A 57,671-nucleotide genomic window follows, 5' to 3' on the forward strand; every position below is an offset into this window, starting at 1 on the left:
AAATGAAACATTCTAAATATAGAATGCTATTTTATCTAAAGTGCTAAAATGACGGAGTGTAAGCATAAAAATCGTTTTTTGAACAATGTTCAGGAATTCCAATATGAGCATTTATTCACTGCAATTATTATCGACTCACTCGTTTTATCTCATTTGTTGTTGCGTAGATAGAAGGTAGAAGTTGCTATTAAATACCAAATGAAAATGAAAATGAAATGGTAATACAAATCAATATCATTAAGTGTGTGGTTTTGACCTGTACTCTTACTATAGACGTTGTAAATGATTTTTTACCTGTAGTGTTGGAAATACCTTAATAATTTAATGTTTAAAATAAAACTGACGATTAAATAGTAGGTAGATTGTAATCTTAAATATTTTTCAATTATCGACTGTCGATATATTGACATATTTGTAGCTGATTTTTTGACGTGGCAATAATATATTCTTATTTTTTATTTTAATAATGGTGATGTGTGATGTTTATTTTTAAATATATATCAATTTAACATTTTTAAATGTAACAAAAAGTATTGTTTCAACGCATCTGTGATGTAATTATTTCTTTTAAAACAATTGGTTGGGTTGTTGTTGTTTGTGGTTTTATCGTATTGATTAATTTTGTTTATTATACGTTTTTTGTTCTATGCATTATAAAATGCAGCAGCGGATGGAATGAGTTCTTTGCGCTTTCACTGTATAAAAATAACCATAAAAGTGGATTAAAACAGTGGTTATAGAATAGTGTTCTAAATTTTAAATAAAACTTAGGTCACGACACATTTATTGAGAGAAAATAATGTCATCTAAATTAAAAAAACTATCTTTATCTGTAGCATTTGCTCTAGCTAATATAGCTGCAATTGGTGCTGCAAATGCTCACGGTTGGGCTGAGTTCCCAAGTGCTCGTCAAAACACGTGTTATAACGATGGTGGTTTTTGGTCAAATGCGATCCCTAACGCAGCGTGTAAAGCATCGTACGAAAAATCAGGTGTAGAGGCATTCATTCAACGTAATGAAGTGGCATCTTTGAATCCTAATTACAATGATATCAATACGGTTAAAGCGAACATTAAAGATGGTCAACTTTGTGCCGCGGGTATGCCTGGTAAAACGGGTCTAGATATCCCACATAAAGATTGGCAAAAAACGGAAATCGTTCTTGATGCAAACGGTGAGTTCGATTTCGTGTGGACAGCAACAGCACCACATAACCCATCGTTCTGGGAATTTTACCTGACGAAACCCGGTCACGATTTTTCACAACCTTTAAACTGGGATGATCTAGAACTTGTTCATACGGCAGGTAATGTGATGCCAAGTGATGGCTCACCTTACAAAACGTATAACTTTAAAGTGAAGCTTCCAAAGGATCGTTCAGGTGATGCAGTACTTTACACTCGCTGGCAGCGTATTGATCCAGTGGGTGAAGGTTTCTACAACTGTAGTGATATTATCATTAAGCAGTCTGGTAATGGTGGTGAAGTGACGCCTCCACCAGTTGTTGGTGGTGATATGAACGCAATTCCAGGTTACTTTGTACCTGCGGGTTACCAAGTACCAGCTGAAGGTGACATTGTCCGTTTCCGTCTAATGGCACCAGTAACGGGTGCAGAAGTGTTTGATCACCGTTTAGTGATCACTGCTGCTAACCAAGCTACATGGGTAGAAACACTAGCATCTGAGATTAATGCTCTAGATTCAGAAAAGCTTATTGTAGGTGTATGGAACCAAACTTCAGGTCAATACGAATTTAATGACTCTAATATTCATGCAAACCAAGTATGGGTATCAGAGAAAGATTACGCTTTTGCTGTTAGTACGATTAAAGCACTAGAGCCACTACCACCAGTTCCACCTGTTGATCCTGAAGAGCCAGAAACAGAAGTGCCTGAAGGTAGCTGGAGCAAAACGGCTGTTTATAACGATGGTGATGTGGTAACTCACCTAGGTAAGACATGGAAAGCTGGTTGGTACACTAAAGGCGAAGAGCCAAGCAAAGCAGATGTGTGGAAACAAGTACTCGCTGAAGGTGAAAAACCAGAACTGGGAGCTTGGTCTTCTTCTAGAGTTTACAACGAGAATGACGTTGTAACTCACAACGGCTCAAGTTGGAAAGCTGGTTGGTACACTAAAGGCGAAGAGCCAGGAACAACGGGTGATTGGGGTGTTTGGCGTAAGCTGTAACCTTAACTAAAAGAGAAGCCTATATCTACTGGATATAGGCTTTGTTCTATTCGATAAGTTAGAACTTATGAGTTCGTCAGATATTTTGTCGGCAAGAATAGCAAGAAGTTTTGATCGCGCTCTATCTAACATTATGCTCTATTATTGAAAGCCAAATATGAGAGTAAGCAAAACTACCCAATGTTGTTGCACAAAAACACCGATAAAATTGTTCAGTATTCTGTTTTTAAAGATCCAAGAATAAAAGGATTTGATCTTGCTCGATATAAATTTAAGCAGCCCAAAAAGTAAGGTGAAAGTAAATACTTATCAATGACCTCATTATTTGATTTAGCTTAATCATCATTTATAAAGTGAAGCCCGAATAGGGCTTCGCTTTTTTTTTAGGGATATTTATGATCTGGTTCGATATAAAGTATGAATAGGTTGTTAATAGCTACTTATCAGAGTGAATATTTTTGAAAGAGAGGGGGTGATGAGAAAAGGAAAGTAAGAGATCTCAATTGTATCAAAATGTTAATTTAGTAACGTGTTACCGTCTGTTTTTTAATATATATGCGGATTAGTGCTCAGAAAATGAATAAAAACAGAATCGATAAAAAAAACTTATAACCTCAATTAAGTTTTCTGTTTGTGTTGTTGTTGTTAAAAGATGAACATTAGTTTTACTTTTATGGACTATGTGTAGCAGTAAGGAAACATAGTGAACACAATACAAAAAAACTTTAAGTTGATCGATAAGCCAACATTCTTTGGCGCACTCGCAATGTTGATCTCGGTGGTTGTTCCACTGATCCTTTTCCCTAAAGAAGGGGCTATCTGGATTGCGACAGCAAAAACATTCATGACAGATAAACTCGGTTTCTTATACCTAGCGTTAGGTTTAGCTGCTGTATTCTTTATGGTTTACATTATCTTCTCTGATATAGGCCAAATTAAATTGGGTGATGCAGACGAAGAGCCTGAATTTAAAACTGCATCATGGGCTGCAATGCTATTTTGTGGTGGTATTGGTGCAAGTATCCTTTATTGGGGGGCTATTGAGTGGGCTTACTACTACCAAAGTCCGCCTTTCCAATTAACACCAGGAAGTGAAGAAGCGGTACGTTGGGCTGCGACCTACGGTGTATTCCACTGGGGACCTGTTGCGTGGGCTATCTACCTTGTACCGGCTGTGCCAATTGCTTATTTCTTCTATGTTCGTAAGCAGCCTGTCTTAAAAGTTTCTGCAGCGCTAATGCCTGTTATTGGTGAAGCACGTAGCTACGGTTGGACAGGTAAAGTTATCGATGTTCTTTTTATTTTTGGTTTATTAGGTGGTGGTGCAACAACATTAGGTTTAGCCGCACCTCTTATTACTGAAGGTTCAAACTACCTGTTCGGCACACCAAAAAATACAGAAACACAAATTTTCGTACTACTGATTTGTACTTTAATTTTTGGTTACTCAGCATATGCGGGTATGGAAAAAGGCATCAAGATCCTAAGTAATATCAACTTCTGGGGTGCGCTTGGCTTACTTGCGTTTATCTTGGCTGTTGGTCCTACTATTTTCATGCTGGAAACAGGCTTAGATTCACTAGGTCGTATGCTGTCTAATTTCTTTGTGATGGCAACATGGGCAGAGCCATTTGGCGGCTACGGTTCATTTGAAGACACGCACTTCCCACAAGATTGGACAATCTTCTACTGGGCATGGTGGTTAGTGTTTGCACCAAGTATGGGTCTGTTTATCGCACGTATCTCTCGTGGTCGTACGATCAAGCAAATGGTAGCGGGTTCTATCTTCTTCGGTTCAATGGGCTGTTTCCTATTCTTCATGGTACTGGGTAACTATGGTTTATCGCTACAGCTATCGGGTCAGTTAGATGTGGTGTCGATCCTGAATGCTGAAGGTGCAACAAAAGCGATCTTCTCTATCCTAGAACAACTGCCATTTAGCACATTAGTTATCGCTGTATTTACTGGATTATGTTTAATCTTTACAGCGACAACGTTTGACTCAATCTCGTACATTCTGGCCTCTGTTGTACAAAACGACGTAACAGAAGAGCCAATGCGATGGAACCGTCTGTTCTGGGCTTTCGCAATGTCATTTATGCCATCGGTATTGATGTTCATGGGCGGCTTAGCAACACTGCAAACTGCGGCGATTGTAGGTGGCTTACCATTACTGTTCATTACTGTAATGCTAATGATTTCAGCAGTTAAAGCTGCAACATTAGACTTGAGTCACCAAGAAGGCTACGAAGATCCTGTTATTAACATCGAAGATTTACCTGATGTTGATCCATGGTCAAAAGAAGGCATGGCGTTAGCGAAGTTTGAGCAATTGAAAGATGTTGCGATTGAAGCGGCAGATGCTGAGCGTGATGCACTGAATGCAATCTGGAAAATTAAGAAAACAATTCGAGCTGAAGCATTAGCCCGTGGTGATAGTGGCGCGGATATGGGTGAGGTTCCTGCTGAATTAGCAGAAGAGTTACACCGCCTAACCACAGAAGCGATGGCAGCGAAAGAAACCAAGCTTGAAGCATCAGCACAAGCACAGGAAGCACGTGTTGTTTTCAATGAGTTGATGAAAGAGAGAGAACAAGCAGCAATAACTGAAGCAACCGCTTAATAACTAACGTTATTGCATTCATAAAGCGATCCTTAGGGGTCGCTTTTTTTATTTTACTTGCATTGAGATAACAAAATAAAAATATCAAAGAAGTAACAAGTATCTTTGTAAACATTGATACGTTAAAGTTTTGACTTACCGATACGCAAAACATAGCACAAGAAGGGGAATGATAATGACAAGCCGAGTATATGTACTTGCTCAATTTAAACCAAAAGCAGGGAAAGAAGCTGAATTATTTGATGTGCTAAAAGCATTAGAGCCGGATTCATACCGTGAAGAAGGTTGTATTCAATATATGTTGACGCGTCAGATTGATCACCCTAGTGCAACTCGAAATGATTACCCGATTGTTTTTAATGAAATCTGGCAAGATGCTGAATCGTGGGCCGCTCATGGTCGACGTAAACAAATCCAACATTTCTTTAATAGCCAAGTTAAAGATCCAGCAGGGTTAGTCGAAGATGCCATTGTTACCGCTTACAGTGATGAAGGTTACGATTATGATGCGCCGTGTTTTGATGTATAGATAGAGGTCATATTTTTTGAATGTTAAAGATGCCCTGATAATGTTGATATTACAGGGCATATTTTGATTAGAACGGTATTTTAAAATGCGAAAAACAGATAAAAAAATAGATAACACCATTATTTCGGCCTTAACGGATGTTTGCCATATTGCCCAACAAAGCCAGTCAGGTTTTCAATGGTTAACACACAATGTTAATTATCAATCTTTTCCAGATAGTTTAACGGTTACGTGTGTTTATGAGATTGAGCCGACCGATACGGTTAAAAATGAGATGCGTTTATTAGTAGCAGATAAACTCGCTGAAATTGGTATTGTTTTAAAAGATAACCATCGTAAAATTTTATTTGCGAATAAATAGCCGCAGTAATGGTGTTATTGGATGATGTATAGCGTCATAAATTTGGCATAGGTTGCAACTTTGATGTAATTATTGATAGCTCTCTTGTTATTTTGTCTTACCACTTGTGTTATTTCTCTAAAAATTGTGGGTTTGGTTGCGATGTAAAAATGCGCTCGTAATACTGACAACGTATATCCACGATAAAATAACAAGTTGAGAAATAGAGGTTGAGGGTTTAAACATAGCTCTCATTATTCATCATCATTTATTTTGTCATCTTGTAAACTTCCAAATCAAGGATGATAAAATGCTGAGAATTAAACCAGCAAATAAAGTCGCTTCAATTGCTTTATACCTATCAGCTGCAATAGGGCTATTTGCTACCCATGTTTCTGCTAAAGAAATCCCTTTTGAGCTTGGTGTTACGAAAGTCACTAATGGCGATATTGTCTCTTTTAAAGGGGAATGTTACACCGCAAAAAATAACCCGGGAACGTGGGAAGCACCAAAATCAGGTTCATGGTTTTGGGTGCCGGTAATCTGCTCAAGTGATACCGTTGAACCGCCTGTCGCGCCTACTGTTGTCGAACTTCCTGTTACTGAGCCACCCGTCATAGACCCAGAGCCACCAACAACAGACATACCTTCTGATATTACCACTTTTGTGTTAGGTGAAACTCGTGTAGCTAATGGTGATATTGTTTCTTATCAACGACAGTGTTTTATTGCGCAAAATAACCCTGGGGTATGGGAAGCACCAAAAGCCAGTTCATGGTTCTGGGCTCAAACAAGTTGTGGCACTGTTGAGCCACCAATTACTTGTGAGTTACCTGAAGTATTAATTGAAAATCAATGTGTGATACCGCCTGTTGAATGTCCTGATGGCAGCAGCGCAGCAACGGTAGATGAGTGCCCAGTTGCTCCGCCTGTGGTGTGTTCTGATGGAAATTCTGCTGATTCTGTTGAGTTTTGTCCGCCAGAAAAAGTGGTCTGTGAAGATGGTAGCCAAGTTGACGATATTGCACAGTGCCCTGTCATACCTGTGACGTGTCCTGATGGAACAACTGCAACTAAGGTTGGAGATTGCCCGGCTATTGATGTACCAACAACCATGACAGTAACCTCTGATGGTAACGGAGGATACTTAATTCCACGTGCTGAGTTTATTGCAATTGAACAAAGCCTAACCAGTGGTGAGTTATTCGATCGGGTACGTTCAGATACTGTAACGTTAGATAACGTATCAGTAGAAGCGGTATTACCATTACGTGCAGCGAATCCTGAAAACGTAAAACGAGCAGAGTCGATTGTAAATGAAGCATTATGGGAGTTCTTGTTCCCGATCCGCAATCAAGCTTATACCTATAATCGTTTCCTTCAAGCGATTGCAAAATTCCCTGCGTTTTGCCGTACCTATAATGATGGTCGAGACTCTTTAGCGATCTGTAAGCGTTCACTTGCCACTATGTTTGCTCATTTTGTACAAGAAACAGGGGCTCATGCGCCAAACTGGGAAGGAGCATTAGGTAATCCTGAGTGGCGTCAAGGTTTGTATTATGTGCGTGAAATTAACAAGTCAGAAAGTGATACCACAGGCCCTTACAATAAATGTACTGGGTGGGCTGGTGATCGCTGGCCTTGTGCAAATAAGAGTTACTTTGGACGTGGAGCAAAACAGTTAAGTTGGAACTATAACTACGGACCTTTCTCTGAGGCTATGTTTGACGACAAAATGGTGCTGTTAGAAAAACCAGAGCTGGTGGCTGATACATGGTTAAATCTTGCGTCTGCAGTTTTCTTTTATGTCTATCCACAACCACCAAAGCCGAGTATGTTACATGTTATTGATGGTACGTGGCAGCCAAATGCAGCAGACAAAGCCAACGGTATTGAGCATGGCTTTGGCGCCACGATTCAAATCATTAACGGTGCCTTTGAATGTACGAAAGGATCGACAACACCACAAGCTAAAGCGCGTATTGCTTATTATAAAGAAATCACTAATTACTTAAATCTTGATATCTCAGGCGAGAAGTTAGATTGCGCTGATATGAAACCGTTTAATACGAGCGGTGCAGGAGCACTAGAAGTGTACTGGGACAAAGATTGGAGCTGGGATGCGAATACTCCAAGTAATGCTAGCTTCAAATGTAAGTTAGTGGGTTATCAAACCGCTTACAGTGCATGGAATGCTGGCGATTACGAGCTGTGTGTTGAAGATAATTTCAATGTACAGGCAACGGGCGTGAATGGTGACATTATTCCTAATTAATTAGGATCCAAAAGTAAATAACAAAGCCCACAGTGATGATGAATTTCAGCTGTGGGCTTTTTCTTTATAGCAAGAAGACGCTATAAAAAGGGATATTATAACCAACCTTTACGTTTAAAGTAGAGGTAAGGTGCAAAACCTGCCAGTAGCATGAGCAATAGCGCATAAGGATAACCGAGCTCCCAATGAAGTTCAGGCATAAACTTAAAGTTCATACCATAGCTAGATGCAACTAATGTTGGCGGAAGAAATATTACTGATACCACCGAAAATATTTTAATAATTCGGTTTTGCTCAATATTAATGAAACCCATAGCCGCATCCATCAGGAAGTTAACCTTTTGGAATAAAGATTCATTGTAGGGCAATAGAGATTCAATATCGCGTAATACTTCGCGTGCTTGCTCTAACTCACTTGCTGGTAAACGCGCTTTTCTTACTAAAAAGCTTAGTGCGCGCTGAGTATCCATAAGACATAAACGAATCTTCCATCCTGCATCTTCTTGCTCTGCAAGACTAGATAAGGCTTTGTCAAAATGCTCGCCCGGTTTACCACCTAAAATGACCTTACCAATTGACTCTAACGCGCTGTAAATGTCTTCAATAACATCAGCCAGTTGCTCAATTTTTGTTTCAAATAGATCTAACAGCAACTCATAAGCACTACCTTGTTGTAAATGTTGAGTACGTGCTCGCATTCGGTAAAGACGAAATGCAGGTAATTCACGCTCACGTAAGGTAAATAAGCGACCATCACGGATGGTAAAAGCCACTGTTGAGTTAGTGGCATAATCTTCAGCATCCTCATAATAGAAGAAAGAGTGAATATGAAGACCGTCTTCATCTTCAAAAAAGCGCGCACTAGCCTCAATATCTTCTAGTTCAGGGCGAGTTGCTAACTCTTGACCTAGTTCTATTTGAACGCGATCTCGTTCTTCTTCATTGGGTTCGATAAGATCAACCCATAATGCTGATGAGATTGGATCTTTATCTTCTAAATTCAAACGTTGTAAACGGAAATCGTTCAATTTAAATGCGTTTAGCATGTTTATATCTCCGCGAATGGTGATGATATTAACAACACATTAAAACACAATTTGAAGCAAGATAAACAGAGCTTCTACCAATACAAACTGGTGGAATAAGATTTAAACAAAAGCAACGAACAATAGGGCTGCGTATGCTGACAGTTAAACGTTGTCAACTCACACGCAAAAGCAGGGGAGGACAGATTAACGAGGAAAAATATTATTCCAGTATCGACTGGGAGTGTTCAAAGTGGTGTCCTCTCAAATGATGGTGTGCGCATGTTACGCTTGAGCTCATAGAACATCAACTAGCGCTATTGCAACATTAGATTTGCGCTAAGATAAGTTAGGTAAATGGCTCATTCAGCGTTGATTCAGGAAAGTTATTGTGAGCAGATAGCTGCTAGGGCGGTTGTGGTTGTGTTATTTAGAGAGGCGTCTTCTATACTAACGCGAGGAGTATTAATGAGTAACTATGGGAAAGAATAAAGCCTTCTTCAAACACGGAAGTCGCGAAGAAAAAGGCTATATCAAATTATGACTTTCTATTTTTTAAATATAAAAATCAATAACTTACTCTTTACCGTAAACGTTGTTTTCTTGCTCTTGTACTCGAATAAATGTCGTACGCTTAGTTAGCTCTTTAAGCTGCGCGGCACCGACATAAGTACATGTTGAGCGGACACCACCCATAATATCTTGGATTGTATTTTCAACAGGGCCACGGTAAGGAAGCAGTACAGTTTTACCTTCTGCTGCACGGTATTTCGCCACGCCACCTGAATGCTTGTCCATTGCACTTTGGCTAGACATACCGTAGAACTTCATAAATGTTTTGCCATCTTGCTCGATAAGTTCGCCGCCGCTTTCATCGTGCGCCGCTAACATACCACCAAGCATAACGAAATCAGCACCGCCACCAAATGCTTTTGATACGTCGCCAGCACATGAACAACCACCGTCACCAATGATACGGCCACCTAGGCCGTGCGCAGCATCTGCACACTCAATAATAGCGGATAGTTGAGGGTAGCCGACACCCGTTTTTACACGTGTTGTACATACTGAACCTGGGCCAATACCCACTTTAACAATATCAGCACCTGCAAGAATCAGTTCCTCAACCATATCACCTGTTACAACGTTACCAGCACTGATCACTTTATCTGGGAATGCCGCACGTACTTTTTCAACATACTCAACAAGGTGTTCAGAGTAACCATTAGCAATATCAATACAAATGAAGATTAAATCATCTGTCATAGCCATGATGTCTTTGGTTTTTTGGAAATCAGCGTCAGAAGTACCAGTAGAAACCATGGCATTATTCAGAACAGAAGCGTCGTTGCTGTTAATAAAGTCAGCCCATTGCTCTACCGTATAGTGTTTATGAACTGCTGTCATCACATTGTGTTTTGATAAGGATTTAACCATTTCAAAGCTACCAACAGAGTCCATGTTTGCAGCAATAATGGGTACGCCAGACCATTGACGACCACTATGTTTGAATGTAAAATCGCGGGTTAATTCAACTTGAGAGCGACTTTTTAAGGTTGAACGTTTTGGACGAAACAGTACATCTTTAAAGCCCAATTTCAAGTCTTGTTCGATACGCATGGTTATTCCTTAAACTTATCTTATCGAATGCTGCTCAACGAAATCGTTACTGGCAGGTAAACATTTTCGCCTAGTGAGCAGGCACAAAAAAACCGGAGCGTTGTCAGACGCTCCGGTTTTCAACATTATAGGAAGCAAATTTTCAAAAACAAGCCTATAAATGTAAATAAATGTGTATTTGTGACGATAAATGAAGATAAAACTAGCCTGATTTACTATCAAAGTAATACTTTTTATAAACTTTTCGCTTCCATTCTTGGTAAATCCTTGCATAATTTCCTGCGTAGTTTGTACTGATAAAAATAAAATTTGAAATAATTCGTATCTTTAAAATGAGAAGCTATTCTTAAAAGGTGGCCAGTTTGTAAAGCTATCTTTTTCTACGAAGGGTTGTGGGAAGGTTTAATTTGTTGAAGAAAAGAAAGGTAAGGAAAATTTTTCCTCTCGATTTTTACGGGGAAGATGGAAGTTGGCGTTTCATCATTCGGGCAGAGCAGCCTGAAGAGATCATTGATGCAATGTATTGGCGTGCTTATATTTCTTGTCATCGTAAAGATTTTGATTTGTTGCATATGGCGTGCGATAAATTTAACTACAAATATAACTACTCATCATCTGATTCTTCTGAAATACACTATGGTTTAGGCGGAACACCGTTGCGTGTCAATATGATGGGGCCTATCGTGTTGATGTCGACAATCCGAGATAAAGTGATTAACGTTACAGCCGATGGCACGGATATAACTGCACAAGCTGTCGCTTAAATTAATGATTAAAATTGAAAAAAGCGTTAAATAACTGAGTTATTTAACGCTTTTTTGTATCTGCTATTTATGATTTTTGTTTTTCTAGTAAACGCTGCTGATATTGTATTGGCGTTACCCCTCGATTTCTTTGAAAGGCTTTGTTAAAGCTTTGGACATTTTTATAACTTAAATTTGCCGCGATCTCTGTTATGGGCAGCCCGCGTTGCATGTACTTTATTGCAATGTTACATAATACATAGTTAGTGGTATCGGTGAATGTCCAGCCAAAGCGGTGCAATCGTCGTTGTAACTGTTGCTTTGATAAGTCTAAACGTTGTGCAATAAAATCGAGATTAGGGTACTGGTAGTAGCGTGAATAATTGATCAACTCAAACATTAATTTTGCGGTATCAGTCGGTTGTGGCATGTTTAAAAAATCATCAAGTTGTAAATTTGACATTAACATGGGTTTTTTGAATTTAAGCACACGATTATCGACATGCTCTAATACTGACATAGGCAGCCAAACTTGGGTTGAATGTGCGTTCCAGCGAATAGGGCATTGAAAATAATCATTGATAGCTGAGTTGTGGGTTTCAGTGGCATTTAGTTGGATCTTTAATGGAGTGAAGTCGTCACCCAAATACTCACGAATTGTTTGAACAAATAAGATAGCTACCCGCAAATTATCATGCAGCCCTCCTCGTCCTTTAGAGTAAGGGTTGTGATAAGTCCATTTTAAGATATTGCCCGAGAGTTCGCTGTGGTATGACGCACCACTTTGCAAGCATGATAAGCCATAGTTGATTCGTCTCAGTGCTAATGGCAAATCGGGGCAACTTAAATACCATTCTCCTAATCCTCCCATTTGTTCAAATGTTATCTCTTTAGCCAGCTTTACCATATAAGCGGAGTCATCGGTGAGTTGTTCAATACGTTCTAACCAAGCCAAATAATCATTAAAAGGGAGCAGCGACATGCTTTCTTTAAGCAATAAATCTGGCACTTCAAGGTGGCTGAATGAAAGGTCGTAATGCTTTATGAGTGCACTATTGAGAGGCTTGATAAATAAGGTTCTTATAAAAGCAATATCTAACATGTTAGCAGACCGACAAAAAGTATGTAATGGATAGAATATATCAAATAGTAGTAATAAATGATGTTTTCAGTCCGTTTTTATTTCTCGATACACAAAATTATTCACAATGAACTCAATTAATAACGCTAATCCGTTAAATAAGAATAATGACTAAATGACCGGAGAATTTAATGAGTTTATTTAGTATGCCTTTCACTGGCACGAACATAGATACGGTATTACATATTGTTGCAGGTGTTGTCTTGATTGGCACGATTGCAGCTATTGGCATTGGTTTTTGGAAACTACATGAATTACCGATTCATAAAGCATCAAGTAGTCAACATCACCAAATAGGATTAATTACAGCATTAACCTGGATAGGCTTTATCTGGCATTGGGTATGGGTTCTTGCCGTGATTATTGCGTTCGTTGATGGAGAGCAAGCACTGAAGCGATTACGTGATATCTGGCATGGCGATAGTCCTAATACAAAAACCAATAGTGTAGATAATGATTCATCTTTAGCGCCACCAACAAAAGAGGAGCAGACGAATGCTTGAAGGTTTAGCAGTATGGGCGCTATTTATTTATCTGCTTCGTTTGGTGGGTATGCCATGGAATAAGTTTACTAAGGCTTTTGCGTATATTGGCGGTGGTAGTTGGCTAGTGTTTGTATGGTACGGGTTAATTACGTTCGCACCGATGGATTTATCTGGAGGCTCACTAGTACAGTCACCCCATATTCAGTTAAGGCCTGCAGCAACAACAATTAATGGCCATGTTAAGACTATTCACGTTACACCAAATAGTCAGGTTAAAGAAGGGGATTTAGTGTATGAGCTTGATACGGAACCCTATCGTATTGCGCTTAATAAAGCCCAAGCAAGTTTAGCATCAGCAGAAGTGGCTTTAGATATTGCTAAAGAAGATGTTGATATGGCCCAAGCGAGTTATCATGCCGCAGATAAAGATATTGAGATCGCGCAAAACCAGCTTGTTGCCGCGAATGAAGATTATAAATTAAAACAAGCAATGCTGAATCGTTATATTAAGCAAAATAAAGTCGTACAACATACGATTACGCAAAGTAAATTAGATGAGCAACGGACAGCTGTAGAAGTTGCTAAGTCACAAAAGGTGATGCTTGCTTCACAAATTGAAAAAGCAAAAATATCAGTGAAGAAAGCGAAGTTGGCATTAGAAAAGTCACGTTTAGCCGTGAATAGCCGTGAAGTTGATGTTGATACACAGCATGAAAATGTAGCAAAAGCACAATGGGATTTAGATCATACTAAAGTATATGCGCCTGCAGATGGTTATGTAACAAACTTTATTATGCGTGAAGGGCAGTTTGTCGGCTCTGTACCTCGTATGCAAATGTATACCGACGAAAAATACGTATTAATGCGAGTTAACCATCAGGCTATCCGTAATGTAAAAGTGGGACAACTGGCTGAATTTGCAACGGCAGTTTATCCTGGAAAGGTGTTTACCGCTGAAGTGGAAGGTATTGTTGAAGCGACGGGTGAATCACAAGGTAACTTGATTGGTCGAGAAACCAATGTGCGTCAAACAACGGGGGCGAATATGGCAAATAAACATCACTTCGTCCGCCTGAAAGTACTTGAAACGGAAGGTTATGATATTCCTGTCGGATCGGTCGGTATCGGTTGGATCAGCGCAGAAAAGCCGATTAGCTTCTTAGGTTTCTTAGATGTGGTACGTGGGATCATCATTCGAATGAAGTCTCAGCTATTCTATGTGTGGTCAATGTAAGTAATTACTTACAATATACAATAAGCCAGCTCTCTTATTATAAAGAAGCTGGCTTTTTTAGTCTTGGCGTAACGTATTAACATTCGATATAGGGGTTGGGTAACGACTCACTATCCAATAGGTTGAAAGAATGAAAGTTGTTAATGTTACGATCTGAATAAATGTCTTTCCTTGTTCTGAAATTAATCCATTAGCGACGGCAGTGTAAGCGAGCAATAAAGAAAACTCGCTGGCTTGGCTTAATCTTGCACTCAACTCTTTGTTGATAGGAGCTTCTGTGTTTGAAATGATAAGAGCGCAATAAAATCCCCATGCCTTCAGACGAATCAGTACTACACCAAATAAAATCCCCCATAAAGTATAAATATCGCTGGCCAGTAAGTTAATGTTCGCACCAATAGCGAAAAAGAACAGGATTAAAAAAAACTCTCGCAATGGTTTCAAGTGAATAGAAATAACATTGGAAATGGGGCTAACGGCTAACAATGTACCCGCGATAAACGCTCCTGTTTCGTACGATAGACCAATACGATGGCTGATTTCAGCCCAACAGAAACACCACGCTAGGGTTGCGACAAAACTGTATTCTTGAATAACATCAAACTTTTTCATTAGCGGAAGCAGCATGAGCTTAACGGCGAAGTATGCACTTACAATCACAATGAGAAGCTTGGCGAATATCAAAACGATAGCAAGGTCGATACGCTGCTCGGTATCGATATTGAGCAGTAGTAAAACAGTAATGGCTAAAATATCTTGAATTAACAAGATACTGGTCATTATTTCTCCCATTTTCTGGTGGTGAAGCGTTGTGGTAGGAATTAACTTAAGGCCAATAACGGTACTAGAAAACATCATTGCGGCCGCTGTGATAATGGCATCTTTGAGAGGAAGTTGGATCATTAATGCGAAAAGCAATGTGCAAATGAAGAAGAATAGACTGCAACAAAGCGTGATAAGCGCACTTTCTTTAAACAGACGCAGCAAGCGTTGAGGTTGTAAGTTTAGGCCAAGTAAAAAAAGTAATAAAATGACACCAATATGCCCCATTTGGGTCATCGCTTCAGCATTATTGATCATGCCGAGCCCATAAGGACCAATAATAATACCCGCAACGATGTACGCGATGATGATCGGTTGCTTGGCAAAGAGGAACAAACTCCCTAAGCCCGCAGCGCTAATCACAATCGCGCAAAGCTCGAAAATCATGGTATTGATACTATCAACCATCGACACCTACCTAGCTATTAAACGCAGCATGCGTAGTTGATTGCAGAAGGCAATGATAAAAGCATAGTGGTTGCAAAAAAATTGGGTTGAATGTTTTTGCGACAAGAAATTAGGAATAGGTAAAAGCGGGTGTGTAACGTGATAAATAGCGAAGAGATAACGAGAAATAAACATAGATAACGCTTAGTTATCTATGTTTATTGATACCATTAAGCGCGATACCGTTTGTATTGCGATAAAATATCGGCAATCAATTCAGGCTCAGACAGCCCATCAACTAAATACGATTGTTGATTGTTTTTAATCATTACCTCAAGATGAATTTGTTCATTATCAGTGTTTTTATGGAGCTGTAATGCGTATTCATAAGGTTGATGTCGATTGTTATCAATCACCAAACGAATACGACCATCGATACAATAAAGATCGGTGTCAAAACCATCATCGGCCAGCTTTTTACTGGCTTTGGTTAAGGCTGATCTTGCAATTGTATAGATATCGGCATGGGAAGAATACTGCGCCATGTCTTGTCTCCCTCTGTTCTAAAATATGCTAGGACGTTGGTAAACGTCTGTCGCTGTCAGAAGATTTTATCGGGCAAAGACAAGGTGTTACCAACTAAAAAAATCTATCATTATCATCAGTTCTACTTATTAAAATGTAACCAATCATTAACGTATAACTCACTGATTTTAAAGCCATATGAAAGGAGGGGATATCCATTTCAGGAATAATCAATAGTCGATTTTTTTTATTATTTCATTTTAGTCTGAAATTTTAATCTCTGTTGCTACTATTGATAGGTGCAATAAATTCAATATGTTAAAAGGAATATATGAATGTGTAAGCGTTACCTTACTTTAATCCCAGTGGTTGCTTTATTGACTCTCTCAACGGCCCATGCCGATTCTCTAATTCAAGGGTTAAATCGTGTCGATAACTCTATAGATAAAGTACAAAATACAATTCATGGAACGCAGAACTCGATACGCAATGGCCAGAATAAAGTTGATAATACACAACGTGCTATCAGTGAAATTCAAGATGGTACTTATGTAGAAAAGCGTGTTGAAAAAAAAGTGCGCAACCAAAAGCGTAAAGTCGTGAATGGGGTCATTAATAAGTCATCGAATGCGATACGTAAAGCAACGAACGTTTATTAAGTTAAGCATAACTAAGTTAAGTATAGTGATAAAAAAGCGGCGATATCATTATCTATATAAATAGAATGATATCGCCGCTTTTTTACCCATAATTTGAGTTAAGTATATAAGTCGTAATTATGAGTTTTGTAATTTCGCCTTCGCTTCTTTTCGCTCTGCTGCTCGACATGCTGCAGCGGTAAATACCACATCCGTTGAACTGTTGAGTGCCGTTTCTGCTGAATCTTGAATCACACCAATAATAAAGCCAACAGCAACAACCTGCATAGCTACTTCACTAGGGATACCAAATAAGCTTGAAGCTAAAGGGATCAACAGTAGTGAACCACCGGCGACACCTGATGCACCACAAGCCGAAACCGCAGCAACAACACTCAGTAAAACGGCTGTTGCTAAATCGACTTCAATACCTAAGGTATGAACGGCTGCAAGGGTTAATACAGTAATAGTGATTGCCGCTCCCCCCATATTGATGGTAGCGCCCAGTGGGATAGACACAGAGTAAGTATCTTCATGCAGGTTAAGATCTTTACAAAGTTTCATATTTACTGGGATGTTAGCGGCAGAGCTACGAGTGAAGAAAGCGGTAATACCACTTTCACGTACACAACGGAAAACAAGTGGGTAAGGGTTTTCAGCTGTTTTTACGTAAACAATGATTGGGTTAATAACAAAAGCAAGAATTGCCATTGAGCCTAATAGTACACCTAATAAGTGGGCGTATCCCGCCAATGCTGCAAAGCCTGTTTTAGCAAAGGTTTCAGAGACTAAGCCAAAAATACCGATAGGTGCTAAACGAATAATAAAGCGAACAATGAGTGTAACGCCATTCGACATATCATGGAAAACTTGTTTCGTTGCATCGCTTGCTTGGTGAAGCGCAAAACCAAGCGCAATAGCCCATGCCAAAATCCCAATAAAGTTACCGTTCATAAGTGCATGAACTGGATTATCAACAATCTTAAATAGCAGGGAACTAATGACTTCTGCGATACCTTCCGGTGGTGCAATTGAGTTAGAACTAGCAACAAGCGTTAAAGTGGTCGGGAAAAGAAAGCTCATCGCGACAGCAGTAAATGCCGCCATTAAGGTGCCAAATAAATACAACACGATAATTGGCTTCATGTTGGTATGAGTGCCTTTCTTTTGGTTGGCAATAGATGAAGCAACCAAAATGAAAACAAGAATAGGGGCAACGGCTTTTAGCGCTGCAACAAATAACCCCCCAAGAAAACTCACACTCATCGCTGATGATGGTGATAGTATTGCAAGTAATACACCAGCAACAATACCGACCATAATTTGTATAACTAAACTACCATTGGCCACTCTGGCTAAAAAAGGTTGTGATTGACTCATATAACATCCTGCATTTTATATTCTGTGAATAGCTTTTTATTTTGCTTCTGAAACATTTTTTAACAGGATCTGTTTGAAATAGCCAGTTATCTTTTTATAAGGTTTCAACCAACATTAATATAACGTTATATTTAACATTTTTTTATCAAAACATGGTGGATCGGCATACAAACAGCTTGTTTGATAACGATAAATGACAGTGAATGTATAATGTGTGTTAATGGATGTTGTGTGGTTATGCCAATCGTGATGAAAATGCAAAAAAACAGAAAGAATTAAATGCTTTAATATGTAAGAAAATAAAACCTCTGCTACAGCATTTATATCTGCAACAGAGGTTTTTGAGGTCGCTATTAAATTTATATATTTATTTAGGATCTAAGTCTGAGAGAGATGATGCACGTGATGCAGTTGCTTTCAGTTGCTGTGCTTGATTAAGCAATTGCATAATACGTTTATCATTCCATTGCTGGCGATCTTGGCTGTAAGTTGATGCCATAATTTCAGCGACAGCATTATCTAATTGTTCTGCTAGATCTGGATTGGCAGAGAGTTTCTCACGCTGCTGCTGTTTCCATTGTTGGTAGTAAGTTTGAATTTGTACAGTTTCACGTTTGGTAATGGCTTCTTTCAACGCTTGCTCTACATTCGTCGTTCCTGATTGAAGCACGATTTCGGTATGTGATGCAGGCTGCGCTTTACGGGCTTTAATTAATAGTCCTAGTGTTATTAACCAAAGTAAGGCAAATACTGCTGTCGCCCATTGCCAGTAGTCATGTTGTGCTACATTATTACCCGCATTGTTAGTATTAGCGCTATGTTGAGGCGTAACAACGGATGGGGTTGTTAATGCTGGTGGCGTAATTGTATTGCCTGCATTGGGATCGACCGTTACATTTAATGTTAATCCATCAACTTTTGTGGTTTGCTGCTTTTCTTGCTGGGTATTCCACCAATTAATGCTAACCGCAGGTAATTCAATCGTGCCTGTTTCACGAGGAATGATGACTTGCTTTAACGTCATTGTTGTATAGCCATTCCCTTCTGAATATTCAGGTTTCTCATCATAACTTCTTACCGATGTTGGATACGTTAAGCTGATATTCGGCATATTACTTTGGGCAATATTTTTAATACGTAAGGTTAAAATACGTGTAATAGGCTCGCCTACTTTTGCATCTACGGTTGTTTTACCATTGACCGATGGTTGCCATACCTGATTGAGTTGCAAATCAGAGGTTGGTAGCCATAAACCTTTATAGTTACTTGGTTTTGCTTTAATTGTTAGTTCAATATTTTTTGCTGTTTTATCCACTGGCACTGTTAATGTTGAGCCGAAGCCACGACTCCCTTTAATCACGCTACCGCTGAATTTCGCACCATGTAAGGTAATATTCCCTGGCTTATCTGCTGTGATCTGGTAATTGCGGGTGATCACAATATAGCGACGTCCATTTTGAACAACTTCGTTTTGAGCATCTTGCCCAACTTGCGTTGCTGTTAGTCCATCACCATAAGGTGGTGCTAAAGTCGCTTGATCCATTTGCTCGCCAATTAAGATACGCACCCGATAATTAATTGATTCGCCCACATAGATGGTTGATTTATCGTTAATACCTTCAATGGAAATAGATGATTGCTTCGCATTGGCTGCCTGTGTTTGTTTACTGCTTTTTAAAACAGTAATCGTAATTGGTTCGGTTTTTGAGCTACCAATTTGAAACGCAGGGATAGTAAGAGTGCCAACCTTGGTTGCAGCTAGTGCTACTGTCCAACTAGTATTACGTGAGATAACCCCATTAATCATCGAAGTCCCGCTACTTACGCTAGGACGACCATAAGCAAAATCAGGACTTAATGGCGCAAGATCAAGTGAATTGGTATTCACACTATCATCGACAGCAACCGTTAATTGGAAAACCTCATTAACACCAACAATATTTTTAGACACTGTTGCTTCCGCTTGTGCCGCCATCACTTGGGTTGATAGTAGTGCACTGAAAAACAAAGCAATGTACAACAATGGTGTCGTTACTTTTTTGCCAAAAAATAATTTATTCATAAATCTATTCATTGTCCTATTACCATGAGTTCTCAGTTTTTTGCTGCGCTTCTTTCTGTTGCGCTTGCAAAATTAATTGAGCTCGGATCAAACCACTGGTGTCATCAGGCACTTGTTCCAATTTTTTCAAAATAGGGTTACTGGCTGAAAGCACATCCCCGTCTTTTGCTGCTTGGTCACTCATTCGTACTTGATTGTTGTTGGTTGTTTCTTTGTTTTTATCTTGTTCTGACTTAGTGGCTGATTTTGACTCTGCTTGCTGTTGCTGTTGCTGTTGCTGTTGCTGTTGCTGTTGCTGTTGCTGTTGCTGTTGCTGTTGCTGTTGCTGTTGCTTTGCTGCTTGTTTCGCATTTTCATCAGCACGTTGTTGTTCAGCCGCTTTTTGCTCGGCAGTTTTCTCTTTTTCTGGCTGTGATTGTTTATCACTACCTGCTTGCTGAGATTGCTGCTGTTCTTTCCCTTGTTGTTTATCAGACTGACTTTGTTGCTGTTTTTGGGATTGCTGCTGTTTACTCGTGTTGTTCTGATCCTGCTTTTGGTCATTTTGTTTCGATTGTGAAGACTGCTTATCATTAGATTGTTTGTTATCTGATGATTTTTGCTGATCTTGGTTTTGTTGTGACTGCTGGCTGTTATCTTGGCTCTGTTTTTTATCATTAGAGCCTTGTGATTGCTGCTGTTGCTTGTCACTCTTCTGCTGATTCTGCTGATTCTGCTGATTCTGCTGATTCTGCTGATTCTGCTGATTCTGCTGATTCTGCTGATTCTGCTGATTCTGCTGATTCTGCTGATTCTGCTGATTCTGCTGATTCTGCTGATTCTGTTGATTCTGTTGCTGTTGTTTCTTTTGTTGCTCCAGTGCTTTCTTCACTATATCGAGGTTTTTCTTAACATCGGGGTAGTTAGGATCGGCTTTCTGTAGCTTTTCATAGGTATCTACTGCTTGCTGTAACTTCCCACTTTGTGCATAAGCATTACCTAGGTTGTACTGCGACATTGAATCATGTAATGGTTTTAAGGTTTCAATGGCTTGTGCATAATTTTTTGCTTTATATTCAGCGATACCTTTCCATTGCGGAGATTCAAAATCTTGTGCCGCTTGCTTATATTTACCATCGGTATAAGTTTGGTAAGCTTGCTGCTCAGCATTTACCCATGGGCTCGCTTGCGCATGATCAATAGGTAAAAAGAAGAACATAGTGGCAATGACAACGCCACGGCGGAAACCCAGTAATGCCAGTAATAACAAAGGTAAAACTAACCAAAATCCGCCATTTAAACGTTCTTGCAGTTCTTTTTGTTGATCTTTTTTACCGCTATCTTGTGGTTTTGCAGTGAAGTGGACAATCGCATTAACATCTTGATCTGTCGGTTGAACCATCTGCAAAATACCACCCGTTTGCTTAACAATAGGTTCTAGTGTTTTCAGGTTAATTTTTGAAATAACAGGAGAGCCATTATCCATTAATAATCGACCATCAGGCAGTGGAACAGGTGCTCCATCAACTGTGCCCATTGCTAAGATAGAGACACGATATTTAGTACCTTTTAATTCGGCTAAACTTTTAGCTGATTCCTGCTTAGACATACCATCGGTCACTAAGATAATATCACCCGTACTATTACCAGCCTGTTTAAGTAACTTTATCGCTTCAGCAATACCTGCCGCGGCATTACTACCAGGAATTGGCATAATCTTTGGCGATAGGCTAGGGATCAAGTTTGCTAAAGTATGGCTATCTTCAGTTAACGGGCTGACTTCATAGCCATCTCCCGCATAGGTGACTAACCCCGTACTGCCTTCTTTCCAGCCCGGTAACATATCAAGCGCTTTAAAACGCGCCTGTGTTAAACGGTTCGGTTTTATATCGGTCGCATACATAGAGCGGGACATATCCATTACCAATACGCGTGCGCCACTTAAGTTATAAGCAGGTAGTTTTACTTTTTGCCAACTAGGACCAGCCATCGCAATAACAGCGATTAGCCAGCCCAAAGTGAGTATGGCAATGGGCCATGATGTCGATTTAGGCTGAGCCATACCTAATTTTTTTGCTAGGTGTGGCGCAATTAACCCCGTGGTTTGTTTCTTGGTTTTAAGCCAAGGTAAAAGAAAGACTAATGGCACAAGTGCCAAAAACCACATAGGGTGCATAAAAGTAAAATTAGCCATGACGTCTCCTCATAACAGCAATGACGACAGAAAGTAGTAATGCTATGGCTAAAGGATATCGGAACAACTCATCACGTGGACGCCATGTTTGCTGGGCGTTATTGACAGGTTGAAGTTTATTGATGATGTCGTAAATTTTCTCAAGCTGTTGTGGATTACGTGCTCGGAAATATTCACCGCCCGTCATCTTGGCGATTTCAGTTAAAGTCTTTTCATCAAGATCTTGTGATGGATTGACGATGCGATCACCGAAGAAACCTTGTTGCACCATTTGATCGGCACCAACACCTACGGTATAGATTTTCACACCGCTTTCTTTGGCTAATTTAGCGGCTTCAAGTGGATCAATTACACCAGAGGTATTTGCACCATCACTTAATAAAATAATTACCCGTTGTGGCGCTTTACTGTTAATAAAGGTTTTTGTCGCAATACCTAGGCCTTCACCAATTGCAGTGCTTTGCCCAATTAAGCCTAAAACAGTACGATCTAGTTGTTGTTCAACCGTCTTACGGTCAAATGTAAGAGGTGTTTGTAAGTAAGCATGATCAGCGAAAAGGACTAAACCTAAGCGATCACCTTTTCGTTTTTCAATAAAATCCGATAACACATGTTTTACCGCGGTTAAGCGATCAATACTTTTCCCATTTTTAGTCACCATATCTGGAATTGACATCGAGCCTGATAAATCGACAGCTAATAACATGTCACGGTGTTCTGGTTTTATTTCGATAGGATTCCCGTACCAAACCGGTCTTGCAGCAGCACAGACAAGACAAGTCCACAGTAAAGCCATTAATACTTTACGTATGATAGAGCGAGGCTGTTTTTGACCAACACCGCTGGGTAATTTGGGTAATTGAATTGCCGCAGGTTGCACAACCGGTTTACTAAAACGGTAAACGAGCCATGCTAAAGGCAACAATGCCCAAGCCCAAAGCCATACAAATTCAAACATTTGAAGACTCCTTTTGCGTCATGCTGGGTAGTTTTCGTGGCGGCAAAGCATGTTTAAGCCATGTGTTTGCCATTGTTTTACATTGTTGAAAGTCATCATGACTCAGTGGCGTATTTGAAAATGAACCTGATAGCCATACCGATTTAAGTTCTGAAAAACCACTATATTTTACGGGCAGTTGATTATCTAAAAATGCCAACCATGCCTCACCTGTTAATGGTGCAACAATGGTGCGCGAGTAATAACTTAACGCGGCTTGTTTTAGTAACGTATTGAGAGCAGGTAACCCTTGTTCTGCTGTTATTAGCGACAGTTTCTGTAATGCTTCTTTTTGTGCAGCATCAGCATGCTTTTTACGCCTAATAAAAGTGACGACAACTGCAATAGCGAGAATCACCACGGCAAATAATACCCACCATCCCCATGCTAAAGGCCAAAAGTTTGGAGCTTGAGGAAGATGTATATCCGCTAAAGGGAGTTGCTGAACGCTTGGTGTTGCCATTACTTAACTCCTTTGACGCGTTGTTAATTGCTGCAACAAAGGTTCCGCTGCAGATAAATAATGTAGAGGGATCGCAAGTGATTTCGCAATATCAGCCACAAAGTTTTGATGCGTTAGATACTGCTGACTTAATGAATCACGTGTTTTCTTTGATGAAAAATTAAGCCATGCAGATTGCTCTTTATCAGCAACATGTTCATAGCCTCTAAATTGTGTTTGTCCTTGTTCTAGTGGGTCATGGATTTGGACAAACTGAATTCGATTATGTTGACGTAATTGTGTTAAACGTCGCTTATCATTAAGCGATAATTGGTTAAAATCGCTGATAATAATAATTTCACTGCCTTTAGAACAAAGGTGGTGTAACCGTTTTAATGCATCAGAAAAGTTAAATTGTTGAGGCTGTTCTAATGCATTTAATGCTAACTGCTGTGATTCAATTAGCTTATTGATGATATGAAGTGGACCTTGCTGGCGTGCCGTTGGCTTACATTCATTAACATTCAAACCGTTATAAATTACTGCCCCTATACGATCTTGTTCACTTATAGCAAGCCAGCTTAATAAGCTAGCAAAGTGAGCCGCTTGAACAGATTTCAGCATTAATTGTGAGCCGAATTGCATGCTTCGGCTTAAATCAATAAGCAACATAACGGGTTGCTCGCGCTCTTCCGTAAAGAGTTTGGTATGTGTTTTGCCAGTTCGTGCGGTTACACGCCAATCAATAGCTCTAATATCATCACCAGCTTGGTAGGGACGTACTTCTGAGAAGTTCATCCCACGTCCTTTGTGGCGACTTTGATGTAAGCCATTTAACTGTGACCAGATACTGTGCGCTGGTGGCAACCAACGCACGGCCTGATTCTTATATTGCAGTAGCTCAGCCAAACACACATTAACCCCATCGCTATGGGGTGGCAGCGCTACGGTTAAGTGTGATTTGCTCATATACTAGCGACCTGTGAAATCAATTCTTCAACTACGCGATCTGCGGCAATACCTTCTGCTTGTGCTTCATAGCTAAGTAATAAGCGATGACGTAAAACAGGGGATGCCATTGTTTGAATATCTTCTGGTGTAACAAAATCACGACCACTTAGCCAAGCGTGAGCTCGAGCACAACGATCAAGGGCTAATGTTGCACGTGGGCTAACACCCATTTGAAGCCAATCTTTAAGCTGAGAGCTGAACTTGTCAGATTGACGTGTCGCCATGACGAGACGAATAATGTAATGCTCTACATCTTCTGCCATATGAATGTTAAGCACTTCTTTTCGCGCAGCAAAAATGTCATGTTGGCTAATATGAACAGGCTCTGCTTTTTCAATACCTAATGCTTCACCACGGTTCAGACGTAATATCTCTAATTCACTTTCAGCACTAGGATAATCGACATTAAGTTGTAATAAGAAACGGTCTAATTGTGCCTCAGGCAGTGGGTAAGTACCTTCTTGCTCAATGGGGTTTTGCGTTGCCATTACGAGAAATAACTCAGGTAATGGGTATGTTTTTCGACCAGCGGTGATCTGCTTTTCAGCCATCGCTTCAAGCATTGCGGCTTGCACTTTTGCCGGCGCACGGTTGATTTCATCTGCAAGAATTAATGAGTTGAAAATAGGGCCTGGCTGGAAAATAAATTCAGCTGTCTCAGGACGAAAAATATCAGTACCTGTTAAATCAGCAGGTAATAGATCGGGCGTAAACTGAATACGGTGAAATTCACCTTCAATACAATCAGAAAGCACTTTAACAGCGCGTGTTTTTGCTAGTCCTGGAGGCCCCTCTACAAGGATGTGACCATCAGCTAGTAAAGCAATTAATAACTGTTTCACTAAATCGGGTTGACCAATGACTTGGCTTTGTAAGTAGTGATTTAATCGTTGAAAAGTACTCGCTAACATAAATTCATTTTCCTATAGAGCTTACTTAATACATTAAGTAAAAAACCTGAGACTATCTAATATGGCTTTAGTTCACGTTTTTTAGATTATCAGAATAGCTGTTAACCATTCATTCGATACGTTTCATGGCGTTTTATATATATCAGGGCTGCAAGAAAGTTATCAAGTCACTTATGTCGTCTTATGTTTTGAATTACTGCAAACAAAGGTTGAGATAGAGCTGCTCAAAAAGTAAACGCTAAGTAGTATTTCAAAGATGGCGCATAACTTTTCTCACAACGTCTTAATAAGAAATGCATTATTAACAAATATATAACGTGTTTTATTGCACGGTTAACAAGATTTCTAACAGTATTTTTTTTATTGGAATAATAAATTTATCCAAGAATGCTCTGATATTAATCCATAAATATATTGTTAAATTTAAATTTGTCACTTTAGTTATATTGACACTTTTGTTAATACCAGTGGCAAATAGCGTTGAAATTGTTAATTCCTTTCTTGCCATCAATATGCATCTGTGTTGTTATATTAAATATGCAACGTGTTTGTAATACATCTGTATTATATACGGCTTAATATGTGAGCTATGTTGTATTAATGATTAGATAGAGCTCATAGGTTGAATTGTTTAAATTTATGGAACAAACCTTGAGCTTATTAAGTGTATTAATAATTTGATAGAAAGGAAGGAGCCTTAAATGAGTAAGGTAGCATTAGTTACAGGTGCTAAAGGTGGTATTGGTTCATCGATCACTCAAGCATTAGTCGATGCAGGTTTTCGAGTAGTTGCAACATATTATCCAACAGGTGAAAAAGCGGCTCAAGAGTGGTTCGCGGATAATAATTATTCATCTGAGTCTGTTCGACTATTTCCACTCGACGTAACTGATACGAATTACTGTCAAGAAGCGTTAGCAACATTGCTTCAGGAAGAAGGTCAAATCGATGTGCTAGTTAACAACGCAGGTATCACTAAAGATACGACATTCAAGCGTATGACTGCTGATCAATGGAATGCAGTAATCAACACAAATTTAAATAGTCTGTTCAATGTTACTCAGCCTTTATTCGACTCAATGTGTAATAAAGGTAATGCTCGCATTATTAATATTACATCAGTAAATGGACTTAAAGGTCAGTTTGGTCAAGCAAACTATTCAGCAGCTAAAGCTGGCATGATTGGCTTTACAAAAGCACTAGCAGCAGAAGGCGCACGTGCTGGCGTAACGGTAAATGCGGTCGCTCCTGGTTATACCGGCACGCCAATGGTTGAAGCGATTAAACCTGAAATACTTGATTCAATTAAAGCTGAAATTCCGATGCGCCGTTTAGCGCTACCACAAGAAGTAGCGGCAACAGTGACATTTTTAGCAAGTGATGCAGCAGCCTATATTACTGGTGAAACATTATCAGTAAATGGCGGCTTATACATGAACTGATCAAGATTGACTGATTATTGAATTTTTAAGTAAGGACGCGAATTAATATGGCTAGGGTATTTATTGTTGCTGCAAAACGTACACCAATCGGTAGTTTTAGCGGCGCACTAAAATCAGTAACAGCAGCAGAACTTGGCGCAGCCGCAATCAAAGGCGCGTTAGCAGAAACATCAGTACCAGTAGAAGCGATTGATGAAGTGATTTTCGGAAATGTCGTTGGTGCTGGTCAAGGTATGGGACCGGGTCGACAAGCAGCTTTAAAAGCGGGCATTCCTAATGAAGTACCTGCATACACATTAAACATGGTGTGTGGTAGTGGTATGAAAGCGGTAATGGATGCTGCCGCCCACATCAAAGCAGGTGATGCTGATATCGTGGTTGCTGCAGGCGCAGAAAACATGTCTCAAATTCCATTTTGTGCATCATCGAAAATTCGTGATGGGCAAAAAATGGGTAATCTGGAACTTAGCGATTTATTAATTGCTGACGGTTTAACGGATGCCTTTAATAATTACCACATGGGTGTAACCGCTGAGAATGTTGTTGAGAAAGTAGGCTTAACACGTGAACAGCAAGATAATTTCGCACTAGCGAGCCAACAAAAAGCCGTTGCTGCTATTGAGCAAGGCAAGTTTGTTGATGAAATTACACCTGTAGAAGTAGTAGGTCGTCGTGCAACGGTTATTGTTGATACCGATGAGTACCCGAAACAAGATGCTTCAATCGAAGGTCTGGCAAAACTACGTCCTGCATTTAAACGTGATGGTTCTGTTACTGCAGGTAACGCATCAGGTATTAATGATGGCGGTAGTGCAATTATTGTTGTTTCAGAAGCGGCAGTAAATAAATATAACCTGACGCCACTTGCTGAAATTGAAAGTTATGCGCAAGCAGGTATTGCTCCTGAAATCATGGGCTTAGGGCCTGTGCCAGCAGTACTTAAAGCATTAGATAAAGCACAACTATCAATTGATAAAATTGAGCGTTTAGAGTTTAACGAGGCTTTTGCTGGCCAAGCGCTGGGTGTGCTTTATGAAGTAGCAAAAGAAACGAATTCAAAAGTTGAAGATCTCGTTGAACGTGCAAACGTCAATGGCGGAGCCATCGCTCTAGGTCACCCATTAGGTGCATCAGGTAATCGTATTTTAGTGAGCTTATTACATGAAATGCGCCGCCGCGAAGATCAGTACGGTATTGCGACCTTATGTGTAGGTGGTGGTATGGGTACAGCGGTCATTCTAAAACGCGTTTAATTTTTATCTAAATATCGGCGCTGTATGAGGATACATGCAGTGCTTTATTACTATCAATGAGGAAAGATCTATGTATACGGAAATGTTTAAGTCGTTCTCTGAACAAACTGAGAAATCTCTAGCACCATACGTTAAGTTCAACAAACTATTCACTAAGAATGTTGAAGAACTAACTGAACTTCAACTTGCTGCTGTTCGCGCATACAGTGATTTAGGTCTGTCTCAGCTTAAAGCTGTTAGCGAAGTAAAAGATATCCAATCTCTAACTGCGTTCAATAGCCAACAACTTGAAACGTTGACTAAGCTTTCTAAGCAGCTTATTGATGATAGCAACAAGTTCAACGCTGTTGCTCAATCATTCAAAACAGAAGTAGAAGAGCTTGTTGCTGACAATGTTAAAAAAGCAACGCCAGTAGCTTAAGGTTTATTTCTAGTCGCTCTCATTTATATGAGGGCGACTTTTTTGTTACAGCTTATCTCAATTATGCTGAGTCAACTGTTCCTTAGTGTAATTGAATTAGTCCAAGTACAGGGTTTTTGTTATGAACAATCACTTCTTTTCGGACTACTTTGCCAAGCTCCAAGATATGAACCAGCTATGGTGGAAGGAGTTAGACTCCGGCAAGGCAGCCATGAACACCCCATTAAATAAAGCGCTGAATGATATTAATTTGGAAGATACTGCAGAGTTTTTTGAAAAAGCAGCATCACAGCCAGCAGCACTTGCTCAAGTCCAAATGGATTGGTGGGAAAAACAAGTAAAAATCTGGCAGAACATCGCGATGCCATCAACTGATGGTGGACAATCTCTAATTAAGCCAGCAAAAGATGATAAACGTTTTAGCGATCCTGCGTGGGAAAATGAAGCGTTTTACAATTATATTAAGCAATCTTATTTGCTTTTTAGCGACTCAATGCGTGAAGCGATTGATTCTATTGAAGGTGTTGATGAGAAGGCAAAAGAGCGTTTAGGCTTTTTTTCACGCCAAGCAATCAATGCGATGTCGCCAACAAACTTTGTTACTACAAACCCAGAACTGGCTAAGTTGACCGTTGAAACTAATGGTGAAAACTTAATTAAAGGGATGGAGTTACTGCAAGAAGACATGCAGAGCAGTGCGGATGTTCTGAAAATTCGCATGACTAATCGCGACGCATTCCAACTGGGTGTCAATATTGCAAATACTGATGGTGACGTCGTATTTAAGAATGAGTTATTTGAACTTATTCAATATAAGCCATTAACTGAAAATGTTAATAGTACACCATTGTTAATTGTTCCTCCGTTTATCAATAAATATTATATCCTTGATTTACGTGAAAATAACTCAATGGTTCGTTGGCTTGTAGAGCAAGGTCATACTGTCTTTATGATGTCTTGGAGAAATCCAGGTACACCACAAAGGGAGGTGGATTTTGAAAACTATGTATTAGACGGTGTTATCCCTGCCGTTGACGCTATTGAAGATATCACTGGCGAAAAACAAATCAATGCAGCGGGTTACTGTATTGGTGGTACATTATTAGCTACTACTCTGGCGTATTACGCAGCAAAACGCATGCGTAATCGTATTAAATCAGCAACATTCTTCACAACATTACTCGATTTTTCACAACCGGGTGAAATTGGTGCTTATGTTAATGATCCATTAATATCAGCAATTGAAGCACAGAACGATGTTAATGGTTATATGGACGGCCGCTCTTTGAGTGTGACGTTTAGTTTATTGCGTGAAAATAGCCTTTATTGGAATTATTATGTCAATAATTACTTAAAAGGTAATAGCCCAATAGACTTCGATTTACTTTATTGGAACGGTGATAGTACGAATGTTACAGCTGCATGTCATAGTACTATTTTACGCGAGTTTTATTTAAATAATAAGTTAGTCGATAATAAAGGAATAAAAATTGGTGGTGTTTTTATTGATTTATCTAAAATCAAAGTACCAACATACTTTATTTCTACTCAAGAAGATCATATCGCTTTATGGCAAGGTACATACAGAGGCGCTCAGAAATTAAGTGGGAAGTCGACATTTGTACTAGGAGAGTCTGGTCATATTGCTGGGATTGTAAATCATCCTAAAAAGAATAAATATGGTTTTTGGCTAAGTGATAAGCAAGAAGAAAACCCAGAATCTTGGTTAGATAATGCTAAACGTCAAGATGGCTCTTGGTGGACGCATTGGGATACTTGGTTAGGGGATTTTAATAAGAAAGAAAAAGTGCCGGCACGCGAAATTGGAAGTGATAATTATAAAGCACTTTATACAGCGCCTGGAGATTATGTAAAAGAAACACTGCCACTTAAATAACTCCTCTGAATGAATAAGGCTCAGCATTATAAATGCTGAGCTTTTTTTTTGACATAAATATGATATTTTAAATCAGCCATTTTAGATAAAATGTATATACTAGTTGTGATTCATGTATTATTTAACGATTTACGATGTTGATATCTGAACAAAAATAAAAATAATTGTCAGAATGTAGAATTTTCCTATTGGAAATAAAACGGGCGTGTTAATGAATAGAAAAACTCTTGAAGTAGCCGATGATGGTTATTCATTTATAATTAATTTTTTTGATTTTTTAGTTATAAATTTCTCTCTTACTCTTGTCTATGCATTTTTTGCCCAAGAACCATCACCGTTTGATTTATTATACGGTATTTTTATCAGCGTTACTTTCGTCGGTTGTGGCCACTACGTTGGTTTTTATGACAAAGAAAATCGTGCTAACTATCGACGAATGACTTTGCGCTTATTAGGTAACTTTTTACTTGTTGAGTTCTGTGTTTTATCGATAACGTTTTTCTTCGCTTTCATTGATCATGTCAATGTACGGGGCTTTATTGGAAATATAGGACTTTCGTGGTTTTTATTATCGTTTCTGATTATTTGGAGTTCGCGTGTTGCTGTTTATTATGTAACTAAATACATTGGTCGCCATAAAAAAACACATCGTATTGCTATTCTAGGAATGACAACAGCGGGTTTAGCAATAGAGAAAGCATTATTAGAGAAATACAAAAATACGAATTTTGAAATTAGTTATTATGATGATCGTGGTGAAGAACGCTTTAGTTATTTAACGAAATCTCAGTGTAAAGGGAAAGTTAACAAGCTTATTTCCTTTGCAAAAAAAGGCGAAATTGATGATGTGTATGTCGCTTTGCCTATGGTTGCCAAAGAACGTATACATTTCTTCTTACATCAGTTATCAGATACAACGGTTGATACTTTTGTGGTACCTGATCTCTTTACTTATAATTTGAATGCTTCTCAAATTTGTCGTGTGGGTAATGTGGAGACATTGAGTGTTTTTGCGAGTCCTTTTGAAGGTATTGGTGATTACATTAAGCGTCTGGAAGATTTGATTATTGGTAGTGTGATTACGCTTCTTATCTCACCTGTACTTATCGCTGTTGCTATCGGTGTTAAATTGAGTTCGCCTGGTCCTATTTTATTTAAGCAAGATCGTTATGGTCTTCGTGGTAACAAAATTAAAGTGTGGAAATTCCGTTCCATGAAAGTAATGGAAAATAACCATGTGGTGAAACAAGCAACTAAAAATGATCCACGAGTGACTAAATTCGGTGCGTTTATTCGTCGAACATCACTAGATGAATTGCCACAGTTTATTAATGTATTGCAAGGCACCATGTCGATTGTAGGTCCGCGTCCTCACGCTGTCGCACACAATGAAGAATATCGAATTCTTGTCGATAACTATATGATTCGTCATAAAATCAAACCTGGCATCACGGGGCTTGCACAAATAAGTGGTTATCGTGGTGAAACGGACACGCTTGATAAGATGGAAAAACGAATTCAATATGATATTCGTTATATGCAGAATTGGAGCTTAGTCTTAGATTTAAAGATTATTTTCTTAACCATTTTTAAAGGCTTTGTCAGCGAAACGGCATATTAATTTACCTCCATTACTGGATTGAAATTATTTTTTGCATTTTTTTGAGTTTTTTAATTTTCTGTTGTCTATTATGTTGTAACGACGGGCTTTATTTAATATTTGGAGCGGGTAATGACTAAACTAGCAACTATTGAAGGTATCGGTGAAGTATATGCGGCTAAATTAGAAGCGGCAGATGTCCACACGATGGAGCAATTATTAGATAAAGGTCAGAAACCTGCAGGTCGAAAAGCGATTGTTGAAGCAACAGGCATTAGTAGTAAATTAGTATTAAAATGGATTAACCGAGCTGATTTATCTCGTGTTAAAGGTATTAGCACCCAATATGCTGATTTATTAGAGTTTTCTGGTGTTGATACGGTTCCAGAACTTGCGCAACGTAATGCAGAAAATTTACATGCAAAAATGCTAGAAGTGAATGAAGAAAAGGCACTAGTTCGTCAATTACCGGCATTGAAAAGTGTTCAAGATTGGATTGCACAAGCGAAGGAATTGCCTCGAGCAATTGAATATTAATATTTTATCTAATTAGAAAGCAGCCATTTTGGCTGCTTTTTTATTATTTGAAATATATAGTCGCCTATAGAAATAAAGGATTTGAATGGAGTTTGGGATGATGAACGGGCGTTCTATTAATTGTTTCGTAATAAGTTGCTTAGTAATGATGCTCTTAAGCCTACCGACACAGGCGAAAAACTACAGTGTTGCAGATACGTCAAAAATAGAGCCAAGTATTGAGTTTAATCTTGATGGGCAAGTAACCAATCAGCGTTTATGCTTCTATGAGGATAAAGCTTATTCATTGGGCGCGATTATTGATATCGATGGTTATAAACTTCAGTGTGCTGTTGAAAATGAAGTGGAATTAAACGGTCGCTTAATGTGGAAAAACTTAGTACCAGTAAAATAAAAGAAAGCCAGCAATGATTATCTATATTGATAATCATTGCTGGCTTAAGCTAAAGAACAATAATTACTTAGCTAGAGAGCGGCTACGAAGTTCGAAAATTAGCTTCTCAGCACTGCATTCGAATTGAATACGCGCTGTTAATTCAGTGCTATTTTCATCTACTGGGGTTGTTTCAACTTTGTAGTTAGCATTCACTTCTTTTGCTAGTGCAAGGTAGTTTGCTAATTCTACTTCTAGTGCATCTTTACCTTGAGCAAAGATTTGAACGTCTGCAGTATCATCGTTTTCTTTGATGATAAAACCGAGTTCACCTGATACACCACATGCTTCACAAACTTGGTATTCTTCTTTTTCAATAGTCATAACTTTAATCCCCATCGGTTAAGGGGCTATTCTAGAACGTTGTGATGTAGATCGCTATTCATTAATAATGAAAAGTGAGTTTCATATATCTAAATTGATAAAGAATTAACATAGATTAGCCATATAAGCGTGTAATGTGAGCAAAAGTTTGCTCAAAGGGATACGCTTCAAGTTGACCAAAACCATCAAATTGCTTGGCTTTTATCTTGGTGGTCAATGGTGTTGTCATACCATTTAAAAATCGTGTAATAGCAGCAACAGATGGTGCTATATCACATGCATTGATGAATTGATCGCACCATTGGGTTAAAACGTGATCGGAAACTTCTGGTAGTGTCGGTAATGGTGGCAATGTGATACTTTTTCCTCGACAAACAGAGCAATGGTTACAATGTTCCGGAGCATGATGATCAGCAAAATAACGCGCTAATTGATAACTTAAACAGGTTTTGCTTTCAAAAAAATCAATCATACTATTGATACGTTTTATTTCACTATGCTCTTTTTGTTGGAACAGTTGATACAGCGCCTCACTCTCAACACCGATATCAAAGTGATGATTTTTGATAGCATATACGTCAGTCATTTGTTTGCTTTCTAAAGTGATCCAACCTTTTTCATTAAAATAGTCAATCGCAGCAACAACACGTTTTCTATCTGCATTATAGCCTTGCCATAATGCGTCCATATCTAGTGTATTCCATACTCTTGCTTTTGTTGAACAAGCAAAAATTGCTTCGACGAACTGGCGACGCTCATTATTAAAATGCGATAAAATTTCATGCTGGCTAATGTTGAGCTTGTAACGGTAATCAGCAAAATAAGTATATTGAGGCTCAATGATCTGGCGAATCTCTAAATAGACCAATAGTGTTTTTAAAGGCAATAATCGAATATTGGCATCTTTTGATAGCCGATTATTCATTACTTCCCACTGTTGTGATTGTGCTTTGATTTCATGTAATACGGTTGCTATCGAACTGCGATCAGGAGTATCTCCATAAATGAAATTTTGTAGCACATTTAGACCTGATTTATTTGCAATGACTGTGCAGGTTGAGTTTTCACCATCACGACCAGCACGACCTATTTCCTGACTATAGTTTTCAATTGATTTTGGTAGATCGAAGTGTATCACTTGGCGAATATCAGATTTGTCGATCCCCATGCCAAAGGCGATGGTGGCAACAATGCAATTGATTTCTCCTGCCATAAACTGTTGTTGTATATGCTGGCGGCGATCGGCATCCATACCTGCATGGTAAGCTTGAGCGGGAATATGATTACTTGTGAGAGTTGCCGCAATCTCTTCTGCAGTATGCTGTAAAGTGACGTAAACAATAGATGGTGTATTGGGTTGTGCTATCAATTGTTGCTGTAGTACATCCAATTTTTCATCATCTTGGGCTGCCAAAATAGAGAGATCAAGATTCTTGCGATAGAAACCTGTTACGACGATATCATCTTTTGCAATATTGAATTTATCTTGCATATCATTAATAACAGCTGGCGTCGCCGTGGCTGTTAGTAGTAATACTTGTGGAATATTTAAAGACTGTTGGTAATAAGGTAATTTCAGGTAATCGGGTCTGAAATTGTGCCCCCATTCTGAAATACAGTGAGCTTCATCAACGACGAGTAATGAGATAGGGACTTGACTGATAAAATGTCTAAAGCGCTCATTTTTCAATCGCTCAACAGAGATCATTAATACTTTAATTTCGCCTTGGCGAATATTTTGCATAACTTGCTGAGTCTGTTGCCAAGTTTGGCTTGAGTCGATAGATGCTGCGGGAATACCTTTTGATGCAAGGAAATCCAACTGATCTTTCATTAATGCTAAGAGTGGTGAGATCACCAGTGTTAAGTGTGGTAATTCAATTGCTGGGAGTTGGTAACACAGTGATTTACCCGAGCCAGTAGGAAAAATAGCGGCTGCAGAATGGCCATCAAGAACACGAGTAATGACTTCTTCCTGACCTGTTCTAAGAGAATCAAAACCAAAATATTTTTTAAGTGTTTGATGATACATGCTGAATACTCAATTGTCTTAATTGATAGCATCATACCGTATGTTGATGTCATAAGGGGAATGAGATATTAAATCACGTTACAAAATTGCGAAATAATTATCGTTGTATTCCTACCGACTAAATATATTTAAAGGAATATGTAAATGGAAACCATAAGCATCATTCTCACTATACGACGTGATATACAAACGTGTATCAGAATCAAAACTTATGGCGATATTTGCTTCTTGATAGTGAGATGATGTTGGTTTTAACGAAAGTGGCTGAAAAGTGTTTAACGCTTTGTTTGCACATAAGCCAGCATGGAAAAATGATAGTTGGAGGAGTGTATTACAGTTTGAAGAATCAAACGTTAATGCTGTTTTTGCTTCGAAGGTAGTAATAGGGGAATGGTTATTAAAACTATACGCTGATGGTGATGAAAGAAGCATAAAAAACAATAAGTATAATTTCATTGGTCTTTCTCGTTATTGGGATATAACAAGAAAATGCATATAGTGTTCCAATATGATGTTTATTGCTAATTATTCGAGAAAAAGGAAAAATAAATCGTTTGTAGATAACGCGTGAACGCATCCTTGCGTTGCTGTTTACTTAGTGTTTTGTGATTTTATCAAGATATCCCATAGCAAAAGCAGATAATACAAAGGTAATATGAATTAGCAGGTACCATATTAATTTTGAGTTATCAATATTTTCTATATTCATAAATATTTTTAATAAATGAATTGAAGATATTGCAACAATAGAGGCTGATACTTTGTTTTTCAATGAGCTTGCATCAAGTTTACCTAACCAGCCTAATTTGTCGTCATGATCATCGAGATCTAGGCGTGAAACGAAGTTTTCATAGCCAGAAAACATCACCATAACAACGAGTCCGCCAACAAGAGCAATATCAACAAGTGAAAGAATAATCAGAACTAAGTCCATACTTTTCATTGTGATAATAACTGGGATTAGATCAAATATCTCTTGAAAGAATTTCACTGAAAGTGCCAATAACACAAAGCTGAGACCGAAGTAGATAGGTGCCATTAACCAACGTGACCCATACATTATTCGTTCAAATAGTTTTTCCATCACAAAGTGTCTCGTAAAAGGGGGGGGAAGGGTAATCTAAAGTGGGATTTTAGATCGAAAATCTAGAAGTGAATAGTTAGAATGCACGATGAAAGCATTTTTTGCTGAAAATTTTATGCTTGAAGTAAATAAAAGGCTCTATCTTAAGATTACAGATAGAACCTCTTTACTGATTAAAAAGAAAAACCAATACCACCTGCATTATCGTAATGGTTGTAGTCAGAGATCGAAATACCGTAACCACTTTCTAACATCATATATCCACGTAGGCGCTTATAGATTGGAAAACTCCAGGTAATGCGCTCATAACCACGTGAAAATCCACTTTCTAAAGCGTTACGCACGGTTAATGAAATCAGATTATTATTATCAACAGCCCAGTTCATGCTGATGCGTCCGTATCCCATGTAGTTGGTAATATCTTTATTGTAATCTTTTGCACCAAAGTCGAGACGTAGCCATGGCTTGATACTTAATGTGTAGTTGTTATGTTCGAATGTGAAATCAGCAAATGCACGATTCCAGCTTCTTTCTTGTTCGCCGCCTCTACCATTAGATTCATGGACGAGACCAACCGTTGTTCCAGCATACCCCAAAGCATTATTTTCGGCTTTTTCAGGAAGGGTCCAAAAAATAGATGGCTCATATTCAGTGTCCCTAAAATAGGCTGAAGAAGCGTACGCTTGCCAATTTGAACGCTGTGTATAAGTAACATAGAGCTTGTCGTTTCTATTTAAAACACCAGATGCTAAACGGTACTTTAGGCTGATCTGAAAGTTAACGTTGTACTTACTTAATTTACCGTCTTCAGGAATAATCGATTGGTATTCTTGATAGTTAGGTTTTTGAGTGTAGTAAAAAGGTAGAACGTAATTGTCTTTGTACTGCTGAAGCAATAGATTATTTGAGCTTGAGTAATCTAACGAGTTATTAACCACTTCTTTAGCTAAAACATTACTAGAAAAAAAAGAACAGCCAATTAGCAGGGTAGAAAAAAGTAGAGGGTATCTAATTGGTTGCCATACAAATTGCGTCATAATTTTTATCGTCACAGTCATTTAAGAGTAAATTCTTATTATCATAGACAGAATTTTTATATTATGTATACAGATATTAATGAAATCATAAATTGGTTGGGTTTATTTATTAAAATAAGTATGAAAAAGGGACGTATTACAATACGTCCCTTGGATAAGATATCTGGCTATGTGGTTACTATTGTGATTCGATTTCCACTTTAAACAGCACTGCATAAAGTAGTGGAATAATCACCAAAGTTAAAATGGTTGCAAACAATAAACCAAACATGATTGTTACTGCCATACTCTTGAAGAAAGGATCAATAAGTAAAGGAGCAACGCCTAAAATTGTGGTTAATGCACCAAGTAAAACAGGGCGTGCACGACTTAAGGCTGAGTCAATAATCGCTTGATAAGGTGTTTTGCCTTCTTTTATTTCTACATCTGTTTGGTCAACCAGAACAATCGCATTTTTAACCATCATACCAATTAAGCTAAGGAAGCCAAGAATAGCCATAAACTCGAAAGGTGTTTGGAAAATAACCAGACCAATGGTAACGCCAATAATAGCTAATGGCGCTGTTAGCCAAATAATCAAAGGCTGTTTTAATGCATTAAACATAAATATCACGGATAAAATCATCGCAGCAAAACCATAAGGTGCAGAAATCGCGAGTCCTTCATTTGCGTCTTTGGATGCTTTATATTCACCGTACCATGTCAATTTATAACCTGGTGGTAACTCGATAGCTTCGATTTTTCCACGCAGTTCATTAAATGCATCGGCCGTCAGTACACCTGGTGCAGGATCTGCCTGAACCAAAATGGTTGGTATACGGTTAATTCGACGTAAGATGGCATCTTCCCACGTGACATTAACAGACTCGATTAATTGGCTAACAGAGATTGGTCCATTGACCATACGACTATGGACTTCTGTGTTTTCAATAGCACGTTCATGAGTACGTTCACTTTCTGGCGCACGAACAACAATTGGAATTAAGTCATTTCCTTCACGATATACACCAACCGTTCGACCTGATAGCGTTTGTGCAATTGCTTGGCTAATTTCCTGATTGGTTAGTCCATAACGTTGCGCTTTTTCTGTTGAATAAACAGGTTTAATAACAGGTACTTGTTGACGCCAATCATCTTGAACGGCAATCAAGTTTTGATCAGACAGCATGATTGACTTCGCTTGTTCAGCAAGATCACGTAGGACTCTACTGTCAGGGCCTTGGAAACCGGCTTCAATTTTTTTACCGCCCCCACGACCTAGCATGAATTTCCATACTTTGATCGAGGCTTCTGGGTATTTATTATCAAGCTCAGTTTGTAACTCAACAAGTAATGGAGCTATGTTACGGTAATCATCAATATCAATCAGTAATTGACCATAACTTGGATTGCGTGCTTCTGGTGCATAAGTCAGCATAAAGCGTAAGCCACCACCACCAATGAAGCTTGAGATATTCCCGATACCTTCTTTATTGGTAATATCTTGTTCAATCCGAGCGATCGTTTTTTCTGTATTGGTGATGTCTGTTCCCTGAGGAAGGTAGACATCAACAACAAATTGCGCACGTTGTGATTCTGGCATAAAGCCAGGTGGTACAAATTTCATCCCCCAAATAGCGCCAACCAGTGTTGCCAGTAGCAATGCCCCAGTTATTTTACGGTGTGACAAAACCCAAGTTAATAAAGCTTTGTAACTTTCTACAATTTTACTTGGCTTAGTATCTTGTTGTTTGATCTTAACTTTTAAGAACTGATGGCACAGTAACGGTGTTACGGTAACAGCAAAGACCCAGCTAAGTAACATTGAGTATAAGATCACCCAAAATAGCGAACCGGCATATTCACCCATATCTGACGGTGATAAGCCAATCGCACTGAAAGCACAAATACCCACAACAGTACCGCCTAAAAGCGGCCATTTAGTTGCATTGACAACCTCTGGAATAACGACATTACGATCTTCATTGTTTTGGAGGCGTACCAGAATACTGTCAGTTACCACAATGGCATTATCTACTAACATGCCTAATGCGATGATCAGCGCACCTAACGAAATTCGTTGCATTGCGATGTCATCAATTAACATGATGCATAGAGTACCGGCCACTGTTAAAAGCAATACAAAGCCAATAATCACGCCAGATCGAATACCCATAAATAGCAGTAAAACGATGAAAACAATCACCACAGCAGCAATCAAGTTATCTATAAAATTCGTTACCGAATCACGAACAGAGTCTGATTGCATTGAGATAATATGAAGATCCATACCCAGTGGACGTTGGTTTTCAAGTTCAGCAATACGCGCTTTAACCGCATCACCCATATCAACCACGTTACCACCAGTGACATTGGAAATACCAAAGCCAATCGCCCGTTCACCATTAAAGCGCATTAGCATGCTAGTGGGTTCTTGATAACCTCGGCTAACATCGGCAATGTCTTTTAAACGTAAAACAGTATGGTTATCACCAATACCAATTTGAAGGTTACGTAAATCTTCAAATGAATTAACGTTAGGTGTTGGAATAACAGGTAAACGCATACCATTAGATGTCAGACTACCTGCAACATTAACAATATTTTGTTTTTGTAATACTGATAAAACGTTATCAACTGACAAACCATAATTAGCTAAGCGCTCACTGGTGATCTCAACAAAAATACCTTCTTGTTGTTCTGCCAACGTTGCCGTTTTAGCAACCCCAGGTACCAATACAAGTTCACGACGCAGTGAATCAACGTAGTCTTGTATTTGCTTATCGGTAAAGCCTTCTCCCGTTACAGCGAAAAATAGGGCATAAACATCAGAGAAGTCATCGTTTACGATTGATGGGCCAGCACCAGGAGGAAGAAGACGTTGGGCATCAACAACTTTACGACGTAGCTTATCCCAAACTTGTTGAAGCGCTGCCTGATCTTTTGAAAATTCAAGTTTTATCTCAACAGTAACTTCTGACATTCCTTGTTTGGAAACAGACTTAACTTCTTTTAGTTCCTGTAAAGATTGCACCGCACCTTCAATGACATCTGTGACTTCGTCGGAAACTTCTTGTGCTGTTGCTCCTGAATAAGGGGTAACAATGACGGCTTGGCGGATCACAAATTCAGGATCTTCAAAACGACCTAGCTTTAAGTAACTGATGTAACCGCCAATTAAGATCAGTGCAATGATCACCCAAACACTTGTTCGTTTGGCGATGGTATAGCGAGCGATATCCATCTATTTACGCTCCATTTTTTGTATTATCAGTGTATGGGCGTACTTCCATACCTGGCTTTAACTTAGATACACCAGCGATGACAATACGTTCACCAACTGTTAGGCCATTAAGAACGGTAATACAGTTTTTGTTGACACTACCCACTGTGATGTAGCGTTTTGATACTGAATTGTCTTTATTCACCACCCATACAAATTGTTTGCTCTTGTTATCTGGAACGACAGATGCCAGTGGAACAATAATTGGGTTTCGGTTTTCTTGTGGACACAATGCTAGGTTTGGAGAAACTTTAACGGGCATACCCGGTAAGAGATTTAACCCTTTGTCGTCGTTAATACTAAGGACAACAGAGAAGGTTTGTGTGATCGGATCGGCTTGGGTTGAGTAGGTACGCAAACTCAAAGGTAATAATTGATCTGTATTATTATTTAACTCTGCAACAGCTTTATTACATGTCATTCCTGCAAGCATGACACTGTCTGTAATATTAATAACCACTTCTAAGTCATCAATATTATGTAATGTTAATACCGGATTATTAGCTTGAATTTGAACGTGATTATCAATTAATTTACGTCCAATGATACCACTAAACGGTGCAACTAACTGGGTGTAATTTAGCTTGTTTTTCGCTTCTTTTACGCGGTTTTGTGCCAAGTTATATCGGACAATAAGTTTATCTAAATCACTTTTAGAAATCGCTTGGCTACTTTCATAGATGGCTTTACCACGTTGGTAAGCTTTGCTTGCATCTGTTAATTCAAGTTGTGCGGCGGCAAAAATAGTTTGGGCATCTTTGGGATCAAGCTTTGCTAATAGTTGACCTTTAGTCACACGGTCACCTTCGTTAACAAAGATATGGTTTACTCGACCTGTGACTTGAAATGATAAATCGGCACGTTGCGCAGAACGAATGACACCGTTAAAGCTCAAATTAGTATTTGCTTTGGGCTTTACAATTTCAGTAAGCGCAGGGCTAATGATGGGTTCTTGAACTTGTTCTTGTTGTTCTTTATCGCCACAACCTGACAGTGCGACAAGCACGATTGATAAACTCACTGCGAGTTTACTAAATGAGAATGATGCCATTTTAGACATTGCTAATTGAGTTTTCACCGGATTCTCCGCTATCAGTATGGGACGGTATAAAAATTAGAAAATATGTTTATTTGTATGGAAATATAACAAGTAAACTTTTGGGTGTATTTTATGAGGGAATGGTATTTTGTAAACTACAAAGTGTACTTTTTTGTGACAAAATGTTAGATTAGGATCACAGGTGGTGAAAATAGGCAGTGAATCAATGAAGCAAACAGAACGTAAGCATTTAGCAATTATTGCGGCAGCAAAAGCAGAATTTATCGAACATGGATTTATTGCTGCCAATATGGATAGAATTTCACAGGTTGCTGAAGTATCAAAACGGACTTTATATCGTCATTTTGATAGTAAAGAAACGCTATTTATTTCAGTATTGAAGATCATTCAAGACTCAGTGAATGAAAATGTGCAATACCATTTTGATCCACAAATGCCATTAAAAACACAGTTAATTGAAATTACACGTCGTGAAGTTGATATCTTGTACCATACGTATGGTATTTCTCTTTCTCGTATTATTGTAATGGAATTTATTCGCCAGCCAGAATTAGCTAAAAACTTAGTGAAAGATTTGTATAGCACCAGTGCAATTGCAGATTGGTTTAAATTGGCGATTGAAGAAAAAGCAATTGTTGATAAAGATGTCGCTTTGTTAACAAATATCTACATGAGTTTATTCCAAGGCTTATTTTTCTGGCCTCAAGTCATGGAGCTAGCGCCACCTTGTGAAGGTATGCAAGTAGAAGAAAATATTAATACTGTTGTTGATGTATTTTTGAATTCGTTTGCTATTGCCAAGTAATATTCTTCATAAAAAAGATATCTCGATATTTACAATATTACTTCACGTTTATTTGATATATAGCATGATACAATCCCTCTAAGAAATAGGTTGGGAAAGTAAATACTTATTTGTAGTTATTGAATGGTGGTGTATATTTGCTTTAGCAATAACACTTATTGTCAACCGTAATATAATATTCATAACATCGGATTAACGTGATGAAAAAATTATTAGTTGTTTCTGCTTTTCTTCTTGCATCAACGTCAGCGTTTGCTGCAACTACCGCTGCACCGGCACAACCTGCTCACGGTGGGTTCACTGGTCCTTCAGTAACACCTGTTATTAAGACAATTAGCCAAGTTAAAAATGCACAAGATGACGCGGCTGTTGAATTAACAGGTTACATCACGACTTCACTGGGTAATGATGATTACATGTTTAAAGACAATACCGGTGAAATCAAAGTTGAAATCGATCATAATGATTGGAACGGCGTGAATGCAACACCATCAACGAAACTTAAGATCCGTGGCGAAGTAGACAAAGACTGGTCTGAGCGTACGATTGATGTAAAAGCCGTTGCTTTAGCTAACTAATTATTTCCTCAAAAATAATTTGAATAAATCGCTATTTCTGATTTAGAAATAGCGATTTTTTTGTTATTTATCTAAAATAAACTGCTGAATAACTTTGGCAACACCTGCATTATTGTTAGTGTCAGTAATAAAATTAGCGATAGCTTTCGTTTCTTCTGTTGCATTTCCCATTGCAACACCAAGACCAGCATACTCAATCATATGGTGATCATTGCCGGCATCCCCCATACAAATAACTTCACTTTGTTTGATGTCTAAGTATTCTGCTAGCGCTTCAACACCTACACCTTTATTACTATTTGGATTCATAAATTCAAGAAAAAAGGGAGCACTTTGTACAATCGTGTAGGATTGATAAAACGCTTTTGGTAATTGAGCAATGGCGGCTGATAGGCGATCAGGTTCATCGATTATCATTACTTTCATCACTTCTTCGTCATTTTCTAGTGTTGCAAAGTCTTCAACAGTAATTTCAAGACCATTAATTTTTGCTTCATGATCAGTGTAATAGTTATTTTCTGGTGTAATCAGGCCTTGACGACGAGTAAATGCATGAACATGAACACCAAGCTCATGAGCCAGTGAAGCAATGTTTTTAGCGTCCAAACCCGTTAATGTTTCGCTACGAATAATCTCTTTATTAGAGACGCGTTGAACGAGTGAAGCATTGTAACTTAAAACAAAGTCATTACTGCCTGTCATTTCTAGTTCGTTTAGTGCCCATGTCATCCCTTCTAAAGGGCGTCCTGACGCTAACACAATTGATACCCCTTGCTTGCGAGCGGCTGAAATTGCAGCTTTATTTTCTTGGGAAATCGTACCGTCAGAACTCAGAAGAGTACCGTCCATATCAAGCGCAACTAATTTATACATCATTCTACCCATTACAGAATTAAAACGGTTTTCATCATAAGCAAATTGAGCGCCGAAAACGATAAGAATAATGTTTAATAAGCGTTCTTTTGATCATTAATCGCTGACAAGTTTATGAATGTAATAAGCATTAATGTATTATTAAAAATTGTTACCAAATAATTATTTATTGTTAATAAACTTGGTATTTTTAGTTTAATTTGTTTAGACTACTAAATAAATTGGCACAATAAATTGCCTTTTGAGTAGTTATTAGCGCACAGAAAAATTGTTTTTTACTCGTTTGCGCTGACCGATTCGATATAAATGATAAGGATAATATTTATGCGAAAGCTTCTGGCTGCGACGGTATTGCTATCAGCAATGTCAGCATCTCAAGTTCATGCAAGTGAATGTGGAAAAGTCACTATTGCTGATATGAATTGGAACTCAGCAACATTATTAGCCAACGTCGACAGTTTCATTTTACAGCATGGATATGGTTGTGAAACGGATCTTGTTCCTGGCGATACGATGCCGACTGGTACATCAATGGTTGAGAAGGGCGAACCGGATATTGCACCTGAATTTTGGAGTAATTCGATGAAAGCCGCGTTAGATCGTGGTGTTGAAGAAGGGCGTATCCAATATGCAGGTACGAGCTTTTCTGATGGTGGTGAAGAAGGCTTTTGGGTTCCAGAATACATGGTGAAAAAAGATCCAAGCCTAGCGACTATTGCGGGCATTAAGAAGAATGCCAAACTTTTCACTCACCCAGAAGATCCTGAAAAAGCAGCATTTTATAATTGTCCAGCAGGTTGGAACTGCCAGATTTCTGCTGGTAACCTATTCGAAGCACTAAAACTTGAAGATGCAGGGTTTGATCTTATTGATCCAGGTTCAGGTGCAGGCCTTTCAGGTTCAATTGCTAAAGCTTATGAGCGTGGTGAAGCATGGTTTGGTTATTACTGGGCACCGACAGCGGTGTTAGGTAAATACAAAATGGTAAAAGTGGACTTTGGCTCAGGCGTTGATGCGAAGTACTTTAAAGAGTGTTTAACCAAGCCTGAATGTGTTGATCCGAAAGTTTCTATGTACCCACCGTCAGAAGTCGATACCGTTATTACCACCTCGTTTGCGAAACGTGCACCTGAAGCGGTGAAATACCTAGGTCAACGTTCTTTTACTAATGCACAAATGAATAGCCTTTTAGCGTGGATGGAAGACAACCAAGCTGATGGCGAAACCGTAATGGAAGAGATTCTAACGAATCACGAAGATATTTGGGTGAAGTGGGTTTCTCCTGAAGTTGCAGATAAAGTACGTGGTGCTTTAGCTGATTTGTAAGCTGTACGTCTACAGTGGTAGCTAACTACCACTGTAGCCACTTCGCTAAGGATATAGCGTAAGTGGGGAATAAAAGTAGTATGTATGGATAACAGTTATGTCAGATAAATCATGGTTAACTGAATTTCCGCAGCTTGAGCGTGCTCAGCTAGTTGAAATTCGAAAAACGTTGGACGGTGCTTATCGTTCTTTTTCTCGTGAATATGGCGACACAATCGAAGGCTTCTTCGATCCTCTTCTTTCTTTTCTTATCTGGTTTGAAAAACTTTTACTCGCCACTCCTTGGTGGATAGTGATTGCGGTATTGGCAGCGATTGCTTTCGTCGCAAGCCGATCGTGGAAATTATCACTTGGTGTCGTGTTGTCTTTTGGTTTCATCGGTGTGTTTGGTATGTGGGATAATACCATGCGAACCATGAGTATTATTTTAGTTTCTACGATGGTTGCCATAGGGATCGGAATACCAATAGGTATTGCTATGGCACGTTCTGAGAAGGTTCAGCGGGTTGTCACACCACTACTTGATGTGATGCAGACTATGCCTGCCTTTGTTTATTTGATCCCCGTTGTTATGTTACTCGGTCTTGGTAAAATTCCAGGCTTAATCGCTGTTGTTATTTATTCTGTCCCACCAGTGATCCGCTTAACCAATCTTGGTATTCGTTTGGTTGATGAAGAGGTGCTTGAGGCAGCGACAGCCTATGGCGCAAGCCCAATGCAGCGCTTATTTGGGGTGCAGATCCCACTGGCAATGCCTAATATTATGGCAGGGATAAACCAAACCATCATGATGGCACTTGCGATGGTTGTTATTGCTTCAATGATTGGTGTGAAAGGGTTAGGTCAACCGGTATTAAAATCGATTACCAACCAGTATTTCACCTTAGGTTTATTAAACGGCTTAGCGATTGTTGCGCTCGCAATTATTTTTGATCGTATATCACAAAGCTATGCTAAACGTACACAGCAACACTTAGGAGGTCGATCATGAGTTCATTATCAAAGCAGGATCCCCTCATTAGAGTGAAAAACCTCTATAAAGTGTTCGGTCCAAAAGCAAAAAAAGTTGTTCAACAAGTGAAAGATGGTGCATCTAAAGATGACATTTTAGCGAAAACCGGTCATACGGTTGGATTAAGCGATATCAACTTAGATATTTACCCGGGTGAAATTTTTGTGATTATGGGCCTATCAGGTTCTGGTAAATCAACCCTGATCCGTCACTTTAATCGCTTGATTGATCCAACTGAAGGGGTCATTGAAATTGAAGGGACAGATGTTATGTCACTCAATGAAAAGCAGCTTCAGGATTTTCGCCGTCATAAAATGTCGATGGTTTTTCAACGCTTTGGTTTAATGCCGCATCGCACGGTTTTACAAAATGTTGGCTATGGGTTGCAAGTACAGGGACTGAGTAAAAGCGCATGGCAAGTCAAAGCGAAAGAGTGGTTAGCGACTGTTGGTTTGACGGGATATGAAAATAGCTACCCAGCAAATCTTTCTGGTGGTCAGCAACAACGTGTTGGTTTAGCTCGCGCATTATGTACTGATGCTGAAATTTTATTAATGGATGAAGCATTCTCTGCACTTGATCCTTTGATCCGAAGTGAAATGCAAGATCAGCTTATTGAGTTACAAGAAAAGTTACATAAAACAATTGTCTTTATTACCCACGATTTAGATGAAGCATTACGGTTAGGCGATCGTATTGCCATTTTACGAGATGGGGTATTAGTGCAGCAGGGTAAACCTGTTGATATTTTATTAAACCCAGCTGACGACTATGTCGAAGCGTTTGTGAAAGACGTTAACCGTGCTCGAGCACTGACGGTTGAAACGGTTATGAAGCCACAAGTTGTTCGTATCTCTTCTGAAACGATTGGCGAAGCTGTTGCTGAAATGCGTAAAGTAAAAGATGATTTCGCGTATTACGTTGATAATCAAGGTTATCAAGGGGTCATCACGCAAGAGAAATTAGAGAGCGTAAAAGAATCTGATTATGCTAATGCAATAGACGCTTCAATGCTCGAAGATGTCCCAGCAGTTTCAACTGATGCGCTACTTGAAACCGTGATCCCTGAGACTTTAGATAGTGATCATCCACTGCCAGTAGTGGATGCTGATGGACAGGTAACAGGGCGATTGTCTCGTTCAACATTGGCTGAAGTATTGAGTGATCATGCAAATGACGCGGCATCAGATAAAAATGTTGAAGTCATTAAAAAAGTAGAATCTAAAGTCGCTTAAGTCAGCTTTTCTTACCATTGATTGGCGATAAAAATATAACCAGTGTGTTATTGCTTTTATTAGTAATTACCACTGGTTTTTTCGTTGTAAGGTATTAAATATGTTAACAAGGTACCGATAATGCGTCATGGATAGCGCAAATTGCTGACATTTTTTTTAAATAGTGGTCAAATACACGAAATAGTAAATAGCCTATATTCGCTCTATTTCTCAATGCATTCGCTGATTAAAAGCGAGAAATAGTCTAATGTCGTATGGTGAGCAAAAGACATGAGTATCTCTAAACAAATCCTCGTCGTTGATGATGATAAAGAAATCCGTGAACTACTGGAGGAGTACTTAACCAAGAACGGTTTTGAAGTCCAAACTGCCGCGGAAGGCGAGGAAATGAAACGTTGCCTTGCTGGTGGATATCCAGATTTGATTCTTCTCGATATCATGATGCCTGGTGATGATGGTTTTACCTTATGTCAGCATATTCGCAAAAAGTCAGATGTCCCTATTATTATGTTGACGGCTGTTTCTGAAGAGATGGATCAAATCATAGGACTTGAAATTGGAGCCGATGACTATATCGCCAAACCCTTTAGTCCTAGGCAGCTGTTAGCTCGTATTAAAGCGATATTACGTCGTAGCAAAGTGTCAGATAACCAACATTCTAACCCTAGTGCAAAATTTATTAGTTTTTCTAATTGGCGTTTAGATACCACAGCACATCGTTTAGTGAATGTACTTAATAATGAAGCGTTTGAGTTAACAAGTGGTGATTATTCATTGTTGATGCTATTTCTATCGAGACCGAATCAAATTTTAGATCGCGATACTATTTCATGTGCGACTCGTGGAAGAGATGCGCAACCGTCAGAGCGTGGTATTGATGTCGCATTAAGTCGTTTACGTAACCGTTTAGGCGACAAAGGTCGTACTCAGCGTTTAATTAAAACCAGTCGTGGTAACGGTTATATATTTACTGCCGATGTTCGTTATAACGACCATGTGTAAAGTTAGCCACATTATAGAGAAATAATATTAAGTGTGGTGATAGCCACACTTTTTTAATATCTTGAGATAGGTAGATATTGAATTATGAAATGGAAATCATTGTGGCCTAAATCATTGGTTTCACGTACTTTATGGTTAACTTTGTTGGCCGTCTTTCTTGCTCAAGTGATCGCAACAGGCATTTGGTACACCCAATCAAAAAAACGAGATTTAGAGGGGTTGCAATCAACATCTGCGAGCATGGCAACCATGTTTGCATCGACAGTGAATTTCTTTCAATCATTGCCGCTAGAATATCGCCATATTGTATTAGAGCAGTTGCGCAATATGGGCGGGACACGGTTTTTTGTATCGTTTAATGATCAAGAAATCAATATTAAGCCAATTAAAAATACTGAACAAAAAGAAATGGCAGTGTCAGTTTTTAAAACGGTGTTACATGAAAAATTACCTACCCTTAGCAATATTCAGGTTGAGTTTTCACGACCAGAAACGCTGCATGTATTAAAAAATGATATTTTGCTGTCAGATCTACCGCGTTCTTGGGTACATAATACGCTAAGTTTAGAGCCACTTAATCCCCCTATTTTAGTGGTGCAAATAGAGCTTGATAAAGGTCAGTGGTTATATATTGCAGCGTTATTGCCTGCCCCTTATATGATGCTAAAAGATGAGATTATTACGCGCCAGCAAATTATATTCCTAACCTTTAGTACCGTTTTATTACTGCTGTTTACTTACATCATGGTAAGACGACAAACACGACCATTAAAACAATTGGCGGATGCTGCTAACGCGTTAAGTCTTGATATTTACCAGCCGCCATTAAAAGAGCAAGGGGCGAGTGAATTAGTGATGGCAACGCAAGCATTTAATCGAATGCAGTTGCGTTTAAGAAAATATATTGAAGATCGTGAACAGCTATTTTCCTCTATATCACATGATTTAAAAACGCCGATTACTCGCTTACGGTTACGTGCAGAATTGATCGATGATGATGAAAAAATTGATAAATTTAATCACGATCTCGATGAACTCGAAATCATGGTGAAAGGGGCGCTACAGTGTGTAAAAGATACCGATTTACATGAGAATTTGGTGACCATTGATGTCGAACTTTTATTAAATAGTATTGCTGAACATCATAATCATAAAGACACCAAAGTTCGTTTACCTCAACACCCTATTTTGCCGATTATGGCAAAACCGTTAGCTTTAAAACGTTGTTTAAGTAACTTAATCGATAATGGTGTGAAATATGGACACAGCGTGACGATAAATGTCATTGATAGTCCAGATAAACTGATCATCACCATTAGTGATAAGGGACAAGGGATCCCTGATACAAAGCTAAAAACGGTATTTGAACCCTATGTTCGCTTAGCGACCGATAATACGGGGCATGGGCTTGGGATGGGAATTTCACGCAATATCGTACGAGCTCATGGTGGTCAGTTAACGATCAAAAACAGTATTAAAGGTGGGTTGTTAGTGACTGTTGTACTTCCTCGGTTATTAAAAAATGCTTAATGTTATTGTCGGATATAAGATGAAAATGAATATCAAGCAATGGCGTCTCTGCGCCTTATTACTGCTTGTTTGTCAGCCAGCTTTTGCAGAAGGGACTGTTGAAGTATTGCATTGGTGGACGTCAAAAGGCGAATCTAAAGCGATTCAAGTTTTAAAAGAGAAAATGGAAACGAAAGGGCATCACTGGAAAGATTTTGCCATTGCCGGTGGTGGTGGCCAAAGTGCGATGACCGTCCTAAAAATGCGGGCAATATCGGGGAATCCACCCACCGCGGCACAGTTAAAAGGGCAAGACATTCAAGAGTGGGGACGTTTAGGCTTTCTAACATCACTTGATAAAGTTGCAGAACAAGATCATTGGGATAACGTGTTATTACCTGAAGTGCAGCAAATCGTTAATGATCTTCAGTTGATAAAATATGACGGCCATTATGTGGCAGCACCAGTAACTTTACATCGTGTCAATTGGCTATGGATCAATCCACATATATTTAAACTTGCAGGCGCAAAAGTACCCACAACCTTAGCTGAATTTTATGTGGCGGCTGACAAAATCAAAGCGGCAGGTTATATCCCATTAGCTCATGGTGGCGAGTCTTGGCAAGATGCGACTTTGTTCGAAGCGGTGGCGTTAAGCGTACTTGGCGCAAGAGATTATACGAAAGCGTTTGTTGATTTAGATTTAACGGAGCTTAGTAGTGATAAGATGGTTGAGGTGTTCCGTCAGTTCAAAAAGATGCGACAGTATATAGATCCAAATGCAAAAGGGCGTCGTTGGAACCAAGCCACCGAAATGCTTATGCATGACAAAGCCGCAATGCAAATAATGGGAGATTGGGCAAAAGGCGAGTTCACTAGCGAACACAAAATTGCAGGTAAGGATTATTTATGCGTACCTGTACCGGGAACACAAGGTATGTTTTCTTATAATCTTGATACTATTACTTTTTTCAAATTAAAAAGTAATGAAGAAGATGAAATAGCACAACAAGATTTAGCGCAAATACTATTAACCAAGCCATTTCAACGAGCTTTTAGTTTATATAAAGGTTCGATCCCGATCCGTCAGGATGTATCGTTAAAGGGATTTGACTCTTGTTCATTAGCCTCAATGAAAGCATTTAAGGTTGCAGCAAAAAACAATGCGCTTGTCCCCAGTTTTTCGCATAATTTAGCGACATCCAGTGATGTTCAAAGTGCAATCATTGATGTTGTAAGCCGTTTCTTTGATGATCCAAGCGCGGATCCTAAAATGGCAGCTGTTCGCTTATCTCGCGCAGTAAAATCAGCAATGTAACTGCGTGTCTGTATTTGGAAAAGAATAAGGATAGGAAAATGGATTATTTAGCGAGTGTTGAAATAGAACCCAATGTGCCCGCGACAGCCAGTGTTATTTGGTTACATGGTTTAGGCTCTAATGGCCATGATTTTGAGGCTTTGTTACCGCATTTACAGTTAGAAGAAACATCGCCAATACGTTTTATATTTCCTCACTCACCGACGCTGAATGTCACCATTAATGGTAATGCCTTAATGCCAGCATGGTATGACATTATTTCATTAGATACATATCGTAAAATTAATGAAGCACAACTGATGGAATCTGCTCAAAAGGTAATAGATCTTGTCGAACGTGAAATTAGTCGTGGCATTCCTTCTGAACGTATTATTCTTGCGGGATTTTCACAAGGCGGTGCGGTAGTTTATCAAGCAGGATTAAGCTACTCCAAGCCATTAGCGGGAATATTAGCACTATCAACTTATTTCCCAACTGCAGAGGTCATTCAATATAGCGATGTGAATCGTAATATGCCGATTGAAATTATGCATGGCTCTTATGATCCCGTTGTTATTCCTAAATTAGGTGAAATGGCACGAGATGATGTCATTAAGGCGGGATTTAAGCCGCACTGGCGTACATACCCCACGGAGCATCAGGTTTGCATGCCTCAAATTGAGGATATTTCAGCATGGATAAAACAAACACTGTCTTAAATCTGACCTTAAATGGATTTAAAGATTTGTAGTGAAAAATGAAACGCATCAGAGCGGTTATCGATCTGATGCGTTTTTATTGCCGATTGCTTTACTTATTAATCGATCAGGGGAGCTTGATTTTCTAGTGAATCAAGCGGCTTACAACGTTTATTGATATCACGCCAAACAATAACCGCAACAATACAGCTCAATACTATAGTGGATATTGGCATGGTTAACCATACACCAACAACGCCAAGTAATTTTGGTAAGAAATACAAAAACGGTAGTTGTATTAGCATGTTACTAATTGAGATCACTAATGCTTTTGACGCTTGATTCACCGACATAAAGTACATTGTTGCCAAGACAATAAAGCCATCTAAAAATATTGCAAACAGATGTAAACGAATACCTTGGGTCGCCTCTAATGTCAGCGCGCTGTTGCTGCTGTTAAACAAACTGATCAAAGTTGATGGGAAGCTTGTCAGTAACAAGAACCAAGCGATACCTGCAATCACCGTTGTTTTCATGGCTAATATTAACGTTTTTCGGATATTTTGCGGTTGTTTCGCACCGAAGTAGTAACTTACTGGCGGTTGCAAACCTTCACCAATACCTTCTGCTACCAAGTAGTACATCGTCATCATGTAGCCGACAATAGCAAAAGCGCCAACGGTTAATTCTGTGCCATATATCATGAATTGATAATTGTGTAGTGCGACAACAAAACTACCATAGAGGTACATGATCAGTGCTGATAAGCCTAACACCATGATCTTTTTACTTTCTGACAATGAAAAATCAGGCAGTGAAATTTTTAGTTTTAAAGTCGAGTATTGAGAGCGAAAATAAATCAAGCCACCAACACAGGTAATACCTTGTGCGATCAAAGTCGCAATGGCAGCACCTTTCAATTCCCAACCCATTAATCCTAAAAACACATAATCAAGAAGAATGTTAGTCAGTGCGCCTATTACTAATAACATGGTTGCGATTTTTGGGCTTTCATCATTTCGGATCAACATTGGCATTGCGCCTGCCAATACAGTAATAAAGGCTGCATTACCAAAAGTAGAAACATAGTCTAAAGCAAGGTGCTTAATGTTTTGTTGCGCCCCTTGAAGTTGTAAAAAATAGTCGCCAAACAATGTAAACGCAGCAAATGAAAGACAGCTAATAATAAAAGTTAGGATCAAACCGGTATTAAAAGCGCGCTGAGCATTAAGCTCATTTTGTTCACCGCGGGCGATTGAAATTAGCGTCCCGCTGCCAATACCAATCATCAAGCCTAAGCCTGATAATACAAATGTTATCGGCCAAGCCATATTAATTGCGGCTAAGCCTTGGTAGCCAACGTAGTGGCCGACAAAGATCCCATCAACAATTTGATAGAGTCCATTAACCATCATTGCTGCAATAGAAGGGATGGTATAACGCCAAAAGTTTTTAGATATATTGCTCGACGACGGCATCGGTTCATTACTGTGCATAAATATTCTCATAAAATGGTCTACCCACAGGCTATTCAGTTGGTGGGAATCGCTGTATTATATCCGTATGTTAGATTGCTCAAAGATATTATATATCTGATTATCGGATGGATTGATTTATGGATTGGACATTAGATCAACTCAATGCTTTTGTTATTTCAGTACAACAAGGCTCTTTTTCGGCAGCCGCTCGGCGGTTAGGAAAAGCACAGTCACGGATCAGTACTGCAATTAGTAACTTAGAAGCAGATTTAGGGTTTGAATTATTCGATCGAAGTGCCAGATTACCAATCCTGACCCCTGAAGGTCAGCAAATGTATGAAGAAGCAAAGGTCGTATTAGCTCAATGTGAACGGTTACAATCTCGGGCATTGACGTTAACGCAAGGTGAAGAAGTTACCCTGACCATCGCAATGGATGAAGCATCACCATTAACCGCTTTTGAAGATTTCTTTCAACGTATTTCTGAGACATTTCCATTGGTGAAATTAACCATTATTAATGGCTCGAAAGATGATATAGCAAGCCGTGTAGATGAAAAAATGGCGGATATTGGCATATTATTTTTCAGTAAAACTTTGCCGAGTAGTTTAGAATTTACACCAATTTGTGAATTTAATTCATCATTAATTGTGGGGAAAAATCATTCATTAGCACAAATTTCAGCACCCACAGTGCAGCAATTAAGCCAGCACCGTCAACTATTAATTTGCGATCGAAGTGGACGCCACCACAGTGAAGCGTTATCCGCAAATTATTGGCAAATTGACAGCTACTATTCAATCACCTCGTTTGTATTGAGAAATATGGGCTGGGCATTTGTGCCTGATCATGTTTTTACATATGACTTTTTCTCCGAAGGGGTTGTAAAACTGTCGATGGAAAATATTCCCGCTTCGCAATGGATTGAAATGGGTGTTGTTAAACGCCGTGATCGAGCGACAGGGCCCGTTATAAAATGGATTCAGCAAGAACTAAAGAAAATGTTTACTCAATAGATTAAGTTTGATTATCTATTGTTGTTTTGATGGTATCGCAGTGAATGACACTGAATTATTACGCGCGAGTTGAGAAGTAAATGTCTAAAGAAGCACCAGCATCATCCTTACCACTTATTATTGCCGGTCCTATTTTACGGAAAGCGACAGCAACGCAATTAGTACTATGGTTTGTGACCACGGAACGATTGGATGCTACTTTTTACTTATATCAACAAGGTGATGATAATCCTTGCTACCAAGCCATTATTGCAGATGAACATCAAATTCAAATTGGTAAACATGCATGGGTTGTACTCGCACAGTTTGAAGGTGAATTTGCAGTTAATACTCCACTTGCTTACCAGCTTGATACCCAGCAAGGGCTTTTAACCGATTTAATTCCGTCATTAACCTACGATAATGAATCCATGATCAACATAGTGATCAACACTAGAGCCGATTATGTGTTACATGGTTCTTGTCGTAACCCTCATTATCCAAGCAAAGACAGCTTAGTGGTAGCAGATAGTAAAGTGGCTGAGCAACCCACTCTTGAACGCCCAAGTTTATTAATGATGAGTGGTGATCAAATTTACGCTGATCATGTTGCAGGTCCAACACTTGATGCGATTGAACAAGTGATCCAATTGCTAGGTTTACCCTCTGAAACGTTTGAACAGACTAGCATTGCAGATACAGAAGCCTTGTATCAGAGTCCTTATCATTTATATGGACGAGATAAATTATTACCAACGTATATTGATACTCAAACATGGTTAGGTAAATTATTGCCTGATCGTGTGGTGCCTATCTTTAGCTCGCGAGAATGTGAAAATCATCTGATCAGTTTTAGTGAATATTTTGCGATGTATTTGCTGGTATGGTCACCAATATTGTGGGGGTGGGTTGATCGTAAACGGTTCGAGAAACAGAATTTCACCTGTGGTGGGGTCCAAATTGCGCCTAAATGGCAGCAACAATGGCACCAAGAAAGCCATATTATGGATGATTTTGTTCAAGGTCTACCGCAAGTTCAGCGTTTGTTTGCACATATTCCGACGTATATGATTTTCGATGATCATGATGTGACGGATGATTATATGCTTAATCGTCGCTGGGAAACTGCAGCGTTTAATAACTTATTTTCACGCCGAATTATTGGTAATGCACTCATGAGTTACTGGCTATGTCAGGCGTGGGGCAATGCTCCCGAGAAATTTGAACAGCCGTTCCTTGATGACGCCAAGCGCTACTTTGCTGAGCCCTGTAATCAAACACAAGATGCATTTATTGCGCGGTTAAATCAGTTTGAGCAGTGGCACTATACGATTTCAACCACACCTAAAATGGTGGTATTAGATACGCGTACTCGACGTTGGCGTTCAGAATCGAATGATAACCGTCCATCAGGGTTAATGGATTGGGAAGCCATGATTGAGTTTCAGCAGGAATTATTACATGAACCAGCGGTGATTATTGTCTCTGCCGCACCAATGTTCGGTGTAAAGTTTATTGAAACATTGCAACGAATGATGACATGGATAGGGCAACCGTTGCTTGTTGATGCTGAAAACTGGATGGCGCATCCGGGCTCTGCCAATACGCTATTGAGTATTTTTACCCATACCAAAACACCGACTCAATTTATTATTTTATCTGGTGATGTTCATTATTCTTTTGCTTATGACATAACGCTTCGTAACCACAAAGGTAAATTTCATATTTATCAGATCACGTGTAGTGGTTTAAAAAATGAATTCCCTAATCGGTTATTACGCTTTTGTGATGCAATGGATAGAGCATTATATAGTCCTCATTCCCCGTTAAACTGGTTTACCAAGCGTAAGAAATTGCTGATTGAAAAGCGTGATCCTGATATTACAGGCGCGCACAGATTGGTGAATCGAAGTGCAATAGGAGAGTTATATCTTGCATCAGATGGTACGCCTAAAGTGATAGAAATTTTAACTGCTGAAGGTGAAACTATCCTTTTCCCAGTAAAAAAGTAAGGGTTATGTCAAACTGTGTTAACTGGGTGTCATTATTTTTTATCCTTGTTATAACAATGGGTTAAAGTAATGATGCTGATTATTTTTGAGTGTTTATTCATTTGTTTTCATTTTTTATAAGATTCTAGACATAAAATAGCTTAATTTGAGGGGCCTAAAATGCTAAATTGTAAGGCATTGCTCAAAGAGAGTTTGTTATAGGGTTAGGTATTTTGAGAAAACGATTGATGAGCCAGTTATACAATGAGAAGGTATTTGTTGCCTTTTTGTTTTTATCTTTTGCAGGTTTGGCTGGGGCTCTTTTTTTCGTTGCTGAAAAGACTTATGACATTGATTCTGTTGCTGGTGAAGTAACAGAAACGTTCTCAAAGTTTGAAACTGAAGAGCGAGAATTAGTTTTAAAAGTTATACCAGAAGACAGTGAAAAAGCAGTGAATGTTCCTATCAAGTCGAGTGTTTTTTGTCCGGTTGGTTCTGATGTTATACTGTTTAAAAAAGAATGTAAGTTATTCGGACCTACAGAATATGAGCTTATTTCATGTGGTTGTGATATTAATACTTATTAATATTAAATAAAGTAATAACTATTTATTTACATTGGAAAATTAATCTCTATTCATTCTATTCTCAAAGGTAAAGTCTTTTACTCATTATCATAGCTTATAAAATTAAAACATAGTTATTACTTACATATTATGCACCTGAATGATGGATATCAAAATATATAAAAAGGAATATGTTAATTAGTTAATAAAAGATGGTGTAGAAATGTTCGCAGTACAGGTTAATTACTTTTAAGGTACTACAACTTTTTCATTATTACTATTAGTATCACAACCAATATGGATTATACGTTTTGATGTATTAGTACTTAAGAATAAGATTCCTAGGTAATCAGAAACTGAATATATAGAACAA

The 57,671-nt window shown here is 38.9% G+C and carries 49 protein-coding genes; 28 read left to right on the plus strand and 21 right to left on the minus strand.

Annotated features, from left to right (window positions below):
- Positions 1 to 799 precede the first annotated feature (799 nt).
- The 5 genes from C9J45_RS12065 (at position 800) to C9J45_RS21755 (ending at position 7,955) form a co-directional block, all read left to right on the plus strand.
- On the plus strand, positions 800 to 2,188 hold the full coding sequence (locus tag C9J45_RS12065; protein ID WP_107207016.1) for a lytic polysaccharide monooxygenase: 1,389 nt from the start codon (positions 800 to 802) through the stop codon (positions 2,186 to 2,188).
- A gap of 712 nt (positions 2,189 to 2,900) precedes the next feature.
- The gene (locus C9J45_RS12070) at positions 2,901 to 4,811 is read left to right on the plus strand and encodes a BCCT family transporter (protein ID WP_107207117.1); all 1,911 of its coding nucleotides are present in this window, start codon (positions 2,901 to 2,903) and stop codon (positions 4,809 to 4,811) included.
- 175 nt (positions 4,812 to 4,986) lie between these two features.
- On the plus strand, positions 4,987 to 5,340 hold the full coding sequence (locus C9J45_RS12075; RefSeq protein ID WP_107207015.1) for a putative quinol monooxygenase: 354 nt from the start codon (positions 4,987 to 4,989) through the stop codon (positions 5,338 to 5,340).
- An 85-nt stretch (positions 5,341 to 5,425) separates the two neighbouring features.
- On the plus strand, positions 5,426 to 5,701 hold the full coding sequence (locus C9J45_RS12080) for a hypothetical protein (protein WP_107246849.1): 276 nt from the start codon (positions 5,426 to 5,428) through the stop codon (positions 5,699 to 5,701).
- Positions 5,702 to 5,990: 289 nt separating this feature from the next.
- Positions 5,991 to 7,955 (plus strand): chitinase, encoded by a 1,965-nt coding sequence (locus C9J45_RS21755; protein WP_233217732.1) that lies wholly within the window; start codon positions 5,991 to 5,993, stop codon positions 7,953 to 7,955.
- Between the two features lie 95 nt (positions 7,956 to 8,050).
- Here the strand turns inward: C9J45_RS21755 and corA are convergent, their stop codons facing one another.
- Both corA and C9J45_RS12095 read right to left on the minus strand, forming a co-directional pair.
- On the minus strand, positions 8,051 to 9,001 hold the full coding sequence (corA, locus tag C9J45_RS12090; RefSeq protein ID WP_107207013.1) for a magnesium/cobalt transporter CorA: 951 nt from the start codon (positions 8,999 to 9,001) through the stop codon (positions 8,051 to 8,053).
- A 555-nt stretch (positions 9,002 to 9,556) separates the two neighbouring features.
- Positions 9,557 to 10,600 (minus strand): GMP reductase, encoded by a 1,044-nt coding sequence (locus C9J45_RS12095; RefSeq protein ID WP_107207012.1) that lies wholly within the window; start codon positions 10,598 to 10,600, stop codon positions 9,557 to 9,559.
- Between the two features lie 410 nt (positions 10,601 to 11,010).
- On the opposite strand from C9J45_RS12095, the gene C9J45_RS12105 reads away from it, so the two are divergent.
- The gene (locus C9J45_RS12105; RefSeq protein WP_107207010.1) at positions 11,011 to 11,364 is read left to right on the plus strand and encodes a hypothetical protein; all 354 of its coding nucleotides are present in this window, start codon (positions 11,011 to 11,013) and stop codon (positions 11,362 to 11,364) included.
- Positions 11,365 to 11,431: 67 nt separating this feature from the next.
- On the opposite strand, the gene C9J45_RS12110 is transcribed toward C9J45_RS12105, so the two are convergent.
- Positions 11,432 to 12,445, minus strand: a complete 1,014-nt coding sequence (locus C9J45_RS12110; protein ID WP_107207009.1) for an AraC family transcriptional regulator — start codon at positions 12,443 to 12,445, stop codon at positions 11,432 to 11,434.
- Positions 12,446 to 12,615: 170 nt separating this feature from the next.
- Here C9J45_RS12110 and C9J45_RS12115 point away from each other — a divergent pair, with 170 nt between their 5' ends.
- Positions 12,616 to 12,987, plus strand: a complete 372-nt coding sequence (locus C9J45_RS12115; protein ID WP_107246826.1) for an MFS transporter — start codon at positions 12,616 to 12,618, stop codon at positions 12,985 to 12,987.
- The gene (locus tag C9J45_RS12120) at positions 12,980 to 14,203 is read left to right on the plus strand and encodes an HlyD family secretion protein (protein WP_107259828.1); all 1,224 of its coding nucleotides are present in this window, start codon (positions 12,980 to 12,982) and stop codon (positions 14,201 to 14,203) included. Before C9J45_RS12115 ends, C9J45_RS12120 begins: the two co-directional genes overlap by 8 nt.
- Positions 14,204 to 14,260: 57 nt before the next feature.
- Here the strand turns inward: C9J45_RS12120 and C9J45_RS12125 are convergent, their stop codons facing one another.
- Positions 14,261 to 15,433 carry a cation:proton antiporter gene (locus C9J45_RS12125; protein WP_107292577.1) on the minus strand — a complete coding sequence of 391 codons (1,173 nt, stop codon included), beginning with the start codon at positions 15,431 to 15,433 and terminating at the stop codon, positions 14,261 to 14,263.
- 209 nt (positions 15,434 to 15,642) lie between these two features.
- Positions 15,643 to 15,957 carry a hypothetical protein gene (locus tag C9J45_RS12130; RefSeq protein ID WP_105061871.1) on the minus strand — a complete coding sequence of 105 codons (315 nt, stop codon included), beginning with the start codon at positions 15,955 to 15,957 and terminating at the stop codon, positions 15,643 to 15,645.
- A 315-nt stretch (positions 15,958 to 16,272) separates the two neighbouring features.
- Between C9J45_RS12130 and C9J45_RS12135 the strand changes: the two genes are divergently transcribed.
- Positions 16,273 to 16,596, plus strand: coding sequence for a hypothetical protein (locus C9J45_RS12135; RefSeq protein WP_107246821.1), 324 nt, complete (start codon positions 16,273 to 16,275; stop codon positions 16,594 to 16,596).
- A gap of 117 nt (positions 16,597 to 16,713) precedes the next feature.
- Here the strand turns inward: C9J45_RS12135 and sstT are convergent, their stop codons facing one another.
- The 7 genes from sstT to C9J45_RS12170 form a co-directional block, all read right to left on the minus strand.
- Entirely contained in the window at positions 16,714 to 17,955 is a 1,242-nt protein-coding gene (gene sstT / locus C9J45_RS12140; RefSeq protein WP_107207005.1) for a serine/threonine transporter SstT, read from the minus strand.
- 367 nt (positions 17,956 to 18,322) lie between these two features.
- The gene (locus C9J45_RS12145; protein ID WP_107246820.1) at positions 18,323 to 20,017 is read right to left on the minus strand and encodes a BatD family protein; all 1,695 of its coding nucleotides are present in this window, start codon (positions 20,015 to 20,017) and stop codon (positions 18,323 to 18,325) included.
- A gap of 19 nt (positions 20,018 to 20,036) precedes the next feature.
- A complete protein-coding gene (locus tag C9J45_RS12150) occupies positions 20,037 to 22,190 on the minus strand; it encodes a VWA domain-containing protein (protein WP_107292578.1) in 2,154 nt (717 codons plus the stop codon).
- Positions 22,183 to 23,148 (minus strand): VWA domain-containing protein, encoded by a 966-nt coding sequence (locus tag C9J45_RS12155; protein ID WP_107259822.1) that lies wholly within the window; start codon positions 23,146 to 23,148, stop codon positions 22,183 to 22,185. Before C9J45_RS12155 ends, C9J45_RS12150 begins: the two co-directional genes overlap by 8 nt.
- Positions 23,141 to 23,650 carry a DUF4381 domain-containing protein gene (locus C9J45_RS12160; protein ID WP_107207001.1) on the minus strand — a complete coding sequence of 170 codons (510 nt, stop codon included), beginning with the start codon at positions 23,648 to 23,650 and terminating at the stop codon, positions 23,141 to 23,143. Before C9J45_RS12160 ends, C9J45_RS12155 begins: the two co-directional genes overlap by 8 nt.
- Positions 23,651 to 23,653: 3 nt before the next feature.
- Positions 23,654 to 24,598, minus strand: a complete 945-nt coding sequence (locus C9J45_RS12165; protein ID WP_045130227.1) for a DUF58 domain-containing protein — start codon at positions 24,596 to 24,598, stop codon at positions 23,654 to 23,656.
- A complete protein-coding gene (locus tag C9J45_RS12170) occupies positions 24,595 to 25,551 on the minus strand; it encodes a MoxR family ATPase (protein WP_107292579.1) in 957 nt (318 codons plus the stop codon). Before C9J45_RS12170 ends, C9J45_RS12165 begins: the two co-directional genes overlap by 4 nt.
- A gap of 701 nt (positions 25,552 to 26,252) precedes the next feature.
- Between C9J45_RS12170 and C9J45_RS12175 the strand changes: the two genes are divergently transcribed.
- The 7 genes from C9J45_RS12175 to C9J45_RS12205 all read left to right on the plus strand — a co-directional run bounded on the left by C9J45_RS12175 (position 26,253) and on the right by C9J45_RS12205 (position 33,095).
- On the plus strand, positions 26,253 to 26,993 hold the full coding sequence (locus tag C9J45_RS12175; protein ID WP_107206999.1) for an SDR family oxidoreductase: 741 nt from the start codon (positions 26,253 to 26,255) through the stop codon (positions 26,991 to 26,993).
- 47 nt (positions 26,994 to 27,040) lie between these two features.
- Positions 27,041 to 28,246: an acetyl-CoA C-acetyltransferase gene (locus C9J45_RS12180; RefSeq protein WP_107259818.1), complete on the plus strand. Its 1,206-nt coding sequence runs from the start codon at positions 27,041 to 27,043 to the stop codon at positions 28,244 to 28,246.
- Between the two features lie 70 nt (positions 28,247 to 28,316).
- Positions 28,317 to 28,667, plus strand: a complete 351-nt coding sequence (locus C9J45_RS12185; RefSeq protein WP_005364186.1) for a phasin family protein — start codon at positions 28,317 to 28,319, stop codon at positions 28,665 to 28,667.
- A 121-nt stretch (positions 28,668 to 28,788) separates the two neighbouring features.
- On the plus strand, positions 28,789 to 30,564 hold the full coding sequence (gene phaC / locus C9J45_RS12190; protein WP_107292580.1) for a class I poly(R)-hydroxyalkanoic acid synthase: 1,776 nt from the start codon (positions 28,789 to 28,791) through the stop codon (positions 30,562 to 30,564).
- Between the two features lie 211 nt (positions 30,565 to 30,775).
- The gene (locus tag C9J45_RS12195) at positions 30,776 to 32,185 is read left to right on the plus strand and encodes an undecaprenyl-phosphate glucose phosphotransferase (RefSeq protein ID WP_107246813.1); all 1,410 of its coding nucleotides are present in this window, start codon (positions 30,776 to 30,778) and stop codon (positions 32,183 to 32,185) included.
- Positions 32,186 to 32,296: 111 nt separating this feature from the next.
- Positions 32,297 to 32,701, plus strand: a complete 405-nt coding sequence (locus C9J45_RS12200) for a DUF4332 domain-containing protein (protein ID WP_107292581.1) — start codon at positions 32,297 to 32,299, stop codon at positions 32,699 to 32,701.
- A gap of 97 nt (positions 32,702 to 32,798) precedes the next feature.
- On the plus strand, positions 32,799 to 33,095 hold the full coding sequence (locus tag C9J45_RS12205; protein ID WP_233217733.1) for a DUF1496 domain-containing protein: 297 nt from the start codon (positions 32,799 to 32,801) through the stop codon (positions 33,093 to 33,095).
- A 63-nt stretch (positions 33,096 to 33,158) separates the two neighbouring features.
- Here the strand turns inward: C9J45_RS12205 and C9J45_RS12210 are convergent, their stop codons facing one another.
- The 7 genes from C9J45_RS12210 to C9J45_RS12240 all read right to left on the minus strand — a co-directional run bounded on the left by C9J45_RS12210 (position 33,159) and on the right by C9J45_RS12240 (position 41,924).
- Positions 33,159 to 33,458, minus strand: coding sequence for a DUF406 family protein (locus C9J45_RS12210; RefSeq protein ID WP_005364200.1), 300 nt, complete (start codon positions 33,456 to 33,458; stop codon positions 33,159 to 33,161).
- Between the two features lie 115 nt (positions 33,459 to 33,573).
- Positions 33,574 to 35,490: an ATP-dependent DNA helicase RecQ gene (locus tag C9J45_RS12215; RefSeq protein WP_107246811.1), complete on the minus strand. Its 1,917-nt coding sequence runs from the start codon at positions 35,488 to 35,490 to the stop codon at positions 33,574 to 33,576.
- A gap of 111 nt (positions 35,491 to 35,601) precedes the next feature.
- Complete coding sequence (locus C9J45_RS12220) at positions 35,602 to 35,946, minus strand: hypothetical protein (RefSeq protein WP_107292582.1); 345 nt, start codon at positions 35,944 to 35,946, stop codon at positions 35,602 to 35,604.
- Between the two features lie 139 nt (positions 35,947 to 36,085).
- Positions 36,086 to 36,574 (minus strand): TIGR00645 family protein, encoded by a 489-nt coding sequence (locus C9J45_RS12225; RefSeq protein WP_107206991.1) that lies wholly within the window; start codon positions 36,572 to 36,574, stop codon positions 36,086 to 36,088.
- Between the two features lie 173 nt (positions 36,575 to 36,747).
- Positions 36,748 to 37,611 (minus strand): phospholipase A, encoded by an 864-nt coding sequence (locus C9J45_RS12230; RefSeq protein ID WP_107246885.1) that lies wholly within the window; start codon positions 37,609 to 37,611, stop codon positions 36,748 to 36,750.
- Positions 37,612 to 37,789: 178 nt separating this feature from the next.
- A complete protein-coding gene (locus C9J45_RS12235) occupies positions 37,790 to 40,834 on the minus strand; it encodes an efflux RND transporter permease subunit (protein WP_107206990.1) in 3,045 nt (1,014 codons plus the stop codon).
- 4 nt (positions 40,835 to 40,838) lie between these two features.
- Entirely contained in the window at positions 40,839 to 41,924 is a 1,086-nt protein-coding gene (locus tag C9J45_RS12240) for an efflux RND transporter periplasmic adaptor subunit (protein ID WP_107246884.1), read from the minus strand.
- A gap of 214 nt (positions 41,925 to 42,138) precedes the next feature.
- Between C9J45_RS12240 and C9J45_RS12245 the strand changes: the two genes are divergently transcribed.
- Together C9J45_RS12245 and C9J45_RS12250 are read left to right on the plus strand one after the other, a co-directional pair.
- Positions 42,139 to 42,738, plus strand: coding sequence for a TetR/AcrR family transcriptional regulator (locus tag C9J45_RS12245; RefSeq protein WP_107207113.1), 600 nt, complete (start codon positions 42,139 to 42,141; stop codon positions 42,736 to 42,738).
- Between the two features lie 200 nt (positions 42,739 to 42,938).
- Entirely contained in the window at positions 42,939 to 43,316 is a 378-nt protein-coding gene (locus C9J45_RS12250) for a YgiW/YdeI family stress tolerance OB fold protein (RefSeq protein WP_107246808.1), read from the plus strand.
- Positions 43,317 to 43,379: 63 nt separating this feature from the next.
- Here C9J45_RS12250 and yidA read toward each other — a convergent pair whose 3' ends face one another.
- The gene (yidA, locus tag C9J45_RS12255; RefSeq protein WP_107206988.1) at positions 43,380 to 44,189 is read right to left on the minus strand and encodes a sugar-phosphatase; all 810 of its coding nucleotides are present in this window, start codon (positions 44,187 to 44,189) and stop codon (positions 43,380 to 43,382) included.
- A gap of 324 nt (positions 44,190 to 44,513) precedes the next feature.
- On the opposite strand from yidA, the gene C9J45_RS12260 reads away from it, so the two are divergent.
- The 7 genes from C9J45_RS12260 to C9J45_RS12290 all read left to right on the plus strand — a co-directional run bounded on the left by C9J45_RS12260 (position 44,514) and on the right by C9J45_RS12290 (position 52,289).
- A complete protein-coding gene (locus tag C9J45_RS12260; protein WP_107206987.1) occupies positions 44,514 to 45,515 on the plus strand; it encodes an ABC transporter substrate-binding protein in 1,002 nt (333 codons plus the stop codon).
- Between the two features lie 97 nt (positions 45,516 to 45,612).
- A complete protein-coding gene (locus C9J45_RS12265) occupies positions 45,613 to 46,506 on the plus strand; it encodes a proline/glycine betaine ABC transporter permease (protein ID WP_005364222.1) in 894 nt (297 codons plus the stop codon).
- Positions 46,503 to 47,762 (plus strand): glycine betaine/L-proline ABC transporter ATP-binding protein, encoded by a 1,260-nt coding sequence (locus tag C9J45_RS12270; protein ID WP_107259811.1) that lies wholly within the window; start codon positions 46,503 to 46,505, stop codon positions 47,760 to 47,762. Before C9J45_RS12265 ends, C9J45_RS12270 begins: the two co-directional genes overlap by 4 nt.
- Before the next feature lie 270 nt (positions 47,763 to 48,032).
- On the plus strand, positions 48,033 to 48,764 hold the full coding sequence (locus C9J45_RS12275) for a response regulator (RefSeq protein ID WP_107206985.1): 732 nt from the start codon (positions 48,033 to 48,035) through the stop codon (positions 48,762 to 48,764).
- An 84-nt stretch (positions 48,765 to 48,848) separates the two neighbouring features.
- On the plus strand, positions 48,849 to 50,294 hold the full coding sequence (locus C9J45_RS12280) for an ATP-binding protein (RefSeq protein ID WP_107206984.1): 1,446 nt from the start codon (positions 48,849 to 48,851) through the stop codon (positions 50,292 to 50,294).
- Positions 50,295 to 50,313: 19 nt separating this feature from the next.
- Positions 50,314 to 51,591, plus strand: coding sequence for an ABC transporter substrate-binding protein (locus C9J45_RS12285; protein WP_369917491.1), 1,278 nt, complete (start codon positions 50,314 to 50,316; stop codon positions 51,589 to 51,591).
- 38 nt (positions 51,592 to 51,629) lie between these two features.
- A complete protein-coding gene (locus tag C9J45_RS12290) occupies positions 51,630 to 52,289 on the plus strand; it encodes an alpha/beta hydrolase (RefSeq protein ID WP_107292583.1) in 660 nt (219 codons plus the stop codon).
- Positions 52,290 to 52,387: 98 nt separating this feature from the next.
- Here C9J45_RS12290 and C9J45_RS12295 read toward each other — a convergent pair whose 3' ends face one another.
- On the minus strand, positions 52,388 to 53,764 hold the full coding sequence (locus C9J45_RS12295; RefSeq protein WP_107292584.1) for an MATE family efflux transporter: 1,377 nt from the start codon (positions 53,762 to 53,764) through the stop codon (positions 52,388 to 52,390).
- A 119-nt stretch (positions 53,765 to 53,883) separates the two neighbouring features.
- On the opposite strand from C9J45_RS12295, the gene C9J45_RS12300 reads away from it, so the two are divergent.
- The 3 genes from C9J45_RS12300 (at position 53,884) to C9J45_RS12310 (ending at position 57,319) form a co-directional block, all read left to right on the plus strand.
- Positions 53,884 to 54,762, plus strand: a complete 879-nt coding sequence (locus C9J45_RS12300; protein ID WP_107206981.1) for a LysR family transcriptional regulator — start codon at positions 53,884 to 53,886, stop codon at positions 54,760 to 54,762.
- 80 nt (positions 54,763 to 54,842) lie between these two features.
- A complete protein-coding gene (locus C9J45_RS12305) occupies positions 54,843 to 56,753 on the plus strand; it encodes an alkaline phosphatase D family protein (protein WP_107292585.1) in 1,911 nt (636 codons plus the stop codon).
- A gap of 227 nt (positions 56,754 to 56,980) precedes the next feature.
- Positions 56,981 to 57,319: a hypothetical protein gene (locus C9J45_RS12310; protein WP_107206979.1), complete on the plus strand. Its 339-nt coding sequence runs from the start codon at positions 56,981 to 56,983 to the stop codon at positions 57,317 to 57,319.
- Positions 57,320 to 57,671: the final 352 nt, after the last annotated feature.

Origin of the sequence: Photobacterium sp. GB-1, from assembly GCF_003026165.1 — a bacterium.
Classification (GTDB): domain Bacteria; phylum Pseudomonadota; class Gammaproteobacteria; order Enterobacterales; family Vibrionaceae; genus Photobacterium.

Coding starts and splice junctions, on each gene's coding strand:
- corA (WP_107207013.1), bottom strand. CDS start 9,001: ATGCTAAACGCATTTAAATTGAACGATTTCCGTTTACAACGTTTGAAT.
- C9J45_RS12230 (WP_107246885.1), bottom strand. CDS start 37,611: ATGACGCAATTTGTATGGCAACCAATTAGATACCCTCTACTTTTTTCT.
- C9J45_RS12210 (WP_005364200.1), bottom strand. CDS start 33,458: ATGACTATTGAAAAAGAAGAATACCAAGTTTGTGAAGCATGTGGTGTA.
- C9J45_RS12145 (WP_107246820.1), bottom strand. CDS start 20,017: ATGAATAAATTATTTTTTGGCAAAAAAGTAACGACACCATTGTTGTAC.
- C9J45_RS12200 (WP_107292581.1), top strand. CDS start 32,297: ATGACTAAACTAGCAACTATTGAAGGTATCGGTGAAGTATATGCGGCT.
- C9J45_RS12280 (WP_107206984.1), top strand. CDS start 48,849: ATGAAATGGAAATCATTGTGGCCTAAATCATTGGTTTCACGTACTTTA.
- C9J45_RS12080 (WP_107246849.1), top strand. CDS start 5,426: ATGCGAAAAACAGATAAAAAAATAGATAACACCATTATTTCGGCCTTA.
- C9J45_RS12130 (WP_105061871.1), bottom strand. CDS start 15,957: ATGGCGCAGTATTCTTCCCATGCCGATATCTATACAATTGCAAGATCA.
- C9J45_RS12135 (WP_107246821.1), top strand. CDS start 16,273: ATGTGTAAGCGTTACCTTACTTTAATCCCAGTGGTTGCTTTATTGACT.
- C9J45_RS12310 (WP_107206979.1), top strand. CDS start 56,981: ATGAGCCAGTTATACAATGAGAAGGTATTTGTTGCCTTTTTGTTTTTA.
- C9J45_RS12110 (WP_107207009.1), bottom strand. CDS start 12,445: ATGTTAGATATTGCTTTTATAAGAACCTTATTTATCAAGCCTCTCAAT.
- C9J45_RS12300 (WP_107206981.1), top strand. CDS start 53,884: ATGGATTGGACATTAGATCAACTCAATGCTTTTGTTATTTCAGTACAA.
- C9J45_RS12250 (WP_107246808.1), top strand. CDS start 42,939: ATGAAAAAATTATTAGTTGTTTCTGCTTTTCTTCTTGCATCAACGTCA.
- C9J45_RS12270 (WP_107259811.1), top strand. CDS start 46,503: ATGAGTTCATTATCAAAGCAGGATCCCCTCATTAGAGTGAAAAACCTC.
- C9J45_RS12125 (WP_107292577.1), bottom strand. CDS start 15,433: ATGGTTGATAGTATCAATACCATGATTTTCGAGCTTTGCGCGATTGTG.
- C9J45_RS12240 (WP_107246884.1), bottom strand. CDS start 41,924: ATGGCATCATTCTCATTTAGTAAACTCGCAGTGAGTTTATCAATCGTG.
- C9J45_RS12150 (WP_107292578.1), bottom strand. CDS start 22,190: ATGGCTAATTTTACTTTTATGCACCCTATGTGGTTTTTGGCACTTGTG.
- yidA (WP_107206988.1), bottom strand. CDS start 44,189: ATGTATAAATTAGTTGCGCTTGATATGGACGGTACTCTTCTGAGTTCT.
- C9J45_RS12095 (WP_107207012.1), bottom strand. CDS start 10,600: ATGCGTATCGAACAAGACTTGAAATTGGGCTTTAAAGATGTACTGTTT.
- C9J45_RS12115 (WP_107246826.1), top strand. CDS start 12,616: ATGAGTTTATTTAGTATGCCTTTCACTGGCACGAACATAGATACGGTA.
- C9J45_RS12205 (WP_233217733.1), top strand. CDS start 32,799: ATGATGAACGGGCGTTCTATTAATTGTTTCGTAATAAGTTGCTTAGTA.
- C9J45_RS12120 (WP_107259828.1), top strand. CDS start 12,980: ATGCTTGAAGGTTTAGCAGTATGGGCGCTATTTATTTATCTGCTTCGT.
- C9J45_RS12285 (WP_369917491.1), top strand. CDS start 50,314: ATGAAAATGAATATCAAGCAATGGCGTCTCTGCGCCTTATTACTGCTT.
- C9J45_RS12075 (WP_107207015.1), top strand. CDS start 4,987: ATGACAAGCCGAGTATATGTACTTGCTCAATTTAAACCAAAAGCAGGG.
- C9J45_RS12245 (WP_107207113.1), top strand. CDS start 42,139: ATGAAGCAAACAGAACGTAAGCATTTAGCAATTATTGCGGCAGCAAAA.
- C9J45_RS12175 (WP_107206999.1), top strand. CDS start 26,253: ATGAGTAAGGTAGCATTAGTTACAGGTGCTAAAGGTGGTATTGGTTCA.
- C9J45_RS12305 (WP_107292585.1), top strand. CDS start 54,843: ATGTCTAAAGAAGCACCAGCATCATCCTTACCACTTATTATTGCCGGT.
- C9J45_RS12180 (WP_107259818.1), top strand. CDS start 27,041: ATGGCTAGGGTATTTATTGTTGCTGCAAAACGTACACCAATCGGTAGT.
- C9J45_RS12235 (WP_107206990.1), bottom strand. CDS start 40,834: ATGGATATCGCTCGCTATACCATCGCCAAACGAACAAGTGTTTGGGTG.
- C9J45_RS12260 (WP_107206987.1), top strand. CDS start 44,514: ATGCGAAAGCTTCTGGCTGCGACGGTATTGCTATCAGCAATGTCAGCA.
- C9J45_RS12225 (WP_107206991.1), bottom strand. CDS start 36,574: ATGGAAAAACTATTTGAACGAATAATGTATGGGTCACGTTGGTTAATG.
- sstT (WP_107207005.1), bottom strand. CDS start 17,955: ATGAGTCAATCACAACCTTTTTTAGCCAGAGTGGCCAATGGTAGTTTA.
- phaC (WP_107292580.1), top strand. CDS start 28,789: ATGAACAATCACTTCTTTTCGGACTACTTTGCCAAGCTCCAAGATATG.
- C9J45_RS12275 (WP_107206985.1), top strand. CDS start 48,033: ATGAGTATCTCTAAACAAATCCTCGTCGTTGATGATGATAAAGAAATC.
- C9J45_RS12170 (WP_107292579.1), bottom strand. CDS start 25,551: ATGTTAGCGAGTACTTTTCAACGATTAAATCACTACTTACAAAGCCAA.
- C9J45_RS12220 (WP_107292582.1), bottom strand. CDS start 35,946: ATGAAATTATACTTATTGTTTTTTATGCTTCTTTCATCACCATCAGCG.
- C9J45_RS12215 (WP_107246811.1), bottom strand. CDS start 35,490: ATGTATCATCAAACACTTAAAAAATATTTTGGTTTTGATTCTCTTAGA.
- C9J45_RS12155 (WP_107259822.1), bottom strand. CDS start 23,148: ATGTTTGAATTTGTATGGCTTTGGGCTTGGGCATTGTTGCCTTTAGCA.
- C9J45_RS12195 (WP_107246813.1), top strand. CDS start 30,776: ATGAATAGAAAAACTCTTGAAGTAGCCGATGATGGTTATTCATTTATA.
- C9J45_RS12065 (WP_107207016.1), top strand. CDS start 800: ATGTCATCTAAATTAAAAAAACTATCTTTATCTGTAGCATTTGCTCTA.
- C9J45_RS12185 (WP_005364186.1), top strand. CDS start 28,317: ATGTATACGGAAATGTTTAAGTCGTTCTCTGAACAAACTGAGAAATCT.
- C9J45_RS12160 (WP_107207001.1), bottom strand. CDS start 23,650: ATGGCAACACCAAGCGTTCAGCAACTCCCTTTAGCGGATATACATCTT.
- C9J45_RS21755 (WP_233217732.1), top strand. CDS start 5,991: ATGCTGAGAATTAAACCAGCAAATAAAGTCGCTTCAATTGCTTTATAC.
- C9J45_RS12165 (WP_045130227.1), bottom strand. CDS start 24,598: ATGAGCAAATCACACTTAACCGTAGCGCTGCCACCCCATAGCGATGGG.
- C9J45_RS12265 (WP_005364222.1), top strand. CDS start 45,613: ATGTCAGATAAATCATGGTTAACTGAATTTCCGCAGCTTGAGCGTGCT.
- C9J45_RS12295 (WP_107292584.1), bottom strand. CDS start 53,764: ATGCACAGTAATGAACCGATGCCGTCGTCGAGCAATATATCTAAAAAC.
- C9J45_RS12290 (WP_107292583.1), top strand. CDS start 51,630: ATGGATTATTTAGCGAGTGTTGAAATAGAACCCAATGTGCCCGCGACA.